Source organism: Actinomycetota bacterium, assembly GCA_035536535.1.
Taxonomy (GTDB): Bacteria; Actinomycetota; JAICYB01; order JAICYB01; family JAICYB01; genus DATLNZ01.
In genome coordinates, this window is sequence record DATLNZ010000038.1 from 1 (window position 1) to 44,686 (window position 44,686).

Below are 44,686 nucleotides of genomic sequence, written 5' to 3' on the forward strand. Positions count from 1 at the left end.
GCCGGTGACCATCAGATCCCGCGGTCCGGACGCGGCGGCGACCTCACGGGGGAGACCAAGCCGTACGAGTTCGGCGACCCGTTTCACATCGAGGTCAAGCAGACGGTGTTCGAGGCGGTCCGCCGCTCGGGGGCTGGGACGCCCGTGCGCATCCGTCCGGAGGACTTTCAGGTCGAGCGGACCGAACACCGCGTTCAGGCCGCGACGGCGCTTTTGATCGACCTGTCGCTTTCCATGCCGATGCGCGGCAACTGGGTGGCGGCCAAGAAGGTGGCGCTCGCGCTGCACGCGCTGATCTCGACCATGTTTCCGTCCGACATGCTGTACGTGGTCGGGTTCTCCGACTACGCGCGGCGGGTGCACCCGGAGGAGCTGCCCGGGCTCGGGTGGGAGGAGGTCTACGGCACCAACTTGCAGCACGCGCTGCTGCTGGCGCGCCGGCAGCTGTCCAGGCACCGCCAGGCCAGCCGTCAGATCATCTGCGTGACCGACGGCGAGCCGACCGCCCACCTGGAGGGAAGCGACGCCCGCTTCCACTGGCCGGCTTTGCCGAAGACGATCTCCGAGACGCTCAAGGAGGTCGTCAACTGCACCCGCGAGGGAATAGTCATCAACACGTTCATGCTCGACCGCTCGCCGGACCTTCTCGACTTCGTCCAGCAGATGACGGCGCTCAACAAGGGACGTGCATTCCTGACCTCGCCGGAGCACCTGGGCGAGTACGTCCTGCTGGATTTTCTGGAGTCGAAGCGGTCGCTTCTCAGGGGCGCCTGAGGCTTCATCACGCCGGCACGCCGGCGTCCCGCAGGACCTTCAGGAGGCCGGGTGTCGTCCTGCGTGCCTTGATGAGGCCCGGTTGCACCCACTCGGCTGCGTCGGCGTCGTCTCCGGCGCACAACGTGCCGCCGGTCACCTCCGCGCTGAACACCAGGATCAGGTAATGGCCGTCGATGCCGCTCCCGGGCAGCTGCTCGTGGAAGCCGGCCAGATCGCCGACGCTCACGCGCAGTCCCGTCTCTTCCACGACCTCGCGACGCAGGGCCGCCCGCAGCCGCTCTCCCGGATCGACCTTGCCGCCGGGTAGCGTCCACCGTCCGGCGAGGAGGACCCCCGGCCCGCGCCGGATGAGCAGTACCCCCCGCGGGGCCGAGATGAGAGCCGACACACCCACGACCGGACCGCCGGCCGGGATGTGTCGCTCTTCCGAGCGGCTCTGTTGCATGCCGCAACGATAGGCGGCGTCGTAGGATGCGCCGGTGAAGTTCGGGGGCCGGGGCGCGCATGCGTGAGCCGACGGGCGAAGACCAGGTCACAGCCAACGCCCAGGCGAGCGATGAATCCTCCGGCGGCCCGCGTGACGACCGCTACCTGCGCGGGATGCTCCTGCTGCTGGTGTCGGCGACCTTCTTCGAGGGCTACGACGGGTCGATCCTCGCGCTGATCCTGTCGGACATCCAGGAGACGTTTTCGGTCACGGAGTCGCAGCTCGGTGTGTCGCGCGCGCTGATCGAGCTCGGCCTCGGGTTCGCCTTCTTCCTGACCCGGCTCGGCGACCGCGTCGGCCGCCGCAAGCTGCTGCTGTGGTCGGTGGCCGGATACACCCTGATGACCGCGCTGACCGCCTTTTCGTGGGACCTGTGGTCTTTCACCGCGTTCCAGTCGCTGTCGCGGGTGTTTTTGGGGGCCGAGTACGCGGTGGCGGTGACGATGGTCGTCGAGGAGTTCCCGGCACACCGCCGGGCGGGGGCCCTCGGCCGCCTTCTGATGTGCGCCGCGGCCGGGGCGGTGGCGGTGGCGTTGCTTCTCCTGCTCGGGGTGGGCGAGGGGCCGCTCGGATGGCGAACGCTTTACCTGGTCGGGCTGGTACCGCTGCTGTTCCTGGCGGTCCTGCGCCGCAAGGTCCGGGAGACGAGGCGGTTCGAGGAGCTGCAGGCCGAGGTCCGGACGGGACGGCGGCCCCCTCAGGTGAGCTTCTGGGAGCCGTGGCGCAGGGAGTACCGGGCGAAGCTGGTGCTGGTGGGGGTGGTGAACCTGCTGCGGTCCCTGCCGCTGTTCGGCGCCACCGCGTGGTTCTTCTACTACGCCGAGCGCGAGCAGGGGGTCGATTCGCAGTTCCTGCAGATCGTCTTCATCATCGCGTACACGTGCGGAATCGCCGGGTACGTCGTCTGCGGCCATCTCATGGACCGGGTCGGACGGCGTCCCACGGCAGTCGGCTTTTGCCTCATGGCCGTGGTCAGCTCCGTGCTGCTGTTCCAGGTCGGCGACCCGATCGCGATCGGGGTCCTTCTCGTGGTGGCGGTGTTCTTCGGCCTCGGGATGGCTCCAGTGCTCGGCGCGATGAGCACGGAGTTGTTCCCCACCTACATCCGCAACCAGTCGGCGGCATGGGCCCGCAACGTGTTCGAGATCGCCGGGTTCATCCTCGGCCCCCTTCTCGTGGGAGTGCTCGGCGACCACTACACCGGCGTCCTCGGTTCGGTCGGTGACGCGACCAGCTTTCTCGCGCTGCTTTTCATCCCCTGTGCATGGCTGCTGTACCGGCACCTGCCGGAGACGCGGGCGTTGGAGCTGGAGCAGATCACGTCGGACTCCACGGCTTCGGCATGGAGCGTCCGCCGAAGGGGCCCGGTCGTGGCCGCGGCGGTGCTAGTGCTCGTCACGGCCGCGACGGCGCTGGGGGTAGTCGAGCTGGGTCGGATTACCCGGCGTCCCGAGGGCGCCGCCGAGCGTTTCCTGCAGGCGGTGTCTTCGGGGGACGAGGAGGACGTCCGTCGGTACGGGTCGCGGCGGATCGCCGGGTTCGGAAGTCCGCCGGCGGGGGAGGACAGCGTGTTCTCGTCCATCGAGGTCGGGGCGTCCGAGGACGCGCAAGACGGCTCCGCAGTGCCGTTCCGGGTCGGCCGTCACGATGAAAAGCCGCTGACGGGCGAGCTGGCGGTTCGAAAGACGCAGGCCGGGGAGTGGCGCGTGGTCGCGCTGGCGCCGGGGCCTGTCACGGGCAGGGTTCCCTCCCAGGGCGGCCCCTCGGCCGCCGAGAGCCCGCTGATGCAGTGGGTCGCCGCCGTCGCCGCCGCATGCGTGCTGACGGCCCTGCTCGAGGTCCTGCAACGCAGGCTGTCGCGGACGTCGGGGGAAGCCATTCCGCCACGCGGGCCGTTGGCGGCCGCGGAAACGCCCGAAAGGTCCGGATAGGACGGGAAATGCGGCGGTCCCGGCTCTGCGGACGCAGACCTTTGTGATACTTGCACCCGGGAGCATTTGCCGGGGTTTCCGGCGGGGCGTACGGGAGGGATTCGATGAACCGGCGTACACCGGCGATGCGCTACGCACCGCTGTTCGCGCTCGTGGCCGTGCAGGTTCTGATCATCGCGCTGGCGCCGTCCAAGGCCCCCGGCACTTCGCCCGTGGGCGGTTTCGGACCGGGAGCCGCGGCCGGCGTGGGAGAAGTCGGAGCTGAAGTGCCCATCGACCCCGCCACCGGGCAGCCCATCACCGGCGGCGGGGCGGCCGGCGGCGCGGGGGCTTCCGGGGGGGCCGCGGGCCCCGCGGGGGCCAAGCAGGCGCTGAACGCCGCCGGCATTCCCGTGACCGGGGACACCAGCCACTGCGTCGGGGGACTGCAGTTCGACCCCGCAATATTCGCCTTCGCTCCCAAGTGCGTCCCGAAGTTCGTCGGCAAAAACCCCGGGCGCACCTACCGGGGCGTGACCGACAAGAAGATCAAGGTCCTGATCTACAACGGCAACTTCGGTACGGGGATCGAGGAAGTTCTGACCGCCCAGGGATTTGCCGCATCCGTTCCCCAGCAGCAGGAGATGGCGGACGCCTCCGAGAAACTCATCAATTCGAAGTTCGAGCTCTACGGCCGCGAGCTCGAGATCAAAGCCGTGGGCGGCGCCTGCTCGGCTGCCCCTCCGGACAACAAGTGCCTGCGCGCGGAGTTCGAGGGGCTGGTCCAGAGGGAGCAACCCTTCGCCGTCGTCTGGGGGACTTCCGTGTCCTCCGAGAGCTACGACCACCTGAGCGACCTCAAGGTCGTGAACATGGGCGGCTGGTTCTTCAGGGACTCGTTCAGCACGGAGCGCCGTCCCTACCACTGGGACATCCAGATGTCCGGTTCCCAGATCGCCAGGCACGCGGCGGAGTGGTACTGCAACCGGATGCATGGCGGGATTGCGCGCTACTCCGGCGAGCAGGACGACATGCGGGCAAAGCCCCGAACGATGGGCGTCATCACCTCCGACGACCCGGAGAACGTCGAGATGATCAAGGAGTTCAAGGGTCACCTGTCCAGGTGCGGCGCCAGCGTCGCGCCGGGCAAGGAGTACTACTACGCACAGAACCTGCAGACGGTGGAGCAGCAACGCGACGAGCTGGTCCAAAAGATGAAGACCCCGCCCGAGGCAACGACCGTCCTGTGCTTCTGCGAGCTCGTCGCGCCGATCTTTTTGTACAGCGAGGCCGAGCAGCAGCAGTGGTGGCCGGAGCACATCATCGTCGGGACGGGGTTCATGGACGCAGACCAGTCCGCGCAGACCTACGACCACTTCCTGCCGCCGGCGGCCGGCTCCGCGGCCCCCAACGACGAACCCGCCAAGGATGAGCAGTTCGAGAACGCGTTCGGCCTGGCGCAGGCCGACGAGCAGGGGTCTTTGGCCGACAGCTTCTCCGGCAGGGCGTACAAGGCCTACAAGGCGGACGCGACCGGTCCCCCCTACGACAGCGCGGAGGTGGACTTCCAGTACTTCATGATGCTCGCGTCGATGGCCCAGTTCGCCGGGCCCAATCTCACTCCCGAGACGCTCGAGCAGGGCGCGTTCAGGCTGGGCGTGATCGACCCGGGCGGCAAGAAGGATCCCAAGCTGAGCCAGCGCAGCTTCAAGCCGGGCGACTACACGTGGGTCGACAACCTCAGGGAGGTCTACTGGAGCACCGAAAAGACCTCGGCCTTCAACGGCGAAAAGGGGCGCTACATCACCCTCAACGGGGGCCGGTGGTTCTCCCTGGGTGAGTACCCCAAGGGTCAGATAGAGCTGCCAGCCAAACCGAGATGAACCTGCCCCGGGTCTCGGTCCCAGACCCGCTGACAAAGCTCGCCGCTCCCCTGGAGAACCCTGTCGTCCGCCGGGTGGTGCAGCTGGCGGCATACGTCGGAGCCGTCGTCCTTGGGGTACGGGTCGTGTTCGACGCTCCGATAGGCACGATCTTCAACGGGGCCGCCATCGGGATGCTCTATGGGCTGATGGGGGTCGGCATCGTCCTCATCTACCGGACCAACCGCATCATCAACTTCGCGGCAGCCTCACTGGGTGCGGTGCCGGCAGTCCTGATGGTGCTGTTGAACTCCAGCCGTGGTGTGCCCTGGGCTGTTGTCTTCCCGCTCGCGATCGTGCTGGGAGTGGCTGCGGGCGCGCTGGCAGACTTCCTGATCGTCCGGAGGTTCCGGCACTCCCCGAGGCTGATCCTCACGGTCGCGACAATAGGAATGTCACAGCTCTTCTCGTACTTCGCGCTGATGATCCCGTTCTGGATGGGACAGAAGACGGGGTCGGGGGGAATCTTCACGCCCTTCCGCGGGTTCCAGTTCCAGATCGGCACGGCGATCTTCAGCGGGGACCATCTGTTCTCCGTGTTCGTTGTGGCTGTGGTCGTCGGCGGCCTCGCCGCCTTCTTGAAGTTCACCAGGATGGGCATCGCCTTGCGGGCGTCGGCAGAGAACGCCGACCGCGCCTCGCTGCTGGGCATCCCCGTGTCCCGTGTGCAGATGGTGTCGTGGATGCTCGCCGGAGGGACTGCCGCGGTCGTGATCTTCCAGCGGGTCGTCCTGATCGGGGTCCCGACGGACGGGTCGCTCGGCCTCCAGGCTCTCGTCTACGCGCTCACGGCCGCCGTGGTGGCGCGTATGGAGAGCATTCCGGTCTGCCTGCTGTCGGGCATGGGAGTGGGCGTCGTCGCATCGGCGACGCTTCAGAGGACGGGCCGGGACTCGCTGGCGACGGCGATCATGCTGCTGGTCATCCTCGGGGCGCTGTTCCTCCAGCGGCGCAACTTCTCCCGCGCGTACGACATGGGGACATCCAGCTGGCAGCAGACGCAGGAGTTGCGTCCTGTTCCACTCGAGTTGCGAGGCCTGCGGCCGGTGATGGTGGGACGAGCGGTCATGGCCGTGCTTGTCCTTGCGTTCTTCCTGGCCCTGCCGTGGGTGGTCGGCCGCAGCCGGATCAGCTTCGCGAATCTCATCATCATCACGGCCATCCTCGCCGTGTCACTGGTGGTGCTGACCGGGTGGGGAGGGCAGATCAGCCTGGGGCAGGCAGGCATCGCCGGAGTCGCGGCCATGGCAGCGGGAGGGTTCGCGGCCAACCACAACGGCGACTTCTTCGTGGCCATGGTGCTGGGTATCGGAGCCGGCGTGGCGGCGTCGATTCTGATCGGGTTGCCGGCCTTGCGGATAAAGGGCCTGTACCTCGCGGTCACCACTCTGGCGTTCGCCGCCACCGTCCAGTACTTCCTCATCAACCCGACATACCCGGTCGGCCGCGCGTTGCTGCCCAAGGGGGCAAGCAACATCGATCCGCCGTGCCTGTGGGAGCGCGTGTGCCTGGCGAGTGACCTCGGGCGGGTCGGGATGCCCTTCTACTACGTGTGCCTGACCTTTCTCGGTCTCACCGTGCTCGCCGCCCGGGCGTACCGCCGTAACCGTGCTGGACGCGCAGTCGTGGCGGTCAGCGACAACACGCGCGGCGCGACAAGCTACGGCGTGAGTGAAGCCAGGACCAAGCTCGCGGCCTTCGCCGTGGCCGGAGGGATCGCATCGATCGCCGGCGTCCTGCAGGCCTACCAGTCGGCGGCGGTGGACGCGTCCAGCTACGGGATGCTCGACAGCCTTCGCGTGTTCCTCATCTCCGCGATTGGGGGCCTGACGTCGCTTACGGGCGTGGTGTTCGCGTCGGTGGTGATCGGCGGCATCGAGTACTTCGGTGAGGACTACATCACCAACATCTCGCTTCTTGCCACAGGCCCCGGTCTGCTCCTGGTGCTGATGTTCCTTCCCGGCGGCCTGGCCGAGGGCCTGTACCGCATCCGGGACAACTTCCTGCGCCGCGTGGCGACGAAGCACGACATCATCGTGCCCTCGCTGCTCGCCGACCGACGGTCCGACTCCGACGAGCACGAGAGGTCGGTCGTCACGGCAGCGGGCACCCACGTGGGCGAGGTCGAGGCGTTCGACGTCCATTCGGAGCCGACCATCGTGTGTCCGGTGTGCGAGCAGGAGATGACGGTGACCGCCGCAGCCGGACACGAGCACCTCCAGGCCAAGAGAACGAGGGCCGGGCGCGGGTCCGGACGCGTGAGGGTCCGCTGAAGCTGCGGCCGACCATCCTGCGCAGGACGAACGACGACGCACAGCCTGATGTCGTCGACACCTCGCCCGACGCCCCGCTGCTGGTCTGCAAAGGGGTGGAGGTCGCGTACGGGCAGGTCCAGATCCTGTTCGGGGTTGACATGGAGGTCGAGCGCGGCGAGGTCATCGCGCTGCTGGGGACCAACGGGGCAGGCAAGTCGACGCTGCTCAAGGCGATCTCGGGCTTGGTGCAGCCGTGCGGCGGGCGCATCCTTTTCGAAGGCCGAGACATCACCCACGTCGGTCCCGTGGAGGCGGCCAAGGCCGGGATCGTGCAGGTCCCCGGGGGAAAGGCGATCTTCCCGACCCTGACGGTGGCGGAGCACTTCAAGGCAGGGACATGGCTGTACGCCAACGAGGACCCCAAGGAGGTCTCGGGCCGGGTGGACGAGGTCCTGGGCAGGTTCCCGAGACTCCGCGAGCGGTGGGACCAGATGGCGGGGAACATGTCCGGCGGCGAGCAGCAGCAGCTCGCCCTGGGGATGGCCTTTGTGGCCAAGCCCAAGCTGCTCATCATCGATGAGCTCTCGCTCGGGCTGGCGCCGACGATCGTGGAGCTGCTGCTGAACATGGTGCGGGCCATCCACGCCGAGGGATGCACCGTGATCCTCGTGGAGCAGTCGATCAACGTGGCTCTGACGATCGCCTCGCGCGCCTACTTCATGGAAAAGGGGGAGGTGCGCTTCACGGGTGCCACCGAGGAACTGCTGGAGCGCGGCGACATTCTGCGATCGGTGTTCCTGCAGGGGGCGGGGTCCGTTTCGGGAAGTTCCGTGGACGCCCGCGGAAAGAAAGGGACGAAGGCGATCCTTGATCCGGAGGTAACGGCTCCGATCGACCGGGCGTCCGGCGAGGTGGTGCTCGATGTGCGGGGGCTGACGAAGCGGTTCGGTGGCATCACGGCGGTCAACGACGTGGACATCGCCCTGCACGAAAACGAGATCCTCGGGCTGATCGGTCCCAACGGCGCCGGCAAGACGACGATCTTCGACCTCATCTCCGGGCACCTCCAGCAGGACCAGGGCCGCATCTACTTCAAGGGCACCGACATCACCAACCACGGCCCGGACAGGCGCGCGACGCTGGGGATGGGCCGGTCGTTCCAGGACGCGCGCATCTTCCCGTCCATGACGGTAGCCGAGAACATCGCGATGGGCCTGGACCGACACATCGAGGTGCGCGACCACCTGTCCGGCCTGCTCGACCTCCCGGCGGCGCAGGAGTCCGAGGACGACGTCGCCTGGACGGTGGACGACCTCATCGAGCTGATGAACCTGCAGGCGTTCCGGGACAAGTTCGTGGCGGAGCTGTCCACGGGGTCGCGTCGGATCGTGGACCTGGCCATGTCCATCGCGCACGACCCGGCGGTGCTGCTCTTGGACGAACCGTCGTCCGGGATTGCGCAGAAGGAGACCGAAGCACTCGGCCCCCTGCTGCAGCGCATCCAGAAGGAGGCCGGCTGCTCGCTTCTGATCATCGAGCACGACATGCCGCTGATCACGTCCATCTCCCACGAGATGATCGCGCTCGAGCTCGGGACGGTCGTCCTTCGGGACACGCCGGACCGGGTGACCAGCGACCCGCGCGTAGTCGAGTCGTACCTCGGCGGGGACGTGTCCGTGATCAACAGGTCGGGGAAAAGCAGCACGCGGAAGCGCGGGGGCGCCGGGCGATGAGACGACGAATCGCGCTCGCCGGCGCGGCACTCTGGCTTGCGGCCGTGTCGGCTGCGCCTCCCGCCACCGCGCTCGAGCCCGACGCCTACGGATGGTGGTGGAAGGTCCAGCAGGGACCGGTTCCCGTCCCCGCGCCCCCGGCCGTGCCCGCCGACGGCCTGTACGTGGCCGCCGACGGCACGGACGAGCAGATGGCGGTCGCGGGCCTGCGTTTCGACGCCGAGGACGGCGATTTCGCGGTTCTGGAGCTGAAGGCGGCGACGCACTTCTCGACCACCGACGCCGTAATCCTCGCCTGTCCGACGACCTCCCAGTGGCAGGTGACGTCGCCGGGAGCGTGGGGCTCCCGCCCCCTTCCCGAATGCGGCATCACCAGCGCGTTCGGCCGGCCGCTGGCGGGAGGGGCCGCAATGTCCTGGGAGTTGGGAGCCGAGTTCCAGACGGCTCCGGGGCTGTGGAACCTGCTGCTGATCCCACTGGGGAAAACGCCGTTCCAAGTGGCCTTCGCCGCGCCCGGCCCGGACGCGCTGGACATACAGGCCGCAGGCTCTGCGGAGACCCCGACCGATCCGCCTCAGGCGGTGATCGAGGAGACGGGCACAACGGGCACCTTCGTTACGGACTTCACGGGGGCCACCTTTGCGCTTCCGGACTTTCCGGCTGTGCCCCAGCCCATCTCCGGCCAGCAGCCTCGGGCGGCCGGACCTGTGCCGGCCCCGCCGCCGGGGGGAATCCCTCCAGTCCGCAGAACCTCCGGTAACGACGACAGGACCGCTCGCGCCGCGGCCGCCGCGATTCTTCTGGCCGGATCGGGATTCCTCGCCTGGGCCTCCTCGCAGTCACCCAGGTCCCCCCGGCTGCTGGGGTCGCTGTCGGGTGGGCGCGGGGCGGCGCAAACCATCGCAGTGGAAACGGGGGGGATCGGACGGTTCGCCCGGCCGCGCGCGACGCCGCCGAGGCGGCTGTAGGCTCCTGCTGGATGAGTATTCCGCGCGGCCCACATGATGAACGGGGACGCACTTGCTGACCGCGGGTGACCTGGCCCCCGACGTGACCCTGTACTCCGGCGACGGCAGTCTGCTGCGCACGCCCGACCTGTGGCGCGACACGCCCGTGGTGCTGAACTTCCTGCGCCACTTCGGCTGAATCCACTGCAAAGACCAGCTGGCGCAGTTGCGTCAGGAACATCCCAGGTTCGTCGAGGCCGGCGCCCGCGTGTACGGGATCTTCATGGGGTCGCCGGACTCGGTGCGGCAGTTCTGCGAGGAACGCGCAGTGCCGTTCGAGTGTCTGGCCGACCCGGACCGTTCCGCCTACCGCGCCTTTGCCCTCACCTCAGGGGGGGCGCGGAAGCTGCTCAACCCGAACACCGTCATCAAGGGCGTGAAGCTTTACGCCAAGGGCATGACCACGGGCCTGCCCCACGCCGGCCAGGACATACGTCAGATGCCTGGAACCTTCGTTGTCTCGCCGGGCGGACGCATCCGCTTCGCCCACTACAACTCCGACGCAGCTGACAACGCCCCGATCCGCAACATCCTCGGCGCCCTCGGCGCGTCGTGACGCAGAGCTGCGCGGCGGCGTCCGGCTAGGCTCCCGGCGGGACGAGCAGGGCGGCGACCTCCGAAAGCGACTGAAGGTCGTGGACGTCGGCCGTCCGAAGGGGCACAGACACGGCGGGGGTGCCGGCCCGGCGGACCAGCTGCTCCAGCCTTTGGGCCTGGGTGCGCGCGAGTGACGACAGCGTCTCCAGCGCGGCGGCCGCTTCGGCCAGCGCACCCGTGGCCTCCGGTATGGAGACCCCCGCTGCGCCGGCGACGGCTCCGGGGTCGGCGGATCCAGCCGTCTGCAGCGCCGCTTCCACATCCGGTTCAAGGAAACGCGACGGGATCACGCGGTTGGCCACCACTCCCGCCAGGTGCAGGCGCTCGTCCACGAGGCGGTCCACGAAGAAGCCCGCCTCCCCGAGCGCCGCCCCCTCGAGGGTCGTCACGACGACGAACCCGGTACCCGGCGCCCGCATCAGCTCGAGCACCGTCTCGGCGCGCTGCTTGAAGCCTTCGTACAGCGACTGGAAGTCCATCACGAACGCCGACAGGTCCTCGAGCAGCTGGGAGCCGAGAAGCCGATCCGCCATCTTGAGGAACGGCGACGCCGTGAGGTTGAAGGCGCGGGCGCCGAAACGTCCGGCCGCCGTGTACGGCTTCGCCAGCCACTTCAACAGGCTTCCGCCGACGAAGTCGGTCACCCGCTTCGGGGCATCGAGGAAGTCAAGGGCACTTCGCGTTGGAGGCGTGTCGATCACGATGAGGTCGAAGTCGCCCCGGTCGTGCAGCGCCGCCAGGCGGTCCATCGCCATGTAGCCCTGGGACCCGACGAAGTGCTCGGACAGCCCCCGGTAAAGCGGGTTGGCCTTCAGGTGCGCGGCCACCGCCGACGAGGGAGCGTAGCGGTCGACCAGTTCGTCCCAGGCCGTCTTCATGTCCAGCATCGCGGCATGCATCGTGCTGCCGTCCGGCAGGCGGACCTCGGTTTCGGCGTGGGCGAGTCCGCCGCCCAGTCCCATCGCCGAGGCGAGCCGCTTCGCCGGGTCGATCGTGACCACGATCGCTCGCCGGTCCGCGGCTGCCGCCATGGCCAGCGCGGCGGACACCGTCGTCTTGCCGACGCCGCCGGCGCCGCAGACCACGAGCACGTCCAGCTTCGACACCGCCTGCTCGAGAGTCGCGGTCACGCGGCCTCCAGGGCACCGGCCACGAGCCTGGTTGTGGAGATCGTGTGCCGCGCCACCGGCAGAAGCGGGACCTCGATCACCGGGAGGCCGAGAGCGCGCAGCGCGGACAGGTGTGGCTGCTGGCTTTCGGACAGCGACTCGTACAGAGCGGCCGCGTCGAGGGCCGCGTCCAGGGTCCCGCCGCCGGCGCGCTCCACGGCCGGGGCGGATGCCCGCAGCGCCGCGAGGGCGGCCGGGTGAGAGGGGGGCGGCACGACCCGGTTGGCGACCACAGCGAGCACGGGGGTCGCGACCTGCCTCGGCGCCTCTTCCACGAGCTCCCTTGTCTCCGCGACCGGCATCTCCTCGGCCAGCGCGACCACCACCATCCCCGTGCGGATGGGGTCCTCGATGAGCTCGCGCACCCAGTCCGTCTGGTTGCGGATGATCCCGGCCCCCACGAGCTCCTGGAGGGTCCGGGGTCCCCTCAGGTGGGACAGGACCTGTCCGGAAGCGGCGGCGTCCACGACGATCAGGTCCCACCGGGGCCGGCCGTCCTCGACGGCCCGCTCCTCAAAGCCGATCTTGCCGGTGATCAGCACCTCCCTCGCACCGGGGGCGGCCGTGGCGATGAAGTCGAAGACCTTGTGCAGGGGGCCGAGACGGTACATCCGGGGCAGCTTCAGGCTCAGCCGGAGGTACTCGTCGAGCGCCAGCTGGGGGTTCATGGCCAGGTGCCACAGTCCGGGCAGGGCCTGCTTGGCGCGGTAGACCGAAGGCTCGTCGTCCAAAAACCGGGCTGCGTCGCTCTTGGCGTCAACGTCCACGAGCAGGACCCGCCGGCCCGTGGAGTTGGCGGACACAGCCAGCGCGGCCGCCACCGATGACTTGCCGGTTCCGCCCTTCCCGGTGACGAACAGCACACGGCGCGACAGCAGGTCGTCCAGAACGGGCATGCAGCCAGCCTACCCGCAGCGCCGCGGCGGTCTTTTCGTATCATCGGGACGTCCGCGCCCCCGTCCGAAAGCCCGCGATGTCGTTCTCCCTGAGCCCAGAACTGCAGCAGCTGCGCGAGTCGGCGCGCTCGTTCGCGGAGCGCGAGGTGGCCAGCGTCGCCGAGGAGGCCGAGCGCACGGAGACGATGCCGCGCCACCTTTTCGCAAAGGCCGGACGCGCCGGGTTTATCGGGATGCGCTACCCGTCGGACCTCGGCGGCTCGGACGCCGGGATCAGCGCAGAGGTGCTGTGGCGCGAGGAGTGCAGCCGCGTCAACGCAGGGATCGCATCGGCGCTGTCGGTCTCAGGCAACATCGGGTCATACCCGATCTTCGAGTTCGGCACGCCGGAGCAGGCGAAGACCTACATCCCGAAGGTGACCTCGGGGGAGTGGATCGGGGCTTTCGCCCTGACCGAGCCCGGCGCCGGTTCCGACGTCCAGGGCATCGCCTCGACGGCCGAGAGGCGCAACGGGGGCTGGGTCCTCAATGGCCGCAAGATGTTCATCACCTGCGCCCCCTCTGCCGACTTCTTCGTGTTCACCGCCTACACCGACCGCAGTCTCGGCTACTCGGGTATCGCCAACTTCATCGTGGATCGCGACCGGCTCCCGGAAGACGCAGTCCGTCCCCTCAAGACGCTCGGCCACCGCTCCAGCGAGCTGGGTGAGATCGTCGTCGACTCGGTGCAGGTTCCGGACGACGCGCTCATCGGGGAGCCGACGGGCGGCTTCAAACGCGCTGCACGAACGCTCAACGGCGGGCGGTTGATCGTCGCCGGCGGGTCGCTCGGCACGGCACAGGCCGCGCTGGAGGCTTCGGTTGAGTATGCGAAGCAGCGCGAAGCATTCGGACACCCGATCGGCGACTTCCAAGCCGTGTCGTTCCGGATCGCGCAGATGGCCGCGGAGGTCGAGTCGGCCCGCGTCACGACCTACTGGGCAGCCTCGCTGTGGGACGAAGGGCGCGAGACCCCGCGCGAGGTGTCGATCGCGAAGCTCATCGCCTCCGAGACGGCTGTGCGGGTCGCAAGCGAGTCGATGCGCACGTTCGGCGGCTACGCCTACATCGCAGGGGAGTTCCCGATCGAGCGGATCATGCGCGACTCGCGCATGTACGTGATCGTGGAAGGGACCACCGACGTCCAGCACCTGATCCTGGCCAGGCAGCTGGGACTTAAACCGCGCTAGGGCGGCGGCGGCTCCTGTTTGGCCCGCAGCCGCTCGAGCAGCGCCTCGGTCTCCGCGGCCACGCGGCGCGCCTGATCAGACAGGTCCTCCGGCAGTGACTCCAACGCCTGCCTGATCTCCTCCAGCGCCGACTCCAGCGCCGTCACCACGTCCTGCACGCTCGCCTCCCGCTGTAGCGGACCCCACGACCATAGCCGCGGGCGGCGACGCGATAACCTGTCGCTCGATGCCGTCCATCGTCCCGGAGAACATCGAGCAGTACATGAGGTCGCTGGCCTCGCGCCACGACGAACCCGTCCTTCTGGAGATGGAGACGCACGCCTCGGTCAACGGGTTCCCGATCGTCGGCAGGCTCTGCGGGCTGACCATCGAGGTGCTGGCGAGGTCGATCGGCGCCCGGCGTGTGTTCGAGATGGGGTCGGGGTTCGGCTACTCCGCCTACTGGTTCGCCCGGGCGACCGGACCGGGCGGGGAGATCCACCTGACCGACGGCGACCCGGACAACGAGAGCCTGGCTCGCGGCTACCTCACCCGCGCCGGGGTCTGGGACCGAATCAGCTACCACGTCGGCGACGCCCTCACCCATTTCGGACAGGCGGAAGGCGACTTCGACATCGTCTACTGCGACGTGGACAAGGCCGGCTACCCCGACTGCTGGCGCGCCGCTCGCGACAGGATCCGTGTCGGCGGAATGTGGATCTGCGACAACGTGCTTTGGTCCGGCCGGGTGCTCGACGACGATCCGGACGACTCGACCGCAGGCATCCAGAGCCACAACGAACTGGTGGCCGGCGATCCCCGCTACCTGTCGACCGTGGTTCCCACGCGTGACGGACTGATGGTCGCGCTGCGCGTGGCTTCGTAGCGCCAGACTCCGTCGAGCTTCTCCCGGCTCAGTTGGCCCCCCAGGCGCAGGTGCTCCAGATGAGCCAGCGTCTCCGCCAGGGCCAGGCGTCCCTGGAAGAACTTCAGGTGGCGACCGAAAAGCTGCCGGGACACGTCCATCGCCGAGAGGGGGCCGAGGCGCGCAAGGACCTCGATGATCCTGCGCAGGCGTTGCTCGTGGTGGGACCTGGTCGCCCGGGCCCGCTCCGCGCCGTTGGTGAAGACCCGTCCGTGCCCGGGCAGCACGATCGACGGCTGCAGAGCCGCCAGGTCGTCCAGTGACCGCATGAACATGCCCAGGGGATCGGGGGGGTCGATGAGGTACCCGACGTGCGGCGTGATAGACGGCAGCAGCGTGTCCCCGCTCATCAGCAGCCCGTCGGATCGCCTGTGGAACGCGATGTGGCCGTGCTCGTGGCCCGGCGTCCACGACACGTCCCAGTCGCCGCCGGCGAAGCGCAGGACGGCTCCGGCCTCCAGGTCCTCGAACACGTCGGGCAGAGGCAGGTGCATGAAGTGGCGTCGCGTGTCCTCCGGGTCCCGCCCGTGCTCGGAGTAGTGGTCCGTGATTTCCTGCCACCGGTCCGGGGTCTGCATGCCCTCAAAGCCGGTCCGCGCGATGGGGTGGCACGCCACTGGGGCGCCGGAAGCCTCCTGAAGCACCCTCGCCAGGCCGACGTGGTCCGGGTGCGCGTGGGTCAGCACTACGCGTTCGATGTCGGCGGTCCTGCGCCCCATCGTCGCAAGCCCCTCCTCCAGACGGGCCAGGGAGTCGTCCCATCCGAGGCTTGTGTCGATGACCACCAGGCCCCCGGACTCGCCCTCGCCGGCGTAGACGTGGACGTGATCCAGCCCGGGGAACGGGATCGGCATCGTGATGCGGAAAATCCCGGGGTAAGGCTCGGCGACGAAGGGGCGCTCGGAGATCATTCGTGCAGCATCTCCTTGACCACGAAGGTCACCTTCAGCCACACGCGGTACTCGCCGACGGCGCCGTCGGACACGCTGCCGGTGATTCGCGTGACCTCAAACTCCTGGACGTCCGCCAGCGTCAGCGAGGCCCTGGACACTGCCTCCTGGATCGCGGCCTCCAGCGACTCGGTGGACGTCCCGGACAGGTCGATCGTCTTGGTCACGGTCATGGCATTGGTCCTCCCGTCGTGTTGGGTGCCGGTCGATAATCGCTCATGGCCATAGACCTTCACTCGCACACCACCGCGTCCGACGGCGTGATGTCGCCAGAGGAGCTTGTCGCGCTGTCGGCGGGGCGGGGCGTCACGGTCCTCGGAGTCACCGACCACGACACGCTAGACGGTGTCACCCGGGCCCAGGCGGCGGGGGACGGTCTCGGGGTGAGGGTCGTGGCGGGGGTCGAGCTGTCTTGCAGGCACGAAGGACGCAGCGTCCACGTCCTGGGCCTGTTCTGCGGCGCAGGCCTCGCGGCGGAGCTGGCCGGCAAGCGCGGCGAGCGCGAGGAGCGGGCGAGACGGATGGTGGCCCGGCTCAACGAGCTCGGCTACGAGCTGACGTTTGAAGACGTCCTGGAGCAGTCGGGAACCGGTGTCGTCGGAAGGCCCCACGTGGCCAGGGCGCTGGTGGCGCGCGGGCACCTGCCGCATACAGGCGCCGCCTTCACCTCCAAGCTGATCGCCGACGGGGGCCTGGCCGACGTCCCGCGGGACCTGATGTCCCCGCGCGAGGCGGTGGCTGTGGTGCGGCGCAGTGGGGGAGTGGGCGTGCTGGCGCACCCCGGACCGACGCGGCACGGTCCCGGCCCCACCGAGGCGCTCATCCGTGACCTGGCCCAGGCCGGCCTCGGGGGGCTGGAGGTGGACCACCCGGACCATCAGCCGCCGGAGCGCGAGAAGCTGCGGACGCTCGCATCGGAGCTCGGGCTCGTAGTCACCGGCGGGTCGGACTGCCACGGCCCCGACTGGAGCCTTCCCGGCACCTGCGTCACCTCGCAGGCGGAGTTCGAGCGTCTGGAGGCGCTGGCCGGGATCAGCTCTCAGACGACGCAGGCACAGTCATGAAGGTCGCGGTCGCGCGGGCCAGCAGGCGCTCGGCCGCATCGTAGACCTCCCCGTCGGCATGCCCGAGGCTGCGTCCCTTGTTGACGGCGCGTCCCCTGCCGACCAGGTGCCCGGACCCCGCCCCCTTGAGGTAGGTGACGGACATCTGGATCGTGCGGTGGGTACGGTCCGGCGGCAGAAGCGTCCGGAGGCTGAGGCCGCACACCGAGTCCAGGAGCCCGGCCAGCACCCCGCCGTGGACGATGCCCCACGGATTGAGGTGGTGCTCGGCGATCTCCAGTCGCATGGTGGCCAGTCCGGGGGCCAGGTCCACGAGCTCGGCTCCCATCCACCGGTGGTACGGCGAGGCGGCGACCCGTTGCCGTATCGCGTCGTAGTCCGCGTCCACGAGCCCGGAATCTACGGCTGCCGGTCGAAGCCGCGGGTGGCGACGGCGAACATGATCGCGCCGAAGACGGCCAGTGCCGCCAGCTCCCAGACGATGGGGACGGGAGAGCCGCCGAAACGCATCGCGGCAGGAAAGCCCAGCAGCACGCGGCGGATGGCGTCCACTGCGTAGGCGGCCGGATCGGCGTAGGACAGCGTCCGCAGCCAGACCGGTGCGGTGTTCAGGGGAAACAGGGCCCCGGACAAAAAGAACAGGGGCAGCGTTATGAAGTTCATGATCACCATGAATCCCTGCATGGTGCTGATCCGCGCGGCTATCGCGATTCCGAGCGAGTTCACGGCCAGCGCGAACAGAAGCAGGATGGGCGCCACCGCGATGACGCGCAGCGGGTTCAGACGCAGGCCCACCAGGGGAGCCAGGACCAGGATCGCCAGCCCCTGCATCGTGGCCGTCGTGGCTCCGCCCGCGACCTTGCCGGCGATCACGGCGGCTCGTCCGAGGGGGGCCACGAGGATCTCCTTCAAAAACCCGAACTCCCGGTCCCAGGTGATGGAGACGGCAGCGAACATCGACGTGAACAGGCACGTCATCACGACGACCCCCGGCAGCAGGAACACCCTGTAGTCGGCGCCCCCGACGGCCCCCTGCCTGACGGCTGCTCCCAGCCCTGTGCCGAACACGAGCAGGTACAGCAGCGGCTGGACGAAGGAAGTAACCACCCGGGCCCGTTCGCGGAAGAACTTGATCAGCTCCCGGCGCCAGATGGTCCTGGCGCCGCGGAAGTCGCGGGCCAGGCTGTTCGTCCGCAGGGCCGCCGGTTGCTCAGCCGTCTTCACACTCTCCTCCCCGACCTCATCCGCGAGGCAAACCGCTCCCGCATCGCGTCTCCGGGCGACGTCTCCTCGTCACGGAGGTGACGTCCGGTCTTTTCGATGAACACATCGTCCAGTGTCGGCCGCGACAGCTTCACGGTCGTGACCGCGACCGGCAGCGCCCCGAGGATCTGGGGGATTGCCGCCTCGCCGACCTGGACTGCGACGTGGATGCCGTCTGAGACGCGGCGGGGGTCCAGTCCCATCCGCGAGCGCAAGAAGTCCTCCGCGATCCCGTCGTCGGCCGTGGACAGCACGATCGTGTCGCCGCCTACGCTGCGCTTCAAGCCCGCCGGTGTGTCCAGGGCGATGATCTGGCCCTGGTCCATGATCGCGATGCGGTTGCAGTGCTCGGCCTCCTCCAGGTAATGCGTGGTGAGGAAAAGGGTGATTCCCTGCTTGCGCGCCAGGTCCAAAACGTAGTTCCACATGTGTGTGCGCGACTGGGGGTCCAGGCCGATCGTCGGCTCGTCCAGGAACAGTACGACCGGGTGGTGCAGGAGCCCCCGCGCCAGCTCCAGCCGCCGTCTCATCCCGCCTGAGTAGGTCATCACCGACTTGTCGCGACGGTCGTACAGGTCGACCATCGTCAGCAGCTCGTCGCTGCGGCGGGCGGCTTCGGCCCGGGGGACCCCGTAGACGTCGGCGTGGAAACGCAGGTTCTCGGCGGCGGTGAGGTTCACGTCCAGGGAGGGGTCCTGGAACACGATCCCGATGGACGCCCGCACGGCGTCACGCCGGCTCTGGACGTCGAAACCGTTGACCTCCGCGCGTCCCGAAGTGGGTGCCAGCAGCGTGCACAGGATCGAGATCGTGGTCGTCTTGCCCGCGCCGTTCGGGCCGAGAAAGCCGAACACTTCGCCCGGCTCCACCTCGAAGCTGACGTTGTCGACTGCGGTGAACGAGCCGAATCGCCGGACGAGTCCGTCAGCTCGGATGATCGCCACGTCGCCGCCCGGCCTCCTACTTGTCCTTGGGCGGCAGGGCGAAGCCGACGTGCTTTCGGGACTCCTCGGACTCGACCTCCACGTAGGTGAGCTTGCTGAGCGGCACGCAGACCTGCCTGCCCTTGGAGTCGTTGAGCCACAGGAGCTTGCGCTCGTCGGCGAAAGCCTCGTCGACCAGCCTCCGGACCTCCTCCGCCGGCTGGTCCACCTCCAGGCGGATCTCCCGGGCAGAGAACTCCACGCCTATGACTATCTCCATACCGATGGGTCCTTTCCGCGCGCCGGAGGTTGGTGCCGCGAGCGCGGGCATGGTAGCACTAGGTCTGACGTATCGAGGCCCCCGCTCAGGGGCGCCGTCGCCGAAAGGAAATTCGTGACCACACCCCTCGCCCGGACGATAACGCTGTTCGGAGAAAAGATCAGCCTCACCGGCATCATCACCCGCGGGCTCGCACTCGTCGCCGTCCTCGTGCTCGGCGTCATCGTCTACGCCGTCGGCAAGACGGTGATCCGTCGCGTGTCGCTTCCGAAGTACCCGTTCTCGCCGACGGTCGCGGCGCGCGCTGAGACCACGCGGTCGTTGCTGCTGTCGGTTTGGAAGTACGTCGTGCTGGTGCTGGTGGTCGGCGCTCTTCTGATGGTCGCCGGCGTCACGTTCGCCAGCGGACTCGTCCTTACGGGGGCCGCGGGTCTTGTCGTCGCGTTCGGCGCCCAGACGTTGTTCAAGGACGTCATCGCCGGCTTCTCGATCCTGATGGAGGGCCAGTTCGCCGTGGGCGACCGCGTGTCCCTTCTCGGCGCCGACATCGAGGGCGTCGTCGAGGGTGTGGGTCTGCGAATCACCGTGATCCGCGAGGACGACGGCTCCAGGGTCTTTGTGCCGAACGGCGGCATCACGGCCGTCCGCACGCTGCCACCCGCCGCCGCGACGGACGCCGGACGCGCCACCCGCCCGGCACGCGGCCGCTCGACGGACCGCACCCGCCCCTCGAGCCGGCGCGAGCCCAGGCAGGACTCGCCCCGCCCCGCAGCCGAGACCTCCCGCTCCGCCCCCAGCGCGGCCGGCGCTTCGGGCGCCGGGTCCAGGACGAGGCCCCCGCAGCGCAGGCGTGGACCAGCCCCCCTTACCGACGAGACCGTGCCTCCCGAGGCGCCGGCTCGTGCCGGGGCGCAGGACCTGCCGCCGGCCGGACTGGGTGCGACCACTCCGGGGGCAACGACGGCGGACCGTCCCGACATGTTCGAAGTAGGTGCAACCGGCGGCGCGGACGACGGCGGAGCCGACGTTGGCGGCGCCGATGGCGAGCGTCCCCGCTCCGGCAGACCCCGCGGCAGGCGCGGTGGACGGCGGCGCGGCGGATCACGCCGCCCGGGAACCGCAGCCGATGCGGCGGGCGCCGAGACGTCCGGCAACGGGGAACAGGGTGAGCAGTCGCCGCCGGACGCGCCCTCGGACGCAGCGCTGCCCCCACGGGACGCGCCGTCGGACGCAGCTCCCGCTCCCCGGCAGCCGCGACAGCCGCGACCTTCGGCAGCGCAGCCTCGACAGGAGTCCCAGCCCCCCGCAGCAGGGCCGGAGCATGCCGCACCCGCTCCGGAACCGGCCGCCCAGGACCAGACGCCGCCGATCTCCCCCGGTGAGCAGCCGGCCCAGGCCTCGACCCGGCAGGCACGTCCTGCCCGTACGCAGGAGGAACCACAGGCGCAGCCCGTGGCGGCAGAGCGCCGCGACAGGGAAGACGACCGGGAGTCGCTGACCGAATCGCCCTGGTCCATCGACTAGTCGTTTCGCCGAATCACCGAAGGGCACGTGTCTGATTTGCGTGCCGCTGCGTACAGGACCCCCCGGCCCTATACTCGGGACCAGTACCCGCTCTTGGTGCGGGGTCGGGCTTCTTCCGGGGAGCTCACCGCCTGCAGGGGGTGGGTATTCGCTTGTCAGGACGTAAGAGTCAAGTGCCCGCGATCGCGCGGGTGGGCGGGAGGCGCAACGGCAGGGCCGTTGGGCACCCGAGCCCTGTAGGGAGTGATAGATGGAAAACCCGCTCGGCCAGCTGTGCAGCCCGTCCCACCGTCCCGTTCCCGGCCAGATCCTCCGGTGCTCTTCGTCCCGCGGCTGATCCACCTCGCTCGCGGGGGAGCCGAGGGGATGACCCCCCTCAACGCGTTCGACAACGCGTTGCTCCAGGCGGGGGTTCACAACCTCAACCTCAACCGCGTGTCGTCCATCGTCCCGAAGGGGGCCCGGTTCGGGGAGATGGGCAGCGTCCCGGTGGGGACTGTGGTGCCGGCGGTGTACGCGACGGTCACGTCCAACGTGACCGGCGAGGTGATCTCGGCCTGCATAGGAGCCGGGGTGGGGTCGGAAGGCGGCGTCCTGATGGAGTACCACCACATGGGCCCCGCGGACGACGCCGAGCGGGTGGTGCAGTCGATGGTCGAAGAAGGCTTCGCCCGCCGCGGATGGGACCTTCAGGAGGTCCGGTTCGCGACGGGGGAGCACAAGGTCGACCGGCTGGGTTGTGCTGTGGCTGTAGCCGTTCTCTTGGACTCTGTGCCCGTAGACGAGGAGGGGAGGTGACGCGGATGAAGGCCCTCGGCCGCCATCTGATTATCGAGATGTGGGAAGCGGAGAATCTGAACTCGGCACAGGCGCTGGAGCAGGGGTTGAAGGAGGCCGTCGCTGCAATTGACGGAACGCTTCTGGACGTCCGCGTCGTCGAGTTCCCCGTCCACGGCGTGACGGGCGTGGCGATCATCGCCGAGTCACACGTCGCCGTCCACACATGGCCCGAGTACGGCTATGCGGCGGTGGACGTTTTCACGTGCAACCTCGAGTCCGACATCCACGCGGGGGTCGCGGCGCTGAGCCGGCACCTGCTGCCTGGACGCGTCGAGGTCCGCGAGATCTCACGTGGACAGATCCCCGAGGACCTCGCACGGCAGCACGAGCTCCGACTCGCCGCCAAGTGACGGTCCGGTCCTTCGGGGAGACCGTCGCCCCGGGGTTCAACTTCGTGTTCGAAGGGCGGCTGCTCCACTCAGAGCAGTCGCCCTTCCAGCACATCGAGGTGTACGAGCACGAGTACTTCGGCCGGGTGCTCGTGCTGGACCACACGATCCAGACCACCTTGACCGACGAGTTCGCGTACCACGAGCTGCTGGTGCACCCGGCCCTGTGCTCGCTCCCCGAGCCCAGGGACGTTTTGATCATCGGCGGCGGCGACGGCGGGACGCTGCGGCGGGTGCTCGAGCACGGTCCGGTGCGGGCCGTGCAGTGCGAGATCGACGAGGCCGTCACCCGGGTAAGCCGGGAGCACCTTCCGGAGGTGTCGGCGGGCGCACTCGACGACCCGAGGGCCGAGCTCGTCTTCGACGACGGGGCCGCCTACGCGGCCGCGCACCCGGCGGAGTTCGATGCGGTGATCGTGGACTCCACGGACCCGGTGGGAGCCGCGGCGGTCCTCGTGTCCGAGTCCTTCTACCGCGACTGCCTGAAGGCGCTCAAGCCGGGGGGCGTCCTGGTCGCCCAAACGGGTTCGCCGCTGTACCAGGCCAACGAGTTCCGGGTGGCGGTGTCCAACATGAGCAGGGTGTTCGACGTCGTCGAGCCCTACTTTGGCATCGTCCCCACCTACCCCGGAGCCTATTGGAGCTGGACGGCGGCGACGCAGGGGCCCCCTGTCTCGCGGGCCCCGATGGCGGTGGTGCGCGGCAGGATGTCGTCGCGGAACCTGTCCTGCGGCTACTACACGCCGGAGTTGCACCGGTCGCTTTTTGCCGTCCCGGGCTTCGCGCCCCGGCCGTTGCCGCAGAAGCCGGGCGCCGGCGCGTGATCGACCCGCTTCCGCACCCGTTTCTCGGCTCCCGGACGGGCGCGCCCGAACCCGGAGCCGACGCCCTCGTGCTCGGGCTGGCGGTGGACGGCGGAGTCAGCTTCCGTCCGGGGGCCGCTCAGGGCCCATCGGGGATCAGGGCCTTCTCCGACTCCATCGAAGAGTGGTCGCCGCGATGCCAAAGGTCGCTGGAGGACCTGGACGTCGTGGACCTCGGCGACCACACCGAGCCCCCGGCGACGGTGGAGACCCTGGTCGGAGGGATCCTCGGGCAAGCCTGGACGGACCCCGCGCGGCCGCTGCTGGCGTGCCTGGGAGGCGACCACTCGGTCACGCCTCCCGTCGTGAGAGCGGTGGCGGCGCGGTCGGACCGGCTTGCCGTGGTGGGGTTCGACGCCCACCTGGACCTGCGCGAGGACTATCCGGGGGACCACGCCTGCACCTATCGCCGCATTGCCGACGCGGGTGTTCCGTGCTTTGTGTTCGGCCCCCGCTCGGGGGCCAAGTCGGAGTGGGACGACGTGCCGAAGGTGCTCGAGTACTACTCGCAGTCGCTGCGGATGCCGCCGGAGGTCCGGTCGGCGCTGGAGGGCCGCGACGTCTACGTCACCCTCGACATCGATGTCCTGGACCCGTCGGCCGCGCCCGGAACGGGCACGCCCGAGCCCGGGGGTCCGGGTTCGGAGGAGCTGATCCGGGCCGTCGAGGCGCTCGAGGGGCTGCGGATCGTCGCCTTCGACTTGGTCGAGGTCGCGCCGCCACTGGACACGGGCATCACGCAGGCAGTGGCCGCGGTGCTCGTCCGGGAGATGTTGCTGCGGTTCGTGTCGCGCTGACGCGCGGGACTCAGCCGAGCGCCGCCCCGGGCCTCGTCGCGAGGAGGCTGCGGTAGGCGCCGCCGTAGAAGATCAGCGGGTCCGTTCCCGGTCCGGGCTCAATGCCCAGCACCTCCGCGACGAAGATCGTGTGGTCGCCGCCCGGATGCGAGGACACCACGCGGCAGTCCAGGTAGGCACAGCATCCGGACAGCCTCGGCAGGTCCTGGGGGCCGGACTCCCACTGGACCCCCGACCACCTCTCGCCATCGGCAATCTCCCGCAGCGCGAAGTTCCGGGACGTGGCCTCCTGACCGGCGGCGAGGATGTTCACGGTGAACCGCCCGGTGCGATCGACGATCCCGTGGGCGCGGGCGGTGACGTCGACGCACACCAGGATCAGCACGGGGTCCAGGGACACGGCGGTGAAGGAGTTTGCGGTCATGCCGTGGACCGTGTCGCCCTCGCGCATGGTCAGGACCGTCACCCCGGTCGGGAACCGGCGCATGACCTGCCGGAACGACTGAGGGTCCGCCGCCACGGGCCTACGCTACCATCCGAAAACTCGCGCAAAGGGAGGACCTCATCGCCGATTGGACCAACTGGTCGGGAACCGCGGCGTGCGCGCCGGCGCGGGTCGAGCGGCCCGCATCAGAGGCGGCGGTGGTGGAAGCAATCCTGCGCGCACGGGCCGAGGGACAGCCGGTGAAGGTGCGGGGGACCGGTCATTCGTTCACCGACGCTGCGTGCACAGACGGCGTGATGATCTCGCTGGACCGCTGCGACGGGATCGTCTCGGTGGACCCGGGGGGCGGCACGGTGACGGTCCAGGCAGGGATCACGCTGCGCGCCCTCAACGGTTTTCTGGCCCGTCACGCGCTGGCGATGTCCAACCTGGGAGACATCGCCTACCAATCGGTGGCCGGGGCCACGCAGACGGCCACCCATGGAACCGGTCTGCGCTTCGGGAACCTGTCCACGCAGATCCGGCGGGTGCGGCTGGTGGACGGCTGCGGGACGATCCACGAACTGTCCGCGGACCACGACCCGGAAGCGTTCCAGGCTGCAAGAGCCGGGCTCGGCGCCCTCGGCGTCGTGACGGAGGTGACGATCGACGTGGAGCCGGCGTTCGACCTTCTGGCGGTGGAGGAGCCAAGGGACCTCGACGACCTTCTGCCCCGGCTGGACGAACTCGCGGAGGCCGAGGAGCACTTCGAGTTCTACTGGCTGCCGCACACGCCACGGACGCTGACCAAGCGCAACGTGCGGACGAGGGAGCCGAGATCCACGCGCTCGGTCTGGAAGTCATTCCGCAACGAGGTCCTGCTCGCCAATGCGGCCATAGGCGCGCTCTGCCGAATCGGGCGCGCCCGGCCATCGCTGATCCCGGCGCTCAACGCCCGGTTCGCCGCGGAGTTCGGGCGGACGCGTGTCATCGATCGCAGCGACCGCGTGTTCACCAGCCCGCGGTACCTGCGGTTCGCGGAGATGGAGTACGCCATACCGCGCGCCGCCGCGACTGAGGCGCTTCAGAGGCTGCGGCGGATGATCGACGAGACGGGGCTGAGGGTCAGCCTGCCGGTGGAAGTCCGGTTCGTGGCGGCGGACGACATCTTCCTCAGTCCCTCGTACGAACGGCAGACCTGCTACATCGCCGTCCACATGTACCGGGGCACCGACTACAGGCCGTATTTCTCGCAGGTGGAGCGGATCATGCTGCCGCTCGGAGGACGCCCGCACTGGGGCAAGCTGCATGGTCTGCGGGCCGACGTCCTGTCCGGGCTGTACCCGGCGTGGGACCGCTTTTTGGCCGTCCGCGACCGGCTCGACCCGGACCGGACGTTCGCCAACGCCTACCTGGACCGCGTGCTGGGCCCTTAGCCCGGACCGGCGGGCAGGTGCGGCTCGATCTCGCGGCGGTATTCGTCCTTGGGACGCCCGGCCCCCGAAACGCGCGCAACCTCGTGGCCCTTTGAGAACAGGATCAGCGTGGGGATGCTGCGGACGTTGTAGCGCTGCGCGACTTCCTGATGGTCGTCGATGTTCAGCTTGGCCACCCGCATGCGCCCGGCGAGGTCGTCGGAGAGTTCCTTGAGGACGGGGGCCAGCATGTGGCACGGCTGGCACCACTCGGCCCAGAAGTCCACCAGGACGGGGACGTCGTCCGCGGCCACGTAGGCGTCGAAGGTGTCCGAGCCCAGGGCCGCGAATCCCGCCGTCGCCGCCTTGGCCCGCTCCAGCGGGCCCTGGTCCTCTTCGACCACCTCGCTGTGGTCCTCGGCGTAGGCGGCGAATGCCTCCTGGGCCTCCTGGGAGCCCTTCATCGTCTCCATGATCGCCTGCACGAGGTTCTTCTTGAGCTGCTCTTCGTCCGCGGCCGACACCGTCACCTGCAGCGGGCGGAAGGTCGCCGTCCAACTGCCGTCCTCCAGCTGCCGCCGGTCCGTGCCGGGCTCGATGTCCACCATCCGCTTGCTCATAAACCAGCCTCCGACATCCGCTCGATCCACCCGTCGGGGTTGTCTATCTCCGATGCAGTCGGAAGCGAATCGGGGTTGTCCCAGGCTTTGTTGAGGAAGGCCACGTCGTGTACGCCGGCGACGTAGCGGCAGAACTTCACACCCGCGTCGTACTGCTTTCGCTTCAGCTCCAGCCCAAGCAGCCGCTCTAGCAGCTGCTCGCCCGGAGACGAGGTCCTTTTGCGCCGCTCCATCACCTCCTTCAGGCGAGCGTGGTCCTTGAGCACGGCCGCGCCGACCGCGTCCATCACGAAGGTCGCGTAGCCCTCGACCAGCGTCATGAACGCCTGCAGCCTGCTCATCGTGTCGAGGCCGAGCGGTGTCCATGCCGCCTGGATCAGGGCTTCCGGGTCCTGCAGGGTCTCCGCCATCTTCTCGGGGTTGGTGATGTCGAACCCCTCGAGCGTCTCCTGCAGCCGCGCAGGGTCGAAGTCCAGCGAGTCGATCATCGTCTGGATCTGCGAGTGGAAGTAGCGCCGCGTCCACGGCCGGCTGAACTCCAGGTGGTGGGTGACCTCGTGCAGCGCGATCCAGTACCTGAACTCCCGGGGGTCGAGCTCCCAGTCCTGCTCGGCCTGCTGCATGTTCGGGATCACGTACAGCAGTCGGCCGCCGGACGGGTCCGGCAGGACCAGCTCGTACTGACCGATCACGTGACGGGACAGGTACCCGAGGACGAACCCGGTCTGAAGGCCCATGAGGACCCCACCGATCTGGCGCAGCACCATCGCGGCGGACTCCGGGATCGGTACGGGGATCCCGCCGGTCAGAGCGGGACCGGTCAGCTTGGCGGCCAGCGGTTCCATGAGCATCTTGAACACCGCGACGTTCTCCTCGACCCACTGGCCTCTCGTCACGCCGATGACGGGGGCCACGGTGCCGGGGACCAGTCCGGTGAACTGCTCGCACTGCACCTGCGCCGCCCGCGACATCGTTTCAAGCTCCCGGCGGCAGTCCTCGAAGTCCTCCGAGGGCGGCTCGTCGTGGGAGCCGAGTGAATAGGCGACCTGCCGGGCGAGGTCCCAGTTAACGGGGTCGGTTGAGGACAGCAGCTTGAACAGCTCCCTCAAAACCGGTACCTGCTCCCACCAGTCCTGTGGCGGCTTCGGGATGTCCGCGCGATGCTCGTTCATCGAAGGCCAAGTGTAGGCTTGATCTTTCGCCGCCAAGGGGGTCGTCCGGATGTCCGTCGTCGCCGTGACCGGAGCATCGGGCGCAGCAGGCCGGCTGCTCGTAGAGGCCCTCGGGGAAAGAGATGACGTCCGACGCGTCATCGGGGTTGACGTGGCCGAGCCGCGCTTCGGCACCCGGAACCTTGAGTTCTACCGGCTGGACGTCCGGTCCGAGGCCATGCGCGACGTACTGCGCGGGGCGGATGTCCTGGTGCATTTGGCGTCCGGAGCCCCACAGCTGGCCGAGGAGGAGCGTCGGGACGTCAACGTCGCAGGCACCCGCTGCGCGCTGGCCGCCGCCGCCGAGGCCGGGGTGGGCCACGTCGTCTACCGCTCGAGCGCGCTCGTCTACGGCGCGCATCCCGACAACGACCTGCCGCTGACCGAGGACTCTCCGGTCCGCCCTGTGATCGGGGTCGACGAGTCGGCGCACCGAGCGGAGGCCGAGGACCTGGTGTCACGCTTCCGCGACGACCACTCCACCAGCGCCACGGTCCTGAGGCCGTGCCTGGTCGCGGGGGCCAGGTCCGGGGGCCTGATCGCGGCAGCGGCCCGCTCTCCTTTTGTGGTCCGCGTGGCCGGGTACGACCCACCGCTTCAGATCCTGCACGAGTCGGACCTGGTCTCGGCCCTGCTCGCCGCGATGGACCGGCGGCTGGACGGCGTCTACAACGTCGCTCCGGCCCGGACGCTGTCCCTAACCCAGGTGGCGGGCGAGCTGGGGGTCCGGCTGGTGGACGAGAGCCCGGACGAAGCCGAGAGGAAGATGTCCAGGGCCGCGCGGCTGTCGCCGGGAGGCGTGGACCCGTCCTGGACGTCTTTCCTGATGTACCCCTGCGTGGCGTCGGGGGACCGCATCGCGGCCGAGGGGTTCACCGCGCAGCGCAGCCCGGAAGACGCGCTTCGGGACGCCGCCCAGGCCCGGCATGGTTTTGTGAGCGTGGGCCCGGTGAGGGTCCGCCCCCGGGACCTGGCGGTTGCCGCGGCGGGAGTAGCCGCGGTGGCCGGCTCCCTGGCCAGGCGCCGCGCCCGCAAGAGCCGACCCGTCTGACGCGCTCGCGCCCGGGAAGCCGGTTCCGCGGCGTCGTTGCGCCCACCGGGAGCCAAGTGGGTCACCGCACCGCGCAGCCACGGTTTCGGCGGGCATGGCCTGCGCTGATAGCATCTTGTCGGAGCTGTTCAGAAGGGAGCTTTAGCATCAGGTACAACATCCGGAACATTCGGCCGCGGGCGGCCGCCTCCGCTTGGGGGTTCGCGTGATCGAAAACCCCATTGGCGGGCTGCTCTTCCTGGTGGCCGGAGTGGGCCTTTTCGTCGGCTGCATCGTCCTGCTCGCCCTGCGCGATCAGCGCAGGCGGCGGACCAAGGAGACAGTCGCCCACTTCCAGCGCACAAAGGGCGCCCTGGGCAAGATCTTCGTCCACCAGGCGACGCTGAAGGAGGCGTCATGGCGGAAGGCCCGCCGCGATCACCCCGCGTCGTCGCCGGCCGCCGCGCCCGCCCGGCAACCCGCGCCGGCTCCTCCGGCCGAGCCGGCCGCTCCATCACGCGAGCACCGCGACCACGTGGCGACCCCACCCCCCGGGGGCGCCGCGCGGCGATCCTCCGGGACACCCAAGGCGAAGCGGCGCGCCGGACGCACCGTGGCGCACCGTGACCGGAACCACGCATGAGGGACCTCGCGATCGACCTCGGCACCGCCAACACCCTCGTCTGGAGCGACGGCAAGGGCATCGTGTATTCCGAGCCCACGGTCATCGCCCTCAACACCAAGACGCAGGCGGTCCTGGCGGTGGGCAACGAGGCGTGGCAGATGATCGGCCGCACCCCCGGCTACATCGTCGCGACCCGCCCGCTGCGCAGAGGGGCCATCGACGATTTCGACATCACCCAGCGCATGATCCGCATGCTGTTCGCGAAGGTGGGAGCAGGCCGCTTTTTCAGGTCCAACGTGGTCGTGGCGGTGCCGTCGGCCATCACCCAGGTGGAACGCCGCGCGGTCGAGGAGGCGGCCGAGAAGGCCGGGGCCCGTGCCGCCTATCTGGTGGAGGAGCCGGTCGCGGCCGCCATAGGAGCCGGACTGCCGATCAACGAGCCCGCCGGGAACATGGTCGTGGACATCGGAGGCGGGACCTCCGAGATCGCGGTGATCTCGCTGGGGGGCGTCGTCGTCTGCAAGGCGATCCGGACAGGCGGGTTCGACATAGACGCCGCCATCTCCAACTACGTGCGCAAGGAGTACACCCTGGCAATAGGGGAGAGGACGGCAGAGGCGATCAAGATCGCGATCGGCTCCGCGTACCCGATGCACCAGGAGTTGCGGGCAGAGATCCGGGGCCGCGACCTCGCCGCGGGGCTCCCGCGGACGATGGCCATCTCGTCGGAGGAGATCCGCGTGGCAATCGACGAGCCCGTCACCGCCATCGTCGACGCGGTGAAGGATGCGCTGTCGCAGACGCCGCCGGAGCTGGGGCAGGACATCATGTCGCGTGGCATCTTCCTCACCGGAGGCGGAGCGTTGCTGCAAGGACTGGACCGCCGCCTGTCCCAGGAGACGGACATCCCGGTGCACGTCACCGAGAACGCGCTGGAGACCGTGGTTCAGGGGGCCGGCAAATGCCTGGAGTCGCTGCGGGAGATGCAGGAGCTGTTCCTGCCGAAGATCAAGCGCAAGCGGATCTGGTCGGCCTGACCGTCAGCCCGTGACGGATAGTCCCGTCGGCCCCGTGTAATCTGCCGACGGCCGGATGAGGCGGTTGTCCCGCACCTGCTCGAGGATGTGGGCCGTCCACCCGATCGTCCTCGCAACGGCGAACGTTGGGGTGAACAGCTTCCGTGGGATCCCGGCCCGCTCCAGCACCACCGCCGACCAGTACTCGACGTTGGTGTACAGCGCGCGCCCCGGCTTCGCCGCCCGAAGCGTCTCCAGCGTCGCCGTCTCCACGACCTTCGCCAGAGCCACCCGCTCGCTTCCGAGTTCGATGGCGGTCTCGCGGAAGCAGGCGGCGCGCGGGTCCTCCGCCTTGTAGACGCGGTGTCCAAAGCCCATGATCCGCTTGCCCCGGCGAACGGCTTCCTGGATCCACTCCTGTGCCAGCTCGGGGGCCCCGATCTCGTCGAGCATGTCCAGGACCAGCGACGGCGCTCCGCCGTGAAGGGGGCCGGACAGCGCGCCGGCCGCACCCGCCACCGCCGATCCGACGTCGGCTCCCGTGGAGGCTATGACGCGTCCGGTGAACGTCGAGGCGTTCATGCCGTGCTCGGCCAGCAGTACGAGATAGCGGTCGGTAGCGACTACCTGATCGTCCGTGGGCTTGTCGCCGTGCATCATCCACAGGTAGTTCGCGGCGTGGCTGAGGTTCGGGTCGGGGTCGACGGGCTCCAGCCCCTGCTCCAGCCGCCAGAGCGCCGTGACGATGGTCGGGACCACGGCCCCGAGCTTCAGCGCCGCCTTCTCGGCGGCTGAGGGGTCGTCGTCCAGCCACGGCTTGAGCCCCATGGATGCGCCCGCGGCCGAGATGGCGGCCTGCAGCGTCGACATGAAGGTGCCGTGCGAGGCGGCCAGATCGCGCAGCGTCTGCACGTCCAGGGGCAGGCCGCGCAGCTCAGCGGTCCGCCGGGAGAATTCGTCGCCCGTCGGGAGGCTGCCGTAGAACATCAGATGCCAGACGTCGTTGAAGGTCTTGTGCAGGGCGAGCTCGACCGCGTTATACCCGCGGTAGATCAGGCGGCCGGCCTGGCCGTCGATAAAGGAAAGCTCGGTCTCGGCCACCGTCACGTTCTCCAGGCCTCTGCCGGTGCCGGGCGACCAAGGGTCGACCTTGCGGATCCTGGCCGCTGCGATCAGCTGGCGCAGCGAGACGATGCCGGTGAGTCCCTCGCCATCCAGGATCGGCAGGTGACGGAACCCCCGGTCGAGCATCCGGTCCAGTGCGTGCGTGATGTCGTCCGCCGGGGTCATCGTGACCGGCGAGCGGGTCATCCACTGCTCGACCCTGGTGGAGTTGGGGTCGGCACCGTCGCCTGCCGCTCGGACCAGGTCGCGCTCCGTGAGGATGCCCACGACCGTGCCCTGGTCACACACGACGGTGGACCCGACCTTGCGCTCCCGCATGGCAGAGGCAGCCTCGGCCAGCGTCGCCTGCGGAGGCGTCGTGAGCGGGTCCGGCGTCATGATCTCGCCCAGACGAATCTCCGCCACCCGTTCCTCCTTGATCTCGAGACACCGACGCCGAAACCCGCCGATTCTATCCCCCGGCCGGGTTCGGCGGCACCCGGAACCTGAAGGCGCTCTGAGGCGTTCTACACTTGTGATCCATATGCGCCGCGTGCCGCTGCTCGCCCTCATCGTCCTGCTGGTTGCCGCGGGCCCTGCCGCCTTGTCCGCGAACGACCCGGGAGCCGTCAACCAGTGGGGCTTGGCGAAGGTGGGGGCCGAGCTGGCCTGGAGCACGTCCACCGGCACCGGTGTGGTCGTTGCGGTCGTGGACACCGGAGTGGACCTCAGCCACGAGGACCTCAAAGCGAACCTGGTGCCGGGACGCAGCATGATCTCGGGCGAGAGCAACCGCGGCCCCCAGGACGACAACGGGCACGGCACCCACGTGGCGGGCATCGTCGCCGCCGTGGCGAACAACGGACGCGGCGTTGCCGGAGTGGCTCCGACGGCCAAGATCATGCCGGTGCGGGTGCTGAAGGACGCCGGCGACGGATCGGGAGATGCCAGCGGGTCGATGAACGACGTGGTCGCCGGCATCAAGTGGGCCGTTGACAACGGAGCCAAGGTGGTGAACCTGTCCCTGGGCGAGGACGTGCTGATAAGGACCGTCCTGGGAAGCTCGATGGAAGAAGGCTTGAACTACGCGTGGAGCCGCGGCGCGGTCCCCGTGGTAGCCGCCGGAAACGACATGCTGTTTCCGTCCGGTTACGGCGACGTGCCTGCCGTCGTCGTGTCGGCTACCGACCGCAACGACGGGAAGCCCAGTTACTCCAACGGTGTCGGGTCGGCCCGCTGGGGGATGGCGGCTCCGGGCGGCTCGTCGGGAGCGACCAACGGGATTCTTTCCAGCTATTGGGTGTCGGGGAAAGCGAACCAGTACGCGTATCTGTCCGGCACGTCGATGGCGGCCCCCCACGTGGCCGGCGCGGCTGCGCTCCTGCGCGCCAAGGGACTCAGCCCGCAGCAGACGGTGGACAAGCTGCTGGGCACGGCGAAGGACATCGGGGCCGCCGGACGCGACTCGGTGTTCGGGTCCGGGCGGCTGGACGCCGCCGCAGCAGTCGCCGGACTCGGTGGTGGTCCTGCTGTAGGCGGTCCGGCCGCACCGCCTTCCTCCGGGTCCGCGACTTCCGGCCGCCTTCCGTCGGCCGGAGGCGCCAAGAGGCCCGCGGCCCAGGCCGCGCCTCGTCCCGGCGGAGCGCCTGCGGGCGCGCCGGGATCGTCCACCGCTGCGCCCGCGCCTTCCGAGGCACCCACGGCAGAGACGGGCGCCGCCAGTGCGGCCCCGAGAGCTGCGGGGGCCCGCCCGGCCAGATCCGAACAAAAGGGTGTTCTGCCCATGGCCGGGCTCGCGGCGGCAATGCTGGCAGCCGGCTCCTCAATTGCGTTCTTCAGGCTTCGCGGCCGGCCCTGAGAGTGCGGTCGCGCACCGGGCCGCAAGTCCGCACGCGAGCAAAAGCCGCCGCCTGCGCAGCGGTCGCGGCGCTGGCGGCACCGGCGGGTCCCGCGGTCTCCGCCGGTGACCCCTACATCGACAAGCAGTACGGGCTTCAGATGGTCCAGGCCCGCGCGGCGCTGTCCCGCGCGCGGGGGGCCGGGGTACTGATCGCGGTCATAGACACCGGAGTGGACCTCAGGCACGAGGACCTGCGCGAAAGGATCGTCCCGGGTCACGACTACATCGATGACGACGACGACGCGCAGGATGCCAATGGTCACGGCACCCACGTGGCGGGCGTCGCCGCGGCGACAGCCGACAACGGACTGGGGATCGCGGGGGTGGCCCCCGCGGCGATGATCCTGCCGCTGCGCGTGCTTGACGCAAACGGACGCGGGATCGAATCCGATGTGGCGTCCGCCATACGGTTTTCGGTGCTGCGAGCCAGAACGACGGGCGTGAAGCTGGTCGTCAACCTCAGCCTCACCGACCTCAAGCAGGGCGGCGGGATCGCGGCGCTTGACACCCGCAATGCGATCCGGGACGCCTGGCGGGCCGGAGCGGTGGTAGTGGCGGCGGCGGGAAACGAGTCGCTTCCGTTCAGCAAGTATCCGGCAGAGGGGCCGAACGTCCTGTCCGTGGGCGCGATCGACGATCGGCAGCAGCACGCCGCCTTTTCGAACAAGGGCGTCAACCTCGTCGCCCCCGGGGAGAAGATCCTCAGCGCGTTCTGGGACCGCGACGAGCCTGACGCCCACGACCTTTACGCCGTGGGGTCGGGGACGTCGGTCGCGGCCCCCCATGTGTCCGGAGCGGCCGCGCTGCTGCTGTCCGCCGGGCTCACCAATGAACAGGCCGTGGACGCGATCCTGCGCCATACCGACGACCTCGGGCCGCCCGGACAGGATCCGGACTTCGGTTTCGGCCTGCTGAACGTGTCCCGGGCGCTGGGGCTGTCCCCGGCGGGAGCGGGAGCGGCGCCGGTGGCCGGCGCCGGCGGCCTGCCCGATTCCGTCCGGGGCAGGTTCGAGCGGCTTCAGCCCGAAATCGCAACACCCACGCCGGCTGCCAGGGCGGGCTCGGTGGCCCCGGCCCGCAGCAGCAAGCGGTCGGTATTGCCGCTGACCCTGGCTGCGGCCGTTGTGGCGCTGGCGTTGCCCGCGCTCGTCGCTTTCCGGAGGCGTAGGAGCAGCCGGCCGACCGAGATCCCCTGGGACTTCTGACGCCGCGGCCTCAGCCGACGAGCAGGACTATCGCCCAGATCATCAGGGAGAGCGCGATTGCCCACGCCAGGCCCAAAGTCACGACGACGGCCGCCAGCCTGCCGAGAGCCGCAGGCCGGTCGTTTCCGCGGCCGATTCGGGGCACCCGCGGAGGCGTCTCCCTGAGGTGAGGGCGAGGAGGCGCCGGCTGGGTGACGGCCGGGAAGTCCGGAGGAACGGCCACCGCCGCGGCGGTGGCGGGATCCGCCACAGGTGACGCGGGCGAGGCTTGTCGGGCTGGTGGCGGTTCTTCCTCGGGGCGCCGTTCCAGCCGGACCCACCCCACGTGCATTCCACGCGGTGAAGCGACCGGCGGCGGCGGTTGGCCACCGTCGGTGCCCGGCGGCGGACTGGCAACGCCTTCCTGCCGGTGTGTCACCGGCCCGCTGGGATCCGCAAAGGCGAAGTGGTCCGCCGTGGTGGCCGTGGTCGGTGGCGGCGAGACGATGGCTCGCGCGGGCGCGGCGGCGTCTTCGGGGGGCGACGGACGCATGTGAGGAAGCGGGTCCTGCCGGGCAGGCGACTGAAGCCGAGCGGTCGCACCGGGATCGGCGCCTTCCGCAGCGGGGTGCTGGGGATCCTGGTCGGGCACGGGTCCTTCCGCCTCGTGAGACACAAAGCCGTGGGAGTTGCTTCATTCTAGGCTGCGGAAGGCAGGTGATAAGCAACCGACCGTGCCCCCTCACGACCGCGTCCCCAAGCTCGTCCTGATCGTCCCGGTGCTGACTGCCGTGCTGGCGCTTCTGAACATGTCCGTGCCCCGGGTCTGGATAGGACCGGGAAGTGCCGTCGAGGTCAAGGAGCTGGTGCGCATCTCGGGCGCCCAGGAGTACCGGACCCCCGGCAAGCTGCTCCTGACGACCGTGCACCTCGTGTACCCGCCCAGCCTGGCCATGGCAATCAAGGGATGGCTGGACCCTTTGGTCGATCTCCCGCCGAGCGAGCTGTACTACCCGGAGGACGTCGACCCGCAGGAGGTCAACCGCGGCGCCAGGCAGGACCTCCAGAACTCAAAGCTCGTCGCCTCGGCCGCGGCGCTGACGCGGCTGGGCTACCCCGTCGTCCTGGAGGGGGCCGACGTGCTCGTGAGCGGGATCCCTGCGCAGTCCCCGGCCACGGGCGTGCTGCGACGCGGCGACTTCATCCTGGCCGTGGGCGGCCACAGGGTGTGCGGGGCGGAGGAGCTGCGCTTTGAGATGTCCCAGGCGACTCCCGGGGAGCCGGTGGCGCTCCAGGTTCGCCGGGACGGACGCGACATCAACGTCACGGCCGGGACCGTCCCGGACCCCGAGAACGAGCGGCGAGCGGTGCTCGGCGTGGAGCTGGCGCCTCAGGGACAGGTCCGAATACAGCTGCCGTTCAAGGTGGAGATCGAGCAGGGCGACATAGGCGGTCCGTCGGCGGGACTGGTCTTCGCGCTGTCGATCACGGACCTGTTGCAGGACGGTGACCTGTCCGGCGGACGGGCGGTCGCCGGAACGGGGACGATCGGGTGTGGCGGGCAGGTCGGCCTGGTGGGTGGGGTGAAGCAGAAGGTGACGGCGGCCGAGAAGTCGGGGGCCGAGCTGTTTCTCGTCCCCCAGGATGAGTTCGAGGACGCCTGCAAGTGGGCCAAGCGAATCCGGATCGTCCCGGTGAACAGGCTGGACGAGGCCGTCCGGGTTCTGCAGGACCCCGCCGCGGCCAAGGCCAGGAGCTGTCGCTAGATGCGGCAGTCAGTCGCTTTGCCGCTCCACTTCTCGATCGAGTTCCTCGGTGTGGCCGCCTACGCCGGAGTGGTGGCGTGGGCGGTGCAGTCGCGGCGGGTAATGGTCGCCGCCGGCTGCGTGGCGCTGCTCGGCTCCCAGGTGATCCATGCGGCTCAGCTCGTGGAGTCGGAGGGCCACCCGGTCGTGGTCCTGCTCCGCGCGGCCGGACTGGCCGTGATCGCGCTGGGCCTTCATCAGGAGAGGCGGCGGGAGCTCGCCGAGGCGGTGAGGTCCGGTGCCATCGTCGCGCCGCGCGAGGCCGCGGGGGCCCGTTTCACCGCCGTCTCGCGCCGCGCCCTGGGGGAGGCCGTAGGTGCCGTTGGCCGGATCGCCCGCCGGGGTGGACGCGAAAAGGTCGCTCCCCCGGCAACTGATGGATCCGAACCCGACGAGTCGCCGGTTCCCGCGGTAGCCGCTGGTGCCGTGGGCCTTTCGCTGCTGTCCGCGCCCGCCGCGGCCTTGGCGGCATTCAAGGGCGGCCATCTCGACGACGGAAAGCTGTGGCGTACGGGGTGGCTCGTGGTCGCCGCCTCCGAATTGTGGCTGGCGGTGGGTGGCACCAGGGCGGAGCCGCTGACTCGCGACCTGGTTCCCCACGTCATCCGGGTGGCGGCCTTCGCCGTCATCGGCGTCTGGGCGTGGCGGAGGTCCCGAAGGTCGCTACAGCTCAGGATGGTCTCGGCCTTCTCGCTCGTGCTGGTCGTCGTGGTGGTGGTGGTCGTCGGAGCGGTGGCGCGGGTGGTCGCGTCGCGCCTGGAGGATGACCAGCTTGACCGCATCACCCAGTCGGTGCGCACGGAGCAGACGCTGTTCGTCCGCACAAACGAGGAGATGCGAGGCGACGCGGTGGCGGTCGCGACCTTTGTGGCCACGCGCCGGCCCGGAGAGGACATCTCGGGCGCCTTCGCCGGACTGCTCACCGGCGTCTACAAGGACGCCGACCTGATGATCCTGCTGCAGCCGGGCGGCGTCGTCGGCGCCGAAGCCGGCGTGGAGGGCGACGAGCAGGACCTCGCGGCGCGTTCGCCGGCGGCAGAGGCCGCGCTGGCCCGGGGTGAGGTCCCGCTGCCGTCGGTCGAGACGGAACCAGGACGGGTGCTGGTGCTCGCTTCGGCCCCGGTTTTCGGCCCCGGCGCTCCGACGCCGTCCAACGTCCGGGGGGCGGTCCTGCTCGGGCGGCGCGTGGGGGCCGAAGACCTGATCGCATCGACGTCGCCGGGCGGCACGGCCGCCGGGCTGTCCGCCGCGATCATCGGGTCCGGGGGCCAGGTCATCGCGTCCACCGGACAGCTGCGCGATGTGGTGCTGCCCGAGGCGGGCCGCCGGGCCCTGTCCGGCCCCGCCGCGGTCTGGCGTGGCCGGCTGGAGTCGCGCGACCAGACCTTTCTTGTGGGGGCCGTCCCGCTCACGGGAGCAGGAGCGGCCAACGTGTCGCTGCTTCTCGCAGCCCCCGAGTCGAGGCTGGTCGGCACGACGCTGGCGGTGGCGCGGGCGCTTTTCATCGCCGTTCTCGCATCGGCTCTCGTGGCGATCCTGATCGGGCTGTGGCTGGGCTCCCGTCTGGCGCGGCCGGTCCTGCGGCTGGCCGATACGGCGAGAAGGGTGGAGGAGGGTGATCTCGAGGCGCGGCCCGATGTCAGGTCCGAAGACGAGATCGGGACTCTCGCCCGCAGGTTCGGCGACATGACGACGGCACTTCGGGACACCATTTCGGCGGAGCAGAGCACCCGGCGGCGATCGGAGGCGATCGTCGAAGGGATGGGCGACGGGCTGTCGGCCGTGGACGCGGACTTCAACATCCTGTCGTTCAACCCGGCGGCCGAGGCGATTGCCGGGGTAGCGGCGTCGGCGGCCGTGGGGCGCAAGTGTTTCGACGTCTACGGGCATCTGACGTCGGGGCGCGACGGACGTCCGATGTGCGATTCGGTGTGCCCGCTGCGGCACGGGGGAGGCCGGGAGGACGTCGAGCTCGGCGCGCGCGACGGACGCCGGCTGTCCCTGTCGGTGACCTGCTCGCCGCTGCGCGACGCAGAGGGGACCCTCATCGGTGGTGTGGACCTGCTGCGCGACGTCACTCCCGAAGTGGAGGCCGAGAGGACGAAGGCGGCCGTCATCCGCAACGTGTCCCACGAGCTGCGCACGCCTCTGACCCCGATTCTGGGCTACGCGAGGATCCACGAGCGCAACCCGCTGCCGCGACAGCGGGTGGTGTCGGACATGCGCACGATCGCCGAGGAAGCCCGCAAGATCCAGCGGTTCGTCAACATCCTGGTGGACCTCGCAGCGATGGACGCCGGCAGGATGAGCGTGCACCCGGCCCCCGTGCGGCCGTCCGAGATCGTCAAGGACGCGGTGAAGCGGTGGTCCGATCGCGCTCCCGGCCGAGTTCGCGGGCAGGCTGCCGCGTCACTGCCCGAGGTGGACGCCGACGAGACCCTCATCGGGCGCGCGCTGGACGAGTTGATCGACAACGCAGTCAAGTTCGCGGTCGCCGGACGTCCCGTGGTGGTGCGGGCGACACAGAGCGGCCGGCGTATCGAGGTGTCGGTGACGGACCGGGGGCCGGGCATCGAGCGAAGCACGCTTCCGTCTCTCATGCAGGACTTCTCGCAGGGCGACGCGTCGGACACCCGTGCGGCCGGAGGCATGGGTATCGGCCTTCCGTTCGTGCGCCGGGTGGTGGAGGCTCACGGGACGAAGCTGCGGGTCCAATCGGTTCCGGGTCTGGGATCCACCTTCTCTTTCTCTCTTCCGGTGGTCCCCAAGTCGCGCCGTCCGAAGTCCGCCGCGGCGGCCAAGGGACGCGGGTGATCAGGGTCGCCAACGGCAGCCGCCTAGCCCGCGCACCGGCCGACCCGCTATCGTTACGGCGGATGCGACGACCAGCCAGGTGCCCGTGATCGGGCAACAAATCCCGCGAGCCTCCCGTCCCGCCGGGCGCCGCCGGTGGACGCTCATCGGGACCATCGCCTTTTTGTTGTTCATCTCCTTCGGCTCGCTCGTCCGCTTCTACACGGACCTTCTGTGGTTCGACGAGCTCGACTTCACGAGCGTGTTCTGGACGACCCTCAAGGCGCGAGCCGGACTGGGCGCGCTCGCGGGTATCGCATCCGGACTGTTCGTGCTCGTAAACCTGGAGCTGGCGTACAGGGCCGCTCCCAGGTACTCGGTGGTCCCCAGACAGGCAACCGCGCAGTACAGGACGCTGTTCCGAGCGAACGCCCGCCGGTTCCACCTGGCTGCCAGCGCGGCCATCGCCGTGATGATCGGGCTTTCGATGGCCCCGGCCTGGCAGAGGTTCCTTCTGTGGCGAAACGCGCAGCCGTTTGGAACGCGTGACGCGATCTTCCGAAAAGACATCTCGTTTTACGTGTTCGACATCCCGTTCCAGAGGATGGTGCTGTCCCTGGCCCTCGGGGTCCTTTTGTTGTCACTGATGGTCTCGGCGGTCGCGCATCTGTTCAACGGGTCGATCGAGCCGAGCGGCAACGGCGTCCAGGTCAGCCCCGTGGTGAAGCTGCATCTGTCCGTCCTGCTTGCGCTGGTCGCGCTGCTCAAGGCCTGGGGCTACGTCCTGGCGCAGTATGAGCTGGTCTACTCGCCCCGCGGCATCGTCGACGGTGCGTCGTACACCGACGTCCACGCGCAGCTGCCCGCGTTGCGCCTGCTGGCCGTCATCGCCGTCGTCGCGGCAGTCATCTTCTTCCTCAACGTCAGGTTCCGCGGGTGGCTGCTGCCTGCCGCCGCCATTGTCCTGTGGGCCCTTTCGGCGGTGATCATCGGAAGGGCCATCCCATGGGGCGTGCAGAGGTTCACGGTGTCGCCCGACGAGGAACGCAAGGAGGCCAGGTTCATCAGCAACAACATCAAGGCCACCCGGGCGGCCTTTGAGCTGGACAAGATCTCGCTCAGCAACTTCCCCGCCAACCAGAGTCTCAACGAGCAGGTGCTGGCCTCGAACCGGGCCACGGTGGAGAACCTGCGGATCTGGGACCCCGACCCGCTTCTTGCTTCGTTCCAGAGCCGACAGTCTCTCCGCCAGTACTACGAGTTCCATGACGTCGACATCGACCGCTATTCCATCGACGGCAGGACGCGGCAGGTCCTGGTGTCGCCTCGGGAGATCGACCCCTCAAACGATCCCCGGGCCCAGACGTGGGCGAACCGCCACCTGACCTACACCCACGGATACGGGCTGGTGGGCGCCGCCGCCAACTCCGCTCCCAATGGGCTTCCGGAGCTTCTGGTCCAGGACCTGCCCCCCCAGGGCCCACCTCAGCTCACGCCCAAACAGGCCGGCATCTACTTCGGCGAGGAGCTCCAGGGCCACGTGGTCGTCCGCACCAAGAACCGGGAGATCGACTACGAGGGCGACAAGGGGCTCGTTCGGTCGACCTACGGCGGCAAGGGCGGCATCCCCCTTTCAGGTCCGCTGCGCAAACTTGCGTTCTCGGCCCGGTTCGGCGACACGAACCTGCTGATCTCCGACCTGATCACCCCGCAGTCGCGGGTGATGATGCACCGCGACGTGCTGGAGCGTGCCCAGACCGTGGCGCCGTTCCTGCGTTTCGACCGCGACCCATACGTCGTGGCGGCCGACGACCGCATTCACTGGATTCTGGACGCGTACACCGAGACCTCGCGATACCCCAACGCGCAGCACGTGGACCTCGCTCCGTTGTTCCCGCAGGACGCCGGCGAGGAGGGGTCACGTCCGTCGACAAGGGGACACTTCGGCAAGGTCAACTACATGCGCAACTCCGTCAAGGTGGTGATCGACGCCTACGACGGCACGATGCGCCTGTATGTGATCGACCCCGGGGATCCGATCATCGCTGCCTACCAGTCGGCCTTCCCGGACCTTTTCACGCAGGGCAGCAAGATGCCGGCTTCCATCCGCGCGCACCTTCGCTACCCCGAGGACCTGTTCAAGGTCCAGGCGAGCCAGTACAGCCTGTATCACGAGACGGACCCGGGCCGGTTTTACACCCGGGATGACGCATGGCAGGTGGCGTCGGATCCGTCCCGGTCCGACAACAACACCCAGTTCCCGATGGACCCGTACTACGTGCTCATGACGCTTCCGGGCGAGCAGGAGCCCGAGTTCCTGCTCATGGTGCCGTTCTCACCGCTGAACAAACGCAACCTGAACGGCTGGGTGGCGGCGAGGTCCGACACGCGTCCCGACGGCACCGGGTACGGGGAGATAGTGGGCTTTTCTTTCCCGCGCAACGTGCCGGTGGACGCCCCTGTCAACGTCGCTGCGGCAATCGAGCAGGACGACGTCGTGTCCGCCCAGAAGAGCCTGTGGAGCAGGTCGGGGTCCAACGTGCTTGAAGGCAACCTGTTCGTGATTCCGATCGGCGAGTCGCTGATCTACGTCCGGTCGATGTACCTCAGGGCCGAAAAGGCGGCGATCCCGGAACTCGAACGTGTCGTGGTCGTCTACGGCGGCCGGGTCGGCTTCGGGAAAACGCTGCAGGAGTCGCTGAACCAGGTCATTACCGGAGCGCCCCCGCCACCGGTGGAAGATCCGGGACAGGAGCAGCCCCCGGAGGGACAGCCCTCGCCACCTCCTGCGCCCTCGGGGGACGTCGCCGGACTCCTGCGCCAGGCCGTCGACCACCACCGCGCCGCCGACGAGGCCCTCAAGAGAGGCGATCTATCCACGTACCAGCGCGAGAACGAAGCGGCGCGCCGGGCCGTGGAGGAGGCCAGCCGCCGTCAGGGCGGCGACGGCTGACGACGCACTAGCCCCGGGTCGCAGCCCTCAGCGGCTGATCCTACAGGTCGCCAGCCCCTTCTTCTCCAGGTACCGCTGGTGGTACTCCTCCGCGGAGAAGAACACGGGGGCCCGCTCGACGTGCGTGACGACCGGCTTCGGGAAGCGCTCCTGAGCGCGCTGGACAGATGCCCGCGCGGCAGCTTCCTGCTCGGGGGAGTGGAAGAAGATCACCGAACGGTACTGGCTGCCGACGTCGGGTCCCTGGCGGTTGAGCGTGGTCGGATCGTGGACCTTCCAGAAGGTCTCGAGCAGCTCGTCGTATGACACCTTCTGGGGGTCGAACTGCACCTCGACGACCTCGGCGTGGCCTGTGCGGTCCGTGCAGACCTCCTGGTAGGTCGGGTTCTGGGTGGCCCCGCCGGCGTACCCCACGGCGGTGTCGATGACGCCCTCCACGTTGCGGAACTCCGCCTCGACCCCCCAAAAGCAACCCGCACCGAATGTCGCCTTCTCCAAAGTGGCCTCCATGTCGTCGCCTGACGACCAGTCTCTCACGACCCTCGGGCCGTGGAGCTCGCTGCGCACGCGTCGATGGCGGCTCTCGAAGCCTCGCGTAGGTCGTCCGCGTGGTCTCTCGAGCATCCGATCGCCGTGAGTCCGACCCGGCCGTCGATCTGAAGCCCGGTGAACATGTGGAGCACCACGCCCGTCCCGCTTCCGTGGTTGTAGGACAGGTCCGCCCGTGAGACGGCCTCGATCACGTCCGTGGCGGGGAGGTCCAGCCACGCGTCATCCACGAGGTTGTCGGTCGACACGTAGAAGCGCGGCGTGCCGTCCGGCGCCATCCAGCATCCGGACCCGGTGTCGTAGCGCCCGGTGACGAGGTTGCGCAGGACCGCGTACGGGTGGGTCGTGCCTCCCTTGCGCAGGTTGATCTCGAGTGCGTACACGCTCCAGCGCCCACCGGCGTCGCGGGCTGCCGCGAAGTCGACGCTCAGGCGTCCGATCGCGCCTCTGCCGGCGAGCTCGCGTCCCAGCGCCGCACCATGAGCGGCTATCTCCGCGGCGTATCCGGGGTCGGCGGGGAACCGGCAGCCCATGTACACCTGGCCGTCCTCGCCACCGAGGAGCTGCTCGTGAGTGGACAGCACCGAGACCTCCCCAAACGGAGAGATGTCCACCTGGACGCTCGGGCTGGCGAAGGCCTCTCCGGTCACCAGCTCCTCGACGACCGAACCCAGCCGGAGGTCCCTCAGGTACCAGTCGGGAAGAGCCTCCACCGTCTCCCGGAGGCCCGACTCGTCTTCACCGCGGAACCGCAGCACCACGTTGCCGTCACCCGCTCCGCTGTTGTCGTGCTTGATGACCACTCCGGACGCCTGGGGACGGGAAGCCCTGAGGGAGGTCACCGCGGCGACGACATCGTCCACCGTGCGCACGTCCTCGCATCCGAAGGGGGCCGGGACCCCGGCGGCGGCGAACAGCTTGCGTCCGGCGCTCTTGTACCCCAGCGGCCACAGGGCGGGATCGGTGCCGTTGATCGGCACCCCGAGCTGCGTCGCCACGCAGACCTCGTCGCCCGTCACGTTCCACGGCTCGATGAGAGCCGGACGTCCCCCGACCCACCCCCGCAGCTCCTCCATCAGGTCCTTGCGGCGCAGGAGCTTGGTCGCGACGGCTTGGGCCGAGGAGTCCGGCACGACCATCACCCGGAAGCGCCTGCGGACGTCCTGGCGCCTGTCCGGCGGAACCAGCGAGCAGTAGTAGTCGATCACCTCGTCGCTGGGGGCCTCGGACGTCAGAAAGACCATCTCGCACCCGGGGATCCGGTCGAGCATCAAAAAGGCGACGAGGAACCGGTGCTCCAGCGAGGCGATTCGATCGGCGTAGTGCGACAGAAGCGACTCCCCGATGCTGTAGGAGGGGAGCACGATCAGGACGTGGTTGGTCTCCACCCCCGGCTTGTTGAGGCTCCAGGCGGCGCCGAGCTTCGCCTGGACCTCGGAGAAGGCGGCGTCGCTGCCGTCCCCGGTGTCGGCGTGCTCGTGGCTTTCCCCGTCAATGCGCACTCAGCGCCTCCCGTTTCAGGTGCACGTCCCTCACAACCGTGGACACTTGACCATGCCCGTGGAAAGGAGTCCATGATGGGCGACCCGGGGGTCAGGACGTGAGGCAAGGGGAGTGGCGGACGCGTGGCTGGTGACTTCGACTACGACAGACACGGCCGGGACTACTCCACGCACAGGCGCACCGACCCGCGCATCGCGGCACTGGTCCACCAGGCGCTGGACGGCGCGCGGACCGTACTCAACGTCGGCGCCGGCGCAGGTTCCTATGAGCCGGCCGACCGGTACGTGCTGTCGATCGAACCCTCGGCCGCCATGCGGGCTCAGCGTCCGCCGCACCTCGCGCCCGCAATCCGTGGTGTCGCGGAAACCCTGCCGCTGGACGACCGGTCCGTCGACGCGTCTATGGCCTTGGTCACCGTTCACCAGTGGGGCGACGTCGAGGCCGGCCTGCGGGAGATGCGTCGCGTCACGCGCGGGAATGTCGCCATTCTGACGTTCGACCCGGAGGCGCTCGACCGTTTCTGGCTGGCCGAGTACTCGCCCGAGTTGATCGAGGCCGAGCGGCACCGGTACCCGGCGATCGGCCGCATCCTTGCTGTTCTGGGCGGCGAGTCCGATGTCTCCGTCGTGCCCATCCCCGCTGACTGCGTCGACGGCTTCACCGAGGCTTTCTACGCACGGCCCGAACGGCTCCTTGATCCTGAGGTGCGAGGCGGGCAGTCGGCGTGGGGTTTCGTGGCCGAGGAGGCGCAGGCGCGGTTTGTGTCCCGGCTAAG

Annotated in this window: 43 protein-coding genes; 26 read left to right on the forward strand and 17 right to left on the reverse strand. The window is 69.2% G+C overall.

The features are described 5' to 3' along the window. On the forward strand, window positions 1–774 hold a 774-nt coding region (locus VNE62_02640; protein HVE91185.1), incomplete at its 5' end, for a VWA domain-containing protein. A 7-nt stretch (window positions 775–781) separates the two neighbouring features. Here the strand turns inward: VNE62_02640 and VNE62_02645 are convergent. Then, window positions 782–1,222, reverse strand: a complete 441-nt coding sequence (locus tag VNE62_02645) for an NUDIX domain-containing protein (GenBank protein ID HVE91186.1) — start codon at window positions 1,220–1,222, stop codon at window positions 782–784. A 59-nt stretch (window positions 1,223–1,281) separates the two neighbouring features. On the opposite strand from VNE62_02645, the gene VNE62_02650 reads away from it, so the two are divergent. The 7 genes from VNE62_02650 to VNE62_02680 all read left to right on the forward strand — a co-directional run bounded on the left by VNE62_02650 (window position 1,282) and on the right by VNE62_02680 (window position 10,647). Further along, window positions 1,282–3,195, forward strand: a complete 1,914-nt coding sequence (locus VNE62_02650) for an MFS transporter (GenBank protein HVE91187.1) — start codon at window positions 1,282–1,284, stop codon at window positions 3,193–3,195. 104 nt (window positions 3,196–3,299) lie between these two features. Continuing rightward, a complete protein-coding gene (locus VNE62_02655) occupies window positions 3,300–5,057 on the forward strand; it encodes a hypothetical protein (GenBank protein HVE91188.1) in 1,758 nt (585 codons plus the stop codon). Continuing rightward, the gene (locus VNE62_02660) at window positions 5,054–7,369 is read left to right on the forward strand and encodes an ABC transporter permease (protein ID HVE91189.1); all 2,316 of its coding nucleotides are present in this window, start codon (window positions 5,054–5,056) and stop codon (window positions 7,367–7,369) included. The genes VNE62_02655 and VNE62_02660 overlap by 4 nt, the downstream gene beginning before the upstream one ends. Beyond that, window positions 7,267–9,084: an ATP-binding cassette domain-containing protein gene (locus VNE62_02665; GenBank protein ID HVE91190.1), complete on the forward strand. Its 1,818-nt coding sequence runs from the start codon at window positions 7,267–7,269 to the stop codon at window positions 9,082–9,084. The genes VNE62_02660 and VNE62_02665 overlap by 103 nt, the downstream gene beginning before the upstream one ends. Beyond that, on the forward strand, window positions 9,081–10,052 hold the full coding sequence (locus VNE62_02670; protein ID HVE91191.1) for a hypothetical protein: 972 nt from the start codon (window positions 9,081–9,083) through the stop codon (window positions 10,050–10,052). The genes VNE62_02665 and VNE62_02670 overlap by 4 nt, the downstream gene beginning before the upstream one ends. Before the next feature lie 52 nt (window positions 10,053–10,104). Next, entirely contained in the window at window positions 10,105–10,230 is a 126-nt protein-coding gene (locus tag VNE62_02675) for a hypothetical protein (GenBank protein ID HVE91192.1), read from the forward strand. Next, window positions 10,231–10,647 carry a peroxiredoxin-like family protein gene (locus VNE62_02680; GenBank protein HVE91193.1) on the forward strand — a complete coding sequence of 139 codons (417 nt, stop codon included), beginning with the start codon at window positions 10,231–10,233 and terminating at the stop codon, window positions 10,645–10,647. A 25-nt stretch (window positions 10,648–10,672) separates the two neighbouring features. On the opposite strand, the gene VNE62_02685 is transcribed toward VNE62_02680, so the two are convergent. Further along, entirely contained in the window at window positions 10,673–11,818 is a 1,146-nt protein-coding gene (locus VNE62_02685; GenBank protein HVE91194.1) for an ArsA-related P-loop ATPase, read from the reverse strand. After that, window positions 11,815–12,753: an ArsA-related P-loop ATPase gene (locus VNE62_02690; GenBank protein ID HVE91195.1), complete on the reverse strand. Its 939-nt coding sequence runs from the start codon at window positions 12,751–12,753 to the stop codon at window positions 11,815–11,817. The genes VNE62_02685 and VNE62_02690 overlap by 4 nt, the downstream gene beginning before the upstream one ends. A gap of 77 nt (window positions 12,754–12,830) precedes the next feature. Between VNE62_02690 and VNE62_02695 the strand changes: the two genes are divergently transcribed. Continuing rightward, the gene (locus VNE62_02695) at window positions 12,831–13,982 is read left to right on the forward strand and encodes an acyl-CoA dehydrogenase family protein (protein ID HVE91196.1); all 1,152 of its coding nucleotides are present in this window, start codon (window positions 12,831–12,833) and stop codon (window positions 13,980–13,982) included. Here VNE62_02695 and VNE62_02700 read toward each other — a convergent pair. Then, entirely contained in the window at window positions 13,979–14,140 is a 162-nt protein-coding gene (locus VNE62_02700; GenBank protein HVE91197.1) for a hypothetical protein, read from the reverse strand. The genes VNE62_02695 and VNE62_02700 overlap by 4 nt on opposite strands. A 68-nt stretch (window positions 14,141–14,208) precedes the next feature. Between VNE62_02700 and VNE62_02705 the strand changes: the two genes are divergently transcribed. Continuing rightward, window positions 14,209–14,847, forward strand: a complete 639-nt coding sequence (locus VNE62_02705; protein HVE91198.1) for an O-methyltransferase — start codon at window positions 14,209–14,211, stop codon at window positions 14,845–14,847. On the opposite strand, the gene VNE62_02710 is transcribed toward VNE62_02705, so the two are convergent. Both VNE62_02710 and VNE62_02715 read right to left on the reverse strand, forming a co-directional pair. Further along, a complete protein-coding gene (locus tag VNE62_02710; protein HVE91199.1) occupies window positions 14,784–15,797 on the reverse strand; it encodes an MBL fold metallo-hydrolase in 1,014 nt (337 codons plus the stop codon). The two genes, VNE62_02705 and VNE62_02710, sit on opposite strands and share 64 nt — an antisense overlap. Next, window positions 15,794–16,009: a dodecin family protein gene (locus tag VNE62_02715; protein ID HVE91200.1), complete on the reverse strand. Its 216-nt coding sequence runs from the start codon at window positions 16,007–16,009 to the stop codon at window positions 15,794–15,796. Before VNE62_02715 ends, VNE62_02710 begins: the two co-directional genes overlap by 4 nt. A 45-nt stretch (window positions 16,010–16,054) precedes the next feature. Between VNE62_02715 and VNE62_02720 the strand changes: the two genes are divergently transcribed. Further along, window positions 16,055–16,900, forward strand: a complete 846-nt coding sequence (locus VNE62_02720) for a PHP domain-containing protein (GenBank protein ID HVE91201.1) — start codon at window positions 16,055–16,057, stop codon at window positions 16,898–16,900. On the opposite strand, the gene VNE62_02725 is transcribed toward VNE62_02720, so the two are convergent. The 4 genes from VNE62_02725 to VNE62_02740 are packed head-to-tail and all read right to left on the reverse strand — an operon-like array spanning window position 16,869 to window position 19,366. Then, a complete protein-coding gene (locus VNE62_02725) occupies window positions 16,869–17,288 on the reverse strand; it encodes a PaaI family thioesterase (protein HVE91202.1) in 420 nt (139 codons plus the stop codon). The genes VNE62_02720 and VNE62_02725 overlap by 32 nt on opposite strands. A gap of 11 nt (window positions 17,289–17,299) precedes the next feature. Next, on the reverse strand, window positions 17,300–18,124 hold the full coding sequence (locus VNE62_02730; protein HVE91203.1) for an ABC transporter permease: 825 nt from the start codon (window positions 18,122–18,124) through the stop codon (window positions 17,300–17,302). Then, entirely contained in the window at window positions 18,121–19,107 is a 987-nt protein-coding gene (locus tag VNE62_02735) for an ATP-binding cassette domain-containing protein (protein ID HVE91204.1), read from the reverse strand. The genes VNE62_02730 and VNE62_02735 overlap by 4 nt, the downstream gene beginning before the upstream one ends. A 16-nt stretch (window positions 19,108–19,123) precedes the next feature. Further along, the gene (locus VNE62_02740) at window positions 19,124–19,366 is read right to left on the reverse strand and encodes a DUF3107 domain-containing protein (GenBank protein ID HVE91205.1); all 243 of its coding nucleotides are present in this window, start codon (window positions 19,364–19,366) and stop codon (window positions 19,124–19,126) included. A gap of 114 nt (window positions 19,367–19,480) precedes the next feature. On the opposite strand from VNE62_02740, the gene VNE62_02745 reads away from it, so the two are divergent. From VNE62_02745 to speB, 5 genes are all read left to right on the forward strand, one after another. Continuing rightward, window positions 19,481–20,890 carry a mechanosensitive ion channel domain-containing protein gene (locus tag VNE62_02745; protein HVE91206.1) on the forward strand — a complete coding sequence of 470 codons (1,410 nt, stop codon included), beginning with the start codon at window positions 19,481–19,483 and terminating at the stop codon, window positions 20,888–20,890. A 315-nt stretch (window positions 20,891–21,205) separates the two neighbouring features. Then, window positions 21,206–21,688 (forward strand): arginine decarboxylase, pyruvoyl-dependent, encoded by a 483-nt coding sequence (locus VNE62_02750; GenBank protein HVE91207.1) that lies wholly within the window; start codon window positions 21,206–21,208, stop codon window positions 21,686–21,688. A gap of 5 nt (window positions 21,689–21,693) precedes the next feature. Next, entirely contained in the window at window positions 21,694–22,080 is a 387-nt protein-coding gene (speD, locus tag VNE62_02755) for an adenosylmethionine decarboxylase (GenBank protein HVE91208.1), read from the forward strand. Then, window positions 22,077–22,943 carry a polyamine aminopropyltransferase gene (gene speE / locus VNE62_02760; protein HVE91209.1) on the forward strand — a complete coding sequence of 289 codons (867 nt, stop codon included), beginning with the start codon at window positions 22,077–22,079 and terminating at the stop codon, window positions 22,941–22,943. Before speD ends, speE begins: the two co-directional genes overlap by 4 nt. After that, a complete protein-coding gene (speB, locus tag VNE62_02765) occupies window positions 22,940–23,779 on the forward strand; it encodes an agmatinase (protein HVE91210.1) in 840 nt (279 codons plus the stop codon). The genes speE and speB overlap by 4 nt, the downstream gene beginning before the upstream one ends. Before the next feature lie 10 nt (window positions 23,780–23,789). Here speB and VNE62_02770 read toward each other — a convergent pair whose 3' ends face one another. Beyond that, the gene (locus VNE62_02770; protein ID HVE91211.1) at window positions 23,790–24,299 is read right to left on the reverse strand and encodes a flavin reductase family protein; all 510 of its coding nucleotides are present in this window, start codon (window positions 24,297–24,299) and stop codon (window positions 23,790–23,792) included. A gap of 44 nt (window positions 24,300–24,343) precedes the next feature. Between VNE62_02770 and VNE62_02775 the strand changes: the two genes are divergently transcribed. Next, a complete protein-coding gene (locus VNE62_02775) occupies window positions 24,344–25,639 on the forward strand; it encodes a D-arabinono-1,4-lactone oxidase (protein ID HVE91212.1) in 1,296 nt (431 codons plus the stop codon). On the opposite strand, the gene trxA is transcribed toward VNE62_02775, so the two are convergent. After that, window positions 25,636–26,238 carry a thioredoxin gene (trxA, locus tag VNE62_02780; GenBank protein HVE91213.1) on the reverse strand — a complete coding sequence of 201 codons (603 nt, stop codon included), beginning with the start codon at window positions 26,236–26,238 and terminating at the stop codon, window positions 25,636–25,638. The genes VNE62_02775 and trxA overlap by 4 nt on opposite strands. After that, window positions 26,235–27,410 carry a zinc-dependent metalloprotease gene (locus tag VNE62_02785; protein ID HVE91214.1) on the reverse strand — a complete coding sequence of 392 codons (1,176 nt, stop codon included), beginning with the start codon at window positions 27,408–27,410 and terminating at the stop codon, window positions 26,235–26,237. Before VNE62_02785 ends, trxA begins: the two co-directional genes overlap by 4 nt. Before the next feature lie 49 nt (window positions 27,411–27,459). On the opposite strand from VNE62_02785, the gene VNE62_02790 reads away from it, so the two are divergent. The 3 genes from VNE62_02790 to VNE62_02800 all read left to right on the forward strand — a co-directional run bounded on the left by VNE62_02790 (window position 27,460) and on the right by VNE62_02800 (window position 30,141). Continuing rightward, window positions 27,460–28,500: an NAD-dependent epimerase/dehydratase family protein gene (locus VNE62_02790; GenBank protein ID HVE91215.1), complete on the forward strand. Its 1,041-nt coding sequence runs from the start codon at window positions 27,460–27,462 to the stop codon at window positions 28,498–28,500. 205 nt (window positions 28,501–28,705) lie between these two features. After that, on the forward strand, window positions 28,706–29,122 hold the full coding sequence (locus VNE62_02795) for a hypothetical protein (GenBank protein HVE91216.1): 417 nt from the start codon (window positions 28,706–28,708) through the stop codon (window positions 29,120–29,122). Continuing rightward, complete coding sequence (locus tag VNE62_02800; protein ID HVE91217.1) at window positions 29,119–30,141, forward strand: rod shape-determining protein; 1,023 nt, start codon at window positions 29,119–29,121, stop codon at window positions 30,139–30,141. Before VNE62_02795 ends, VNE62_02800 begins: the two co-directional genes overlap by 4 nt. A gap of 3 nt (window positions 30,142–30,144) precedes the next feature. Here VNE62_02800 and VNE62_02805 read toward each other — a convergent pair whose 3' ends face one another. Next, window positions 30,145–31,650 (reverse strand): citrate synthase, encoded by a 1,506-nt coding sequence (locus tag VNE62_02805; protein ID HVE91218.1) that lies wholly within the window; start codon window positions 31,648–31,650, stop codon window positions 30,145–30,147. Window positions 31,651–31,768: 118 nt separating this feature from the next. On the opposite strand from VNE62_02805, the gene VNE62_02810 reads away from it, so the two are divergent. Continuing rightward, window positions 31,769–33,082 carry a S8 family serine peptidase gene (locus VNE62_02810; protein ID HVE91219.1) on the forward strand — a complete coding sequence of 438 codons (1,314 nt, stop codon included), beginning with the start codon at window positions 31,769–31,771 and terminating at the stop codon, window positions 33,080–33,082. Between the two features lie 2 nt (window positions 33,083–33,084). Next, entirely contained in the window at window positions 33,085–34,329 is a 1,245-nt protein-coding gene (locus VNE62_02815; protein ID HVE91220.1) for a S8 family serine peptidase, read from the forward strand. Between the two features lie 10 nt (window positions 34,330–34,339). On the opposite strand, the gene VNE62_02820 is transcribed toward VNE62_02815, so the two are convergent. After that, window positions 34,340–34,960, reverse strand: a complete 621-nt coding sequence (locus VNE62_02820; GenBank protein HVE91221.1) for a hypothetical protein — start codon at window positions 34,958–34,960, stop codon at window positions 34,340–34,342. Window positions 34,961–35,042: 82 nt separating this feature from the next. Here VNE62_02820 and VNE62_02825 point away from each other — a divergent pair, with 82 nt between their 5' ends. From VNE62_02825 to VNE62_02835, 3 genes are all read left to right on the forward strand, one after another. Next, window positions 35,043–36,074: a S16 family serine protease gene (locus tag VNE62_02825; GenBank protein ID HVE91222.1), complete on the forward strand. Its 1,032-nt coding sequence runs from the start codon at window positions 35,043–35,045 to the stop codon at window positions 36,072–36,074. Next, window positions 36,075–38,927: an ATP-binding protein gene (locus VNE62_02830; GenBank protein ID HVE91223.1), complete on the forward strand. Its 2,853-nt coding sequence runs from the start codon at window positions 36,075–36,077 to the stop codon at window positions 38,925–38,927. It abuts the gene before it with no gap. A gap of 79 nt (window positions 38,928–39,006) precedes the next feature. Then, window positions 39,007–41,859, forward strand: a complete 2,853-nt coding sequence (locus VNE62_02835; protein HVE91224.1) for a UPF0182 family protein — start codon at window positions 39,007–39,009, stop codon at window positions 41,857–41,859. Window positions 41,860–41,886: 27 nt separating this feature from the next. Here the strand turns inward: VNE62_02835 and msrA are convergent, their stop codons facing one another. Together msrA and VNE62_02845 are read right to left on the reverse strand one after the other, a co-directional pair. Continuing rightward, window positions 41,887–42,369 (reverse strand): peptide-methionine (S)-S-oxide reductase MsrA, encoded by a 483-nt coding sequence (gene msrA / locus VNE62_02840; protein ID HVE91225.1) that lies wholly within the window; start codon window positions 42,367–42,369, stop codon window positions 41,887–41,889. Window positions 42,370–42,392: 23 nt separating this feature from the next. Beyond that, window positions 42,393–43,910 carry a peptide ligase PGM1-related protein gene (locus VNE62_02845; GenBank protein HVE91226.1) on the reverse strand — a complete coding sequence of 506 codons (1,518 nt, stop codon included), beginning with the start codon at window positions 43,908–43,910 and terminating at the stop codon, window positions 42,393–42,395. Window positions 43,911–44,033: 123 nt separating this feature from the next. Here VNE62_02845 and VNE62_02850 point away from each other — a divergent pair. Continuing rightward, a partial coding sequence (locus VNE62_02850; protein HVE91227.1) for a methyltransferase domain-containing protein occupies window positions 44,034–44,686 on the forward strand: 653 nt, incomplete at its 3' end.

Coding starts and splice junctions, on each gene's coding strand:
- VNE62_02830 (HVE91223.1), top strand. CDS start 36,075: ATGCGGCAGTCAGTCGCTTTGCCGCTCCACTTCTCGATCGAGTTCCTC.
- VNE62_02790 (HVE91215.1), top strand. CDS start 27,460: ATGTCCGTCGTCGCCGTGACCGGAGCATCGGGCGCAGCAGGCCGGCTG.
- VNE62_02670 (HVE91191.1), top strand. CDS start 9,081: ATGAGACGACGAATCGCGCTCGCCGGCGCGGCACTCTGGCTTGCGGCC.
- VNE62_02705 (HVE91198.1), top strand. CDS start 14,209: ATGCCGTCCATCGTCCCGGAGAACATCGAGCAGTACATGAGGTCGCTG.
- VNE62_02695 (HVE91196.1), top strand. CDS start 12,831: ATGTCGTTCTCCCTGAGCCCAGAACTGCAGCAGCTGCGCGAGTCGGCG.
- VNE62_02715 (HVE91200.1), bottom strand. CDS start 16,009: ATGACCGTGACCAAGACGATCGACCTGTCCGGGACGTCCACCGAGTCG.
- VNE62_02810 (HVE91219.1), top strand. CDS start 31,769: ATGCGCCGCGTGCCGCTGCTCGCCCTCATCGTCCTGCTGGTTGCCGCG.
- VNE62_02740 (HVE91205.1), bottom strand. CDS start 19,366: ATGGAGATAGTCATAGGCGTGGAGTTCTCTGCCCGGGAGATCCGCCTG.
- VNE62_02710 (HVE91199.1), bottom strand. CDS start 15,797: ATGATCTCCGAGCGCCCCTTCGTCGCCGAGCCTTACCCCGGGATTTTC.
- VNE62_02690 (HVE91195.1), bottom strand. CDS start 12,753: ATGCCCGTTCTGGACGACCTGCTGTCGCGCCGTGTGCTGTTCGTCACC.
- VNE62_02650 (HVE91187.1), top strand. CDS start 1,282: ATGCGTGAGCCGACGGGCGAAGACCAGGTCACAGCCAACGCCCAGGCG.
- VNE62_02660 (HVE91189.1), top strand. CDS start 5,054: ATGAACCTGCCCCGGGTCTCGGTCCCAGACCCGCTGACAAAGCTCGCC.
- VNE62_02655 (HVE91188.1), top strand. CDS start 3,300: ATGAACCGGCGTACACCGGCGATGCGCTACGCACCGCTGTTCGCGCTC.
- VNE62_02720 (HVE91201.1), top strand. CDS start 16,055: ATGGCCATAGACCTTCACTCGCACACCACCGCGTCCGACGGCGTGATG.
- VNE62_02645 (HVE91186.1), bottom strand. CDS start 1,222: ATGCAACAGAGCCGCTCGGAAGAGCGACACATCCCGGCCGGCGGTCCG.
- msrA (HVE91225.1), bottom strand. CDS start 42,369: ATGGAGGCCACTTTGGAGAAGGCGACATTCGGTGCGGGTTGCTTTTGG.
- speD (HVE91208.1), top strand. CDS start 21,694: ATGAAGGCCCTCGGCCGCCATCTGATTATCGAGATGTGGGAAGCGGAG.
- VNE62_02800 (HVE91217.1), top strand. CDS start 29,119: ATGAGGGACCTCGCGATCGACCTCGGCACCGCCAACACCCTCGTCTGG.
- trxA (HVE91213.1), bottom strand. CDS start 26,238: ATGAGCAAGCGGATGGTGGACATCGAGCCCGGCACGGACCGGCGGCAG.
- VNE62_02785 (HVE91214.1), bottom strand. CDS start 27,410: ATGAACGAGCATCGCGCGGACATCCCGAAGCCGCCACAGGACTGGTGG.